We start from the raw sequence: 57,671 nt of genomic DNA, 5'->3' as shown, positions 1-57,671 counted from the left end.
CCATACTTTGTCCCGGACGACGTCTTTCTGCAGGCGCTGCGCTCGGCTGCTCTGAGGGGCGTGGACGTGCACCTGGTGCTGTCGTTGCACGCGAACCAGACCTTCACCCAGTTCGCCCAACGGGCGTACTACGGCGCTGTGATCGATGCCGGGGTGAAAATTCATCTCTACCGGCCACACTTTCTGCATGCAAAACACCTGACCGTCGATAACGCGGTTGCCCTGGTCGGCTCAACGAACATCGATATCCGTTCCTTCGCCCTCAACGCGGAGATCATGCTGGTGATCTATGATCCGGAAGTGGTCGCCAGCCTCAGGACCCTCCAGGAAAAGTATTTTGCCGATAGTGACGTGCTGACGCCTGAGAACTGGGAGGGCCGGCCCCTCCTGCTCAAGGTGGCCCAGAACACCGCCCGGCTGGCCGACTCGTTCCTGTGACTGTAAGAAGGCGAGGCCGGCGCACCGCGGCCGTCACTTGACGAACCTTGAAACCAGCAGAATGAATCACCCGGCGCCCGGTGCGTTTTTCGTAAACCCGCTCCTGCCCAAACCTTCGCAAGACCCCTACGTCGTATTTCGGGATGGGATTTACCACGCCATCAGCACCGACGGGCGCGTGCTGTACGTGCGCTCAGCGCCCGACGTGATCGAGCTTTATCGCCGCGAACCCACGGTCGTCTGGACCGCGCCCCGTCGCGGCCCGAATTCGAAACACGTCTGGGCGCCCGAATTACACTTTGTCGACGGCCGATGGTTCATCTACTACGCCGCGGACGACGGGCGCAACCGCAACCATCGTCTTTGGGTGCTCGAATCGGCGGGCAGCGATCCCGCCGGCCGATACCGTTCCCGCGGCGTGCTGCAGACGGGCGGCTGGGCCATCGACGGCACCCTCGGCCGTGACGCGCGTGGCCGGCTTTTTCTTCTCTGGTCAGGCTGGCCGGGACCACGCCCGGGGCCGCAGAACCTCTACATCGCGGAAATGAGCGACCCCGCTACCGTCAAAGAGGCACGCACGCTCCTCACCGAACCGGGGGAACCCTGGGAAAGGCGGGGCGCACCCGTTTGTGAAGGCCCGGCGTTGCTGCAGCGGAACGGCGTGACCTGCGTCGTTTATTCAGCCAGCGCGTCATGGACCCCGGACCATTGCCTCGGCCTGATCGTCAACCGCCACGGCGATTTCCTGGACCGCGCCGCCTGGCGGAAAATCGGCCCGGTATTTGAACCCACACCCGAAGTCTGGGGCATCGGCCATTGCAGTTTCATCACCACGCACCACGGCGGCGATCTGATATTCTACCACGCCAAAACGCGTCTGAAACACGGCTGGCGCGACCGAAACATTCGCGCTCAGGGGTTTACCTGGGATGCCGACGGTCTGCCTCAATTCGGCTCCCCGGTTTCGCCCGGCGTGCCGGTAGCGGTTGGAAATCACCAGTCGAGCACGATCGATGGGGCCGGGGTTTCCCCCTTCAAGCCGCGCATATCCTGAGGAATCTGCATGGGTTCCTGCGTCGGGACGCCTGCTGTGCCCTTCGTGGCGGAACAAATGCAGGCAGTCCCGGTTTCGGACCTTCGACCCAACGCAAGCCGATAAATCGTCAAACGGGTGGAAGGCAACCGGCCGGATCTACCTGATGATCGAACTCTGAATTGTATGGTCAACCGTTCCCTCACGCAGCGTAGGTTCGGGCCCTTCGTCACCGGTCGGCGGGCGCATGACCCTGTCGCGCTTTTTCCGCGCCCGGGCGACCGGCTGATCCCGATCTTGTTGCTCTGTTACTTCTGGACGGCAGCGGTCTTCGCGCAAGGGTGGCGGCCCGCCGGAGACAACCTGAAAACCGGATGGGCCCACCAGGTCCGCCCCGAATCGGTCCTGCCCGAATATCCCCGGCCGGAACTCGAACGGGCGCAATGGCAGAACCTGAACGGTTTGTGGGATTACGCCGTCACCGGCAGCCAGGCCGTCAAGCCGCCATCCTCCTGGCAAGGCACGATTCTCGTGCCGTTCTGCATCGAATCTTCGCTCAGCGGCGTTCAGAAACGGTTCACCGGCGCCAATTACCTCTGGTACCACCGCGATTTCACGGCCATGCGCCCGGCCGACGGCGGCCACCTCCTCCTGCATATCGGGGCTTGCGACTGGCGCACGGTCGTCTTTCTGAACGGCACCCTTGCAGGCATTCATGCGGGCGGGTACGACCCGTTCACCCTTGACCTCACCCCTTTCCTGCGTGACGGCGACACCCAAAGTCTGGCGGTCCAGGTTTTCGATGCGACCGACGAGGGCGAGCCGGTGACCGGAGCGGACGAGAACAAACCGGCTCCGCACAACCAGAGCTACCAGCCGCGAGGCAAACAGACGCTGTTGGCTGACGACCCGGACTACTTTTTTCATGACATTACCTACACATCCGTCAGCGGCATCTGGCAGACGGTGTGGCTCGAGCAGGTCCCCGGCCAGTACATCAGCAACTTGGAAGTGCATCCCGACCTTGACTCCGGAAAAGTCGACGTCACGGTCCTCACCGAAGGCGGCGATGGCCCGGTCACCGTCGCCGTGCAAAGTCCCGACGGCCGCCGGCGACTAACTGAGGAGCAGGGCCCGGCGAATGCGCCGGTCCACCTGTCCGTCCCTGCGCCGCAAGCCTGGAGTCCCGGCCACCCTGCTCTTTATGGCCTCGAGGTTACGTTCGGCCCCGATCGGGTCGCCAGCTACTTCGGTTTCCGGAAGATTGAGAGGCGCAAGGACGCGCACGGGATCACCAGGTTCTACCTCAACAATCATCCGATCTTCCTTTACGGTCCCCTCGACCAGGGCTTCTGGCCCGACGGCGTCTACACGGCCCCGACCGACGCGGCACTCAGACACGACCTGGAGGTGGAGAAACGGTTCGGATTTAATTGCGTGCGCAAGCACATCAAGGTCGAACCGGCCCGCTGGTACTACTGGGCCGACCGCCTGGGCTTGCTGGTATGGCAGGATTTCCCGGCGTTGAGCCCGGTGCTCGACAGCGCTCATACGGTGAATCACCCGGATTTTGCACGCCCCCCGGAAGCCAAGGCGCAGATTGAAACGGAGATGCAGCGGATGGTTGCGACCCTCTCGTGCCATCCTTCGATCATCATCTGGACCGTGTTCAACGAGGCATGGGGCCAGTACGATACGCAGCGTGTTACGGGCCTGTTCAAGCGTTGGGACCCGACCCGCCTCGTGGATGACGCCAGCGGCTGGAACGACCGGCGTTGCGGCGACCTGTTCGATGAGCACGATTACAATTCACCCTACCAGCGCGAGGGCCAGGTTCCCTTCGGCAAGGTGGCCGGCCTTGACCCGAATGTCGTCCTGAACCGGGTCATTGTCCTTGGCGAATACGGCGGCCGGGGCATCAGTAATTCCGGTCTTGAAGGGGAAGGGTTTATGCCGCACGTCTGGAAGCATAAAGGCCTTTGGAGGTATGAAGAACTCAGGGACGCAGCCCAGCTGAAAAAGGCATTTCTGGATGGCGTCTCGCGCGTCCGCGAGCTCGCCCGTGAGGGGTTGGGGGCCGCCATCTATACGCAACTCACGGACGTGGAAGGCGAAGTAAATGGGCTGATGACTTACGATCGGGCGAAATTCAAAGTGCCGCCCGACGCCGTGCAGGACCGGATTCAGGCCGTCATCCGGGAAGGCAGCGCCGAGTGAAATGCCACAAATGGGGCAAGGTTATGAGTGCCGGGTGCCGGGTGCCGGGTAACTGGTAACGCGTAACTCGTAGCTGGTAACGGGCGGTAGTCGGAGCACTGTGTGCGAACCGGGTGCCGAGTGTCAGGCCCTGGCATTGAAAGGCGATCATAGTCTTCCCTGCCGTGGTCGCCGTGTGGCCGAATGCCACCCATTACCAGCTACGAGTTACGCGTTACCAGTTACCCGGCACCCGGCACCCGTAACCTTCCCCCATTCGTGGCATTCTTTACCGCCGTCCGTCGCCCCGGTGCCGTGGCGTGCCTTGCCGGTCGCGCGGGTTGTTATCATCCAGAGGTGCGAAATGGTCCGGCTTTGATGTATCCTGCGTCAGGTAGGGAGGAAGCGGATCCCCCGTAAGGGTATTCAGAAACGCAATCAGGTCGTACTTCTCCTCCAGCGTCAGGTTCAGCGGGTGCATCAACGGGCTCTTGGTTCCGAAGAAGCTTCCCGCCGGATCGCCTCCGCGGTCGTAGAAGTTAATGACGTCCATCAGCGTGGGCATCTGGCCGGTATGCATGTAAGGGGCCGTCACACCCACCTGCCTCAGCTCTTTCGTACGCCATTTGCCTTTATCCGCGTCGGTCGGGACGAGGCCCGTGAGAAATCCTGTGTTGGGATTGTCGCTGTACTCGCTGTTCACGTTGAACTCGCCCGTGGTGCCCTCCGCGTCCGAAAGCACCAACTGCAGGGCGGAGAACCGGCCGAGTTCCGTCGGGTCCGCATGCGGCGAAAGGTCCGTGTTGACGTGGAGGCCGGTGGTATGGAACTGGCTGTCGCTGAACAGGGGCCCGGAGTGGCACGCAACGCAGTTAACCCGCTGGCTTACGAAGAGCATCAACCCGCGTCTGGCGGAATGATTGATCGCATCGTCATCGCCGGCCACGTAGCGGTCGAATGGGGCGTTCCGGCTGATGCAGCGACGCAGGTAAGCCTGGATCGCCTTACCGAAGTTTGCAAAAATGTGGTTGATGATGTCCTTGTCCGCGTCAGGAATGGCTTCCCATTGCGGGTCGCCCGGTTTTCCGGTCGGCGGGAAATCGGCTGCGTGCGGGTTCTGAGGATCCAGCCGGGGATCAAGCGGAGCCGGCGAGCGAGAGAAAATTGCGTCGTACTCCTGGTGATACTTGTTCCAGATAACGTGAGCGACTTGCAGGCGGCTGCCGTTCTGGGAGTGATAATCCTCCGGGTCCGTAAGCGCATCGGCCCATGAGGAGTCGGAGACGCCGTCGTTCTCGTGCCAGATGTGGTAATAAGCCGTGTTAATGATGCTCGACACGTTGCGGACCGTCCAGGTTGCACCGAGCGCGGTGGCGTGCGGATTCTGCGGTACACCGGTATTGGAACGCACATCGAACATCCAGCCTGAATCCGGTTGGTGACACGACGCGCAGGCAATTCTGCCCGTTTGGCCCGGTTGGCCCAGGCCGCCGTTGTGGCCGTCGTTACCCGTGATGATTGGCCCCGCGATTCCTTTTTCGAAAAACAGCATCTGGCCGAGCCTGGCGGCACGTGGATCGTCCCCGAACGCATTGGTCGTGTCCGGTGGCGGCGTTTCCGGCAACGGGGACAAGGTCCGGATGATCTCCCATTCGGGACCGTCCCGCCGCGGTTCGGGACCGATCGAGCCGGTTTGCGTCCAGTTGAGGGCGGTGAGCCCGCCGACGATGGTGAGATAAGCGGCAGCACAAAGGGCGAAAGCCCAGGATTTCCGGCGCATAACGATACCTTGGGAAATCGGCACTGTTTGTTCCGGGTTTGGCGTTTTTCCACGTTTTCCAAAAGATTTTCCAAAGACCAAGGCGCCCCGCCGGCCGGCGGTCACGCCGGGACGCAGCGCTGTCCATGAGGAATCGGTCCGGGCGCACCGACCAACGGACGGGCGTTCCGCTCATGAGAATCGCGCAAACTGCTTCTCATTCTGATAAGCGCGTGGTACCGTCCGGATTAGCTGTAACCGAAGCTTGGCCGGGTCAAATCCCAGCTATGTTCCTCCGCCATTAACCGAGATTTCGTGCAGTTCCAAAAGCCCGCTGAACTTCAAAACGCCCACTCTGAAGGCCGTTCCGGCCGAAATTTAACCCTGCTCTAAAAACCGTATGAGCCAAAAGCTTACCCTCCTCAGAGAAAACCATTGCCGGCCTGCCGGCCTGATCGAAAAGGCGGACAAAGGCCTTTTCGCGCTCGAGGCAAACAGCAAACAAGGAAGGACGCTGGTCGCCAAAGCGCCTTGGAAACGCCTTCCCTATCTCGAATTCGACCCCTCAGGCCTGAACCAAACCTATCGGGACGAGGCAACCGGTGCGGAACTGCCGGTCTTCGCGGTATTTAATCTTGAAGGGAGCCATGAACTTCACGCCGAGATCGGCCTCGAGCGGAAGCCGTCTTACGACGCGACGCTCAACCTGGCAAACCACCTTCCATTCTCCAGGGCCCAGAAGTTTATCGAGTCACTCAACCAGCGCAACCTGAATGCCCATCGGGCAGCCAGCTTCTGCTACCTCCTGCTCGCGGCAGTGGCGGCGGCCCTCGTCGGTCTGCTCGCCGGCCCTCACCTGATGGACGACCCGGCTTTTTCGTCAGCTCAGGGGCCCGACGCGATCTTCCAGGTGCTGATCCTTTGCAGCGCCGCATTTTTCGCCACCCTGATTACGGGGTTTCTGATCACGGCCGGCGTCGTGAGCAAGTGGTTTCCCGCCAAGGTCCTCTCGCTGACGGCGACCTTTGATGGGCTGCTCCCGAAAGAGACCCGGGAAAAGGCCCTTCGGGCGCGAGAACTTTTCGATAACCTTTACCTGGTTGTCGACCAGCAGCACCGGTGGAAAAGTGAACTTCTGCCCCTGCCGGCATCCGCTTTGCTGGACCCACTGCTGATCGGGGAAAAGCGTGAGCATTTTGGCAGCCGCTACTACCTGATTGATCAGTTTGAGCTGACCAAAGCGGAAGAATATCTGGTCGCGGAATTTTCCACGGGTCCCGAGTAGCGTGCGCCGGGGAAGCCGGTCCTGGGTTGGGAGCCGAACCGGGGATGCCTCATGAGTAGTAATGCCGTGGTCGAAGTGCAGGTCCGCGCCCTGGCCGCAGCGGACGGGGGCTGCGCGGTGTTTTTAGGCAACGCCGAAAAGGTGTTCCTGATCCTGGTGGATCAGAGCGTCGGCGTTGCGATCGCGCTCGCCATTCAGGGCACACCGACGGAGCGTCCCCTTACCCACGAACTCGTGGCGACGGTATTGCGCGCGCTCGGCGCAAAACTGGAGCGGGTTGTCATCAACAATTTCGAGCACGACACGTTTTTCGCGACTCTCGTGGTGACGGCGGAGAATGAACTGCTGCGCAAGCGTCTGCTCGAACTGGATGCGCGGCCGAGTGACTGTATCGCTCTGGCCGCCCGCCAGGGTGCGCCGATCTATGTCGACCGCGACGTGTGGAACCAGGTCGAAGACGTCAGCGACGAGTTGCGAAAATTGCGCTCCGAAGGCGCGTCCGGTCCCGGCGAATGGAATGAGCCGGACGATGCTCCCTAGCTTGCCTGGCATCGCGGGCCGCTTCATCAACGACGAAACACCGCTTCGATCCGGCAGAGACGGGCTCAACCGTTTCGAGAAGGGGTGCAAGCGCCGGAAGGAGGAAGGCGCGGCGGCGGAGCGGGCAGGAGTCCCCTCACCCAGCTCCGCAGGCGGGTGCTTTTTCCGGCTGCAGGGAGCGCGGCTCTTGCAATCCTTGGCACAACCAGTACCGCGAGCGCGGGCAGAGCAACCAGCGCGCCGCGTGCCAGCACCGTTTTTATTCCGAGCCGTCCCGATTGCGCGAGGAACGAGGACAACGTTTCGGGCAGTTGGCCCGCGGGATTCCCGTCTTGTACCTGAGCCAAGGTTTCCCGAGCGGCAGGCGATCCAAAAACGACCGCGACCTCCGCACGATAATGTCGGGGGATCGAAGCGAGAATGTGAACGCCGGCACCTTCAGATCGCTCGGGGTCCGGAGACGCCTCAGAAGCGAAGACTTCCACGACGGCTTCGGCCACGTCAATCCCGATCGAGAGAAAAGATACCTTCATCGAAACATCCTTCAGAGCGCGGTTAAGGCAGCGGCTGGACACCTCGTGCAGCGCCGTCCGGGTTCAGCCGTTATGCATGCAATGCCGTCCTCGAAACCTGCCTCGATTCAGCCGGGTGCGTGCATCTCTATCTCTTAATCGCGACCGCGCCGACAACGACCATACGGCGTACCGCACCATCGCAGGCGGGTGCTCCGGGGACTGCTCTGTGAGCATGATTGAGGTTCCCGGACTGCCGCCGAAGGCCGGGACAATACTCGCTTCTCCTCCGGCACCGTCAGTTGCGGCATCCGGAGCGTCCACCAGCGCCACCGGGCACGGCATACCCTGAATCGTAAGGAGGCCGGCTTCTTCCCGCACCATCCAACTTAGAAACCGGTGATAATAATCGCGCGACATCACAATCAAACCTGCCCCGACCGACGCGGCCACGGCTTTGACCTCATCGCCGACAACCCCGGCACGTACGAAAAGGCGCGCCGTCGGGTGCCGGGTCCGGACGGCCGAGAGATACTTCCAAAGTTGCTTTTCCACGCGCGATGCATGCCGGCACTCGGGATCGTCAAACGCATAAAAAAGGACCAACTCGGAGCCGAATTTCAACGCCGCGCCTGACGCATACCGGAGAACGGCCGCCGGCGCACTCTCCAAGTCAATCGGGACGAGGATTCGAACGGGCCGGATTCGAATGCGACTCAATACATCTTCCTGGGGACAGTCTTCGACGAGCAGTTCACCTTGCGAAACAGGTTCCATCGCCGACCCTCCTTTTGCCGCAGGCTAGCATGTAACCTTCGCCGCCGCAATCAGGCATTTGCGGGTGCCGGGTGTCGGGCGTCGGTCACACGGCGGGCACAACGTAAGAGTTCACACGGCGAACACGGCGGTCCACGGCGACCACGGCGGGAAGAGGAGGGGGTTCGGAGTTCGGAGTTCGGAGTTCGGAGTTCGGAGCGGCATCCTGGGGGCGAGCTGCCGGTGTCAAGCTCCGGTTTCGTGGATCTTTTTCTGCGTTCTTCTGCGTGTTCTGCGGATGATTCCTGTCTTCCCGCCGTGTTCGCCGTGGCTCGCCGTGTTCGCCGTGTGAACTCTCACGTTGTGCCCGCCACACCCGCTGTGCCCGCCGTGTGACCGTGTGAACTCTTACGTTGTGGCCGGCCGGTCCGGCGCGAATGGCACAAAAAACTTTCGCCGCGCGGAATACGGACGCCCGGGTTAGCTCTGATTCTGAAGAGGACGAATGAGAGGCCAGCCCAGGCTTGCAGTTGTTTTTTTCCCCTTGAGCTCTCTCGTTTAGGCCGAAACTACAAATCACCAAGACAAAAAAGCGACCAATGATCAAACCATCCAAAGCAGCGATCGCAGGGGCGGCCATGGCCGGCCTCTTAACCGGGTCCACAGCCGTGCGCGCCTATGCCGCAAGCGTCACGGCGCCGCCGGGCTTCACGCTTCACACCCTGGCTGACGACCAAGCGGCGGGCAAACATTCCTGTCAAGGCAAGAACGCCTGCAAGGGGCAAGGCGGGTGCAAGGGCAGCGACAATGGTTGCAAGGGGAAGAATTCTTGCAAGGGTAAAGGCGGCTGCGCTACCGACGGCAGCAAGGCGCAGTAACCCCCCATTCAGACCGGTCGACGGCGCGGCGGGAGAGGAAGGCAAACCTTCGGCTCCCGCCGCAGCCGAACCGTCACCGGTTCCCAACCGATCCGCAGACATGCCTGCAAACACTTTCAACGGCTTTACCGAGTACGGCATCGGCATCGGCCTGCGTGTGCCGCACTACCGCCATATCCTCGCCAACAAACCGGTCGTCGACTGGTTCGAGATCATCTCGGAGAACTTTATGGTCGACGGAGGACGGCCGCTCGAAGTCCTCGACGCCATCCTCGAACAGTACCGGGTCGTTCAGCACGGCGTGGCTATTTACTTCGGTTCAGCCGACAAACTTAATCGCGAGCACCTTAAGCGCCTCAAGCGCCTGGTCCAGCGCACTCATACCCCCTGGCTCTCGGACCACCTCTGCTGGGGCAGCATCGACGGCCGTTATACCCACGACTTGCTGCCGATGCCTTACACCTTTTCAGTCGCGCGGCACACGGCCGAGAAAATCCGGGCGGCCCGTGACTACCTGGAAGTGCCCATTTGCGTGGAAAACGTCAGCAGCTATGCCGAGTACCATGCCTCCGAAATGACCGAATGGGAGTTCCTGAGCGAGGTGGTGGAACTGGCCGACTGCGGCATCCTCCTGGACGTCAACAACATCTATGTCTCGTCCCAGAACCATAACTTCAATCCGTACGACTACCTGAACCATATCCCGCATCACCGGGTCGGCCAGATCCATATCGCCGGTCATTCGAAGTTCGAAAAATATACGCTCGACACCCACGATCACCCGGTGCTTGATCCGGTATGGGGGTTGTACGCGCACGCCCTGAAGCAGGTCGGACCCACTGCGACCTTGTTGGAATGGGATGACCGAATTCCCTCCTTTGACGAGGTTCACCATGAAGCGCTCAAAGCCAGCCGGTTCAGTGAGCAACAACTCACCTCGACCGCCGCGTAAAATCGGTTCCCGCACCCAATTGCGTGAACTGCAACGCGTGATGGCAGCCGCGCTGTTTCGACCCCTTGACCCCGGGTGGGGCATGCAGAAACGGTGGATGGACGGCCGGGCCATGGACGAAGTGGCCGGTGAATTCATCAAGCCGAACGACCGGCTGAGTTCTTTTGAGCGGCTTGAAATCTATAATCGCCAATATTGGTTCCGCCTGCTGGATTGCCTGCACGACGATTATCCCGGCTTTCGCGCCGTCGTCGGGCAGCGCGCGTTTATGAAGCTTGCGACGGCCTACCTGGCGCGGTACCCATCAACCTCTTACAGTTTACGCGACCTCGGCAGCCGGCTGGAGAACTTCCTGCGCGAGGAACCGCACTGGGCCGCGCCCCGCGAGAAACTGGCCCTCGAGATGGTCCGCTTTGAATGGGCGCAGGTCGTGGCTTTTGACGGGCCGTCCAAACCGGCGATTTCACCTGATGACGTGCTTGATCTGCCGCCTGACCGGCTGCGGCTCAACCTGCAACCCTACCTTTCATTGCTGGAACTGGATTACGCCGTGGACGACTTCCTGCTGGCGGTCAAGGCGCGGGAATCCGAAGGCTTGCGCAAAGAGGCAAGCAACGCCGTGGGCTCGGTCCCGACGACGCCCAAACGACGGCGGCCGCCGCGCCTGCCGGCTCAACAGAGCGTCTACCTTGCCGTCCATCGACACCAGAACCAGATCTACTTCAAACGGCTTGAACCGGAGGCTTTCGCCATCCTGTCGGCCCTGGGCCGCGGCGAAACCGTGGAAACGGCTTGCGTGCTGGCACTGGAGGCTAGTGAGCGGCAGGAAACAGACTGGCCGGCCCGGCTCAGGGAATGGTTCAATCACTGGTCAGCTCTCGGGTGGTTTTGGCGCGCCTCATGAAACCATTCCGGTCACAAAATGGCTATTACCTGCCGGTTACGGCCGGCCCTCATAAGGCGGCGCAGAGCGGATGCACCCGGCCCGCTCACCCCGCGCGCAAATACCTCTTGCCTTCAGTATGAACACGTTTGTTGACCTGTCCGGGCGCGGCTACGACCTGCTCGTCCGCTGCACTAACCTGCTGCGCTCACCCCTGCTGCTCGCGTTCAGGCTCTACTTTTTCTGGCAGCTGTTTCTCACCGGACAAGGTAAGCTTACCAACCTTCCAAAAGTTTCCGAGTATTTCGCCAGCCTCGGTCTGCCGTTTCCCATGTTTAATGCTTTTCTGGCGGGGGCGGTCGAAACGTTCGGCAGCGTGCTCCTGATTGCGGGACTGGCTTCCCGCCTTGCCGCCCTCGCGGTCACGATAAACATGATCGTCGCCTACCTGGCGGCGGATTTCGAAGCGGTGACCCACATTTTCAGTGATCCTGACAAGTTTGTGCAGGCCGCCCCGTTTCCCTTCCTGCTGGCTGCGCTCATTGTGCTCGCGTTCGGCCCGGGCCGGTTTTCCATCGACGCCTGGATCGGCTGGCGCCGGACCGGGAAGGCCGCTCCGGGGAGAATCGGCGCTCCCGGCCGGGTTCGTGACGCCACGTCGAGCTTTGATCGGAGCTAAGCGCCCGCAGTTATGCCGGTGTTCAAACGGAGAACGCGACCTGAGCCGTGGGCCCGCCACCGGACCCGAGCCCGACACGGTTGGCTGGTACCGTTATACGGGTTCGAGTGGGGATGGACCTGGGTTGCCTATTGGCTGAGCGGCTGGGCCTTCCTGGAGGTGCTGGAATACCTGGGCACCTTGTCGATCCTCATCGCCGTCATTTCCTACTTCGCGGAGAGCGGCGACCGTGTTAAACAGAAGCATTACCAGGCATGGCAGGTCATCAACTCCGCCCAGTCCAAGGGGGGCAGCGGCGGCCGGATTGAGGCGCTTGAGGAACTGGCGGCCGACAAGGTTCCACTGGTCGGCGTCGACGTCAGCGGCGCATTTCTTATGGGCATTGACCTAGGACATGCCAACCTGCTGCGCGCCAATCTGAGTGCCGCCGACATGCGAAACTGCAAATTGGTTCGGACCGGCCTGCAGTACGCGACGCTGGCCTCGACGAACTTGCGCGGCGGCGATTTGCAGCGCGCCGACCTGCGCGAAGCTGACCTTGAGGATGCAGACCTCAACGGGGCCAGCCTTGCCGAGGCCGATTTGGAGAATGCTAACCTTACCCGGGCAGACCTTCGCCGGAGCGACTGGCGGGATGCCAGGTGGCGGAAAATTTCCAGTATGAAACAGGCCAACGTGTTCGGCATCCAAAATGCCCCCCCTGGTTTCATCGAATGGGCCCGGCAGCAAGGCGCCGTCGCGGTCGAATCGGACAGCGAGTGGCTGGCCATGCTGCAACATGCGGGACCCAACGGAGGATAAACCTGTGAAGAAACAATCATCCACTTGGACGGCGCTGCGAAACCCGGCGTTTCGCACGCTCTGGCTTGCGAGCCTGATATCCGGCACGTGCGTCGCAGCGCACGACACCGCGGCAACCTGGACCATGAACATGGTGGCAACTTCGCCTTTGTTCCTGTCGCTGATGTCAACGGTCGCCTCGCTGCCGTTCTTCCTGTTTACCCTGCCGGCCGGCGCGCTTGCCGACATGGTGGATCGCAAGCGGCTGATGTGCGTAATGAACGTCTGGCTCGCGGTGTCCGCCGGCGGCCTCGCCATTGCCGGGTGGCTGCACGTGATTAATCCTTACGTCCTGCTCGCAGCCGTCTTCCTTATCGGCGTCGGGTTCGCCTTCAACTCGCCGGCCTGGACCGCCATTCAGCCTGAGATCGTCTCGAATGAGGAACTGCCTTCCGCCGCCACCCTGGGTGGCTTGCAGCTGAACATCTCGGGAATTATCGGGCCGGCCCTTGGCGGCTTCCTGCTGCCCTTTATCGGCGCAAATTCGGTGTTTGCTTTGAATGCCTGCTGTTTTCTCGTGTTGATTTTTGCGATTGCACAACTGCGGCGCAAGAAGGCGCCTTCAAACCTCCCCCTGGAAAACTTCCTCGAATCCTTCCTCACCGCGATTCGCTACGTCCGTTACGCGCCCGGGATCCGGGTCGTGCTGGTTCGCAATATCCTCTTCGCGTTCTTTATTTCGATCGTCCCTGCGCTGCTGCCGATCGTCGCGCTTAAGGAGCTGCACATTGACCCTTCAAGTCTCGGGCTGGTTTACACCTGCATGGGGATCGGATCGGTGTTTACCGCAGTCACGGTGCTGCCCTGGGCGCGGGGGAGGTTTTCATCCAATGCCATCACGCTGATCGCTAACATCCTGGTAGGCGTTGTTTTTCTGATCATGGCGCTCGTGCGCAACCACGCACTGTTTCTGGTCGCGGCTGCCCTCGCCGGGGCGGCCTGGACCATGGCTGCCGCCGAGCTCTGGGTAGCCGGGCAACGGGCGATGCCCTCCTGGGCGCGCGGCCGTATGAATGCGACGGTCATTATGGCCTCCCAGGGCGCAGTCGCCCTCGGGGGGATCATCTGGGGCGCTGCCGTCTCCATGTGGGGCGCTCCATCGACGTTGCTCGCCGCGGCGGTGCTCCTGCTGCTTAGCCTCCTGCTTTTGTCGCAGCTCTCAATCGACTTTACGAGCAAACTCGATTTCGAGCCCGCACCCACGGCGGGCCACGCTCACCGGCTCATCCACGTGCCGCACCCGCACGACGGGCCGATCGCGGTTACGTTCGAGTTTGAAATCGACCACAAGAACGGTCGCGACTTCCTCAATGCACTACGGGAGGTCCGGCTGATTCATCTCCGCAATGGCGCCTTCAGCTGGCGGCTCCACGAAGATCTCGGCCGTGTGAACACGTACCGCATCGAAATGACCGTGCCATCCTGGACCGAGTACCTGCTGGAACAGGAACGGCTGACGAAAGACGAAAAAGCCGCGGTCGATAGAGCCTGGTCGTTCCACATCAACCCCAATCCCCCGGAAATACGCCATTTCCTTTGCGTGAACCGGGAACTCCATACCAGGCATCACCTGGTGACCAGACCGTCAAGTATGCCGGAAGCACCCCTCAGCGTTGACGGGGTGACCTCCACGGCCCTCTGAGCCGTAGTCCACCGGAACCACCCCGGGGGATGCCGGCGGCGTACCTGCAGCAGAACGCCAGGGCGCGTCTGATTTTCTCGTCCTCTCGCAATAAGTTCCAAAGGTTTGACTTTCTGACTTGCAATGTCGTAGGAGTCAGTAGTTTTTGTAATAGGATCCGAGCCTGCCCCGCACACGCCGTTCACAGCTGCTCGGCAAGGCTACTTCCTCATCCTGACATAATGGCTCCGCTATTAACACTCGTCCCGGTACCCAGTGCAAGGAGTGCACGGCTAAAGAAGGCTACGGAATGGTCGCATACCCAATGGATGAAATGGCTTCTTGCGCCGGTGCGGATCGGCGCAAACTTTGCCCGGAGGTTCATGCGCGACGTACAACAAGCCGTTGAGCGGACGCGTGGCGCAGAAGCTCTGGATTCGTCCTGGAGCGTTACCTACGCTGCGGATCATGGCAGAGATGTTTTCATCCGCTTTGACCGAGGACCCGAAACCTTGGATTGGCAGAGGCTTGCGGTCCGGGTAAACAAGGCGACCGGCACCATTACCGTCCTGGCGAGAGCGGCGGTTCCCGCAGGCGCCAACGCCGGGTGAAACCCAGGCGTTGAATCACGGTCACCAGACTCGCCGGTACCGGCGGCTGGTGCAGGCTGTCGTTCTTGGCATTGACGGCGCGATCCCGGGCCCATCGATTGGGGCTGGACTGCATTTCGACCGCTTTTGCCGGCTGTTCCCGGGTTGTCCGTCCGGACGGCGCATTCCCACTCTCCTCGGCGGCCCTAAAGGGAAACCGATCGTTCCCCTAGCGTACCGGTAGGTGAGGCACCGGCTCAAATACCGGGCGGCGCACTTCAAAAAATTACTGCCCGAGGGCGGAAACGGCGTTACCGTCACGGGAGCCCGGTTCCCTGCCCGAATGCCAACAACCCTGATTAACGTTTCGAATCGTCTCCCCGTAACAGTCGGAGAGGATAAAATCACGAAATCTTCGGGTGGCCTTGTGGCCGCTTTGGAAGGACTTTCCAAACACGAGTACAAAACGACTTGGATCGGTTGGCCGGGGGCCACCTTCTCCGATCCGGTGCGCCAGCAGGAGGTCGAGCGCGTGTTACGCGACGAACATGGCTGCAGCCCCGTCTTTTTGGAAAAGGAAGAAACGGACGCTTTTTACGAAGGGTTTTCCAACTCGAGCATCTGGCCTTTGCTGCATTACCTGCCGAACTACATGCATTATGAACCGGCGTGGTGGGACCATTACCAGAACGTGAACCGGCGTTTTGCCGAGAAGGTAATCGAAAATGCGCAGGACGATGACCTGGTCTGGGTGCATGATTATCAGCTCATGTTGTTACCGGCCTTGCTGAAGGCGGCCGCTCCTCGTCTGCGGGTCGGGTTCTTTCTCCACACCCCCTTCCCTGTTTATGAAATCTTTCGGTGCCACCCGCGTGGTCGCGAACTGATCGCCGGGATGCTCGGCGCAGACCGGATCGGCTTTCACACCTTCGGCTACCTGCGCCATTTCTTCGCCACGGCGCAGCGGCTCCTGGACCTGGACCCGGAACTTACCCACATCCGCACGGGCGGGTACTCAACCGCGCTGGGCGTGTACCCGATCGGGATTAACGCGCCCAAATTTGAAGAAACGCTCAACTCACCGGAGTTCGCCCGGCGTCGCGAGGAATTCTGTGCCGTTCACGGAGGCAAGCAAATCGTCCTCTCGGTCGAACGGATGGACTACACGAAAGGCATTCTCCATCGCCTGGAAGCCATCGACCAGTTCCTGGCCGGTTCGAAGCGCACCGACGACGTCCGGTTCATCTTTGTCAGCGTGCCCTCCCGGGAAGGCATCGAGGAGTATCAGGCGTTGCGCGAAGAGGTCGAAGCCGGGATTGGACGGCTGAACGGAAAGTATGCCACCCTGCGCAATAGCCCGATCCATTTTATCCACGGCTCAGTCGAGTTCACCGACCTTTGCGCGATGTATTCCCTGGCTGACGTCGCGCTCGTGACGCCCCTGATCGACGGGATGAACCTGGTGGCGAAAGAATACCTCGCCTGCCAGCGCGACAACCCGGGATTGCTGATCCTGAGCGAGTTCGCCGGCGCTGCCGAGGAACTCTTCAACGCTTTCCTCGTCAATCCGTACGACGCGCGGGCCGTCGCTGAAACCCTGGATGCGGCCCTGATGTTATCACCCGATGAAAAGCGGGCGCGCAACCAACCCCTGCGGGAACGCGTGATGCGTTATGACGCGCAGCATTGGGCACGGACCTTCATCAATGATCTGGCTGCCAGCCCGGCTTCGGACTCCACGGTCGCCGGGTCCGACCTCATGGAAGCCCGCGCCGCCATCACGCACGCTCTCTCGGAAAACAAGCGCCTGGCCCTCTTCCTGGACTACGACGGCACCTTACGGGAGATTGAACGCGACCCCCAGGCCGCAGCTCCCAGCCCCGTGATCGACGCCTTGCTGCGTAAGTTGCAGGACCGCCCAGGCGCCGACGTTACCCTGATCAGCGGCCGCAAGCAGGAAGATCTCGAGAAATGGTTCGGCGTTTATCCGTTCAGCCTGATTGCCGAACACGGCGCCAGCGCGCGCCGGCACGGCCAAAAGGAGTGGGAGCAACTGGATCGCACCGTCAGCTATGCCTGGAAAGCGGAACTCCTCCCCATCCTGCACCTGTACGAAGAGGCAACCCCCGGCAGCTTCGTGGAGGAAAAGCGCACCTCGCTCGTGTGGCATTATCGCCAGGCCGATCCGCAATTCGGTGCCTGGAAGGCACGCGAACTCGCGGAGGAACTGGTCGCGCTGACTGCCAATGCGCCGATCCAGGTGCGCCGCGGCCGGAAAATTGTCGAGGTCACGGCGGCAGAGGTAAACAAAGGAGCCGCGGTGGCCCGCCTCCTGGAGCAGGATCAGGATTATGGACTCGCGCTCTGTGCCGGTGACGACCAGACTGACGAGACCATGTTCCGGCTAAACTCGCCCCGCCTGCTGACCTTCAAGGTAGGCGACGGGCCGACCCAGGCGCGCTACCGGGTCGCCGGTCCGGCCGAGTTCCGGCAGTTTCTCCAGGAAGTCTTCACCGGGTGAGCCACGATGCCGCAACCATAATGCCACAAATGCCACAAGCGGAAAAACGCCACAAATGACGGAACCGCTTTTTCCCGGCGGGGAGACAGGATCGAGTTTGTACCCGTTATGCCATCCCGACGGCCATGGAGGAAAAATTTTGTCTTCCTTCCCGGGTGCCCTGCCGGCGTTAGACCTGCCAAACCGTATAAACGGTCTGGGCTCAACGGGCCGGCAGACGGTTTGATGGCCTGAAGGGCCTAAGGAACTTAGCCCAGGGTTTCACCCTGGGAAGGCGTTTTCCCCCAAACCAGCCCTGATGGGGCGGCAGAAGGCGTCGCTCGCGGGTTCTGCCGCCACTTCAGGGCTCGATTGTGAGTTGACGGTTACCCAGGGTAAACCCTGGGCTAGGTTCTCTTGCCCCTTCGGGCCGTAAGACGGTCACGGCTCTCCCCGTGCTGCCCTTAAAAGGGTGGATAAAGCTCCAGGGTAAACCCCACTGCCATATAGTTAAGGACGGCAGGCCGGGTATTGCTGCTTTCGTCCCGGAGGGACAGCTGATCCTATACCATGCAGGCAGCTATCTCGGTAGAATGCCGGCTCAAGGGGGTGTCGCCGCCGGGTGATGCTCCGCACTTGGTTCAATTGGTCTTAGGCCCAACGGGCCGGCAGAACCTAGCCCAGGGTTTACCCTGGGAGATCGTCAAATCACGATCCAGCCCTCCTAAGGCGTCACGCCTTTACGCCCTCCCTAACAAACACCCGCCCCGCCGGGTTGGATTTGCTGAAGGGGCGGCAGAAGGCGTCGCTCGCGGGTTCTGCCGCCCCTTCAGGGCTCGATCGGGGAGGGGTGCGTTCCCAGGGTGAAACCCTGGGCTAGGTTCTGCCGGCCCGTTGGACCTAGACCGTTTATACGGTCTGATAGGTGTAAAGCTGGCAGGGCACCTCAACCCCTGGGGAACGCCCGCACGCACAGACACTGAAGTCCCTGGCTAACCTCAGCCATCCCTGCGGGACGAAAGCCCCCCACCCGACGGCCCTTAACTAAATGGCAGTCGGGTAAACCCTGGGCTATGTTCCAGCACCCCTTCGGGGCTGAAATCCGGTCGAAATGTGACCGAGATAATTGTCTGAATGGTATAAGTCCGATTCAACCCGGTACAGAGCATCCTCTGGCGCCGACACCCCCTGCGCCGGCATTCTACCCAGATACTGTCTGAGTGGTATTACTCGTTAGGCGCTGCTCACCACGCCGCCACGCGCCACTGCATTTGCGGCATTTTTCCGCTTATGGCATTTGTGGCATTTCTTCCCCTACTCGCCAGTCCCGACCACGACCGGCGGGAAGTCCGCTGGCTTTTCCGCAGGTACGGGCTGTCCGATGAGGCGGTAGAAAGTTTCGCCGTCCACCGATTCGCGCTTGAGCAACTCGCCGGTGACCACTTCAAGCTGATCCCGGTGCAACGAGAGGATTTCGCTGGCTTCCGCGTAGGCTCGGGCCAGGATGCCCTTTACCTCTTCGTCGATTAGACGGGCAGTTTCGTCGCTGCAATCGCGCTGCAATTCAAACCCCTTATCCGAGGTGTACATCGGCGGCCGTTGCGCCGTCGTGGCCAGCCCGATCTTTTCGCTCATCCCGTACAGCGCAACCATCTGGCGTGCCAGAGCGGTCGCGCGCTCAAGGTCGTTCTGAGCACCCGTGCTTGGCTCGTCGAAAACAATTTCCTCGGCTGCGCGGCCGCCGAGGAGGCCGCGGAGGCGATCCTGGAGCTCTGAACGCGTGAACAGAAACTGGTCTTGCGCCGGCAGTTGCAGGGTGTAGCCGAGCGCAGCACGGCCGCGGGGGACAACGCTGATTTTGTGAACCCGGTCCGCCCGCGGGCTGTACGCGGCCACCAGGGCATGCCCAACCTCGTGGTAGGCGACGCGCCGCTTTTCGTCTTCGCTCAGGCGGCGGCTCTTGCGTTCCGGCCCGGCCACGACCTTTTCGATCGCCTCTTGGAGATCCTGCTGGTGAACTTCCGTCACGCCCCGGCGAGCCGCCAGCAGGGCCGCTTCATTGAGGACGTTTGCCAGATCAGCACCGGAAAATCCGGCTGTGGCATGGGCGATAGCCCGCAGATTTACGTCCCCGGCGAGCGGCTTGTTTCGTGCGTGCACCTTCAGGATCGCTTCCCGGCCGTCCAGGTCCGGCGCATCGACCAATACCTGCCGGTCAAACCGTCCGGGCCGCAGCAACGCCCGGTCCAACACCTCCGGCCGATTCGTAGCTGCCAGGATGATCACTCCGGCGTTAGCCTCGAAACCGTCCATTTCGACCAGCAACGCGTTCAGCGTTTGCTCTCGTTCGTCGTTAACGGCACCGAGATGAACTCCCCGCTGGCGGCCGATGGCGTCCAGTTCGTCAATGAAGATGATGCACGGCGAATGCTGCTTGGCCTGTAAAAACAGGTCCCGCACACGAGCGGCCCCAACCCCGACGAACATCTCGACGAAATCACTCCCGCTGATGCTGAAGAAGGCGACCCCGGCTTCTCCGGCAACGGCCCTCGCCAGCAGCGTCTTGCCTGTACCCGGCGGCCCGACCAGCAGTACCCCTTTCGGAATCCGCGCACCAAGCTTCTGAAAGCGTGGCGGATTCTGTAAAAAGTCGACCACCTCCTTGAGCTCTTGTTTCGCCTCCTGGCAACCCGCCACGTCATCAAACGTCACGCCCGTCTGCTTATCGGCGATCAGACGTGCGCGGCTCTTTCCGATTCCAAGGATTCCCTGGCTGGCCGAGCCCAAGCGGCGGCTGAGAAACCACCATAGACCGAACATCACCAGGATCGGAAGGACCCAGGAAGTCAAAAACTGGGACAAAACACCCGGTTTTACAGCCGTGTATTGGACGCCGTTCGACTGGAGGTCATGGACCAGGTTCGGGTCTTCGACCCTCACCGTGTGAAAACCGAACTGGTCCGCTTTCTTGCCCGGCGGGCTCGTTTCCGCGCCCGGATTTGCCGGCGAAACGCCCGGCTGCGCATTCGCGCCGGCACCCGGGCCGGCCGGTCTCGGGACGACCACTCCATAGATATCGCCGGGCCCGACGAAAGCCTGGGTTACCTCGTGACGAGCCACGTGATCCTTGAACTCGCTGTACGGAATTGTCTTAACGGCTGAACTGATGATCACGTCCTGCCACAACCAGAGCACCAAAAGCATGCTTCCGAGATAAACCAGCCATCGTCGCCAGTTCGGCTCGATGTCTCCGGATTTCGTCGGTTTGGAAATCGGCAGATTAATGCGAGGCTTGGATTTCATCAAAGGGGGAAGGAACCTCGCCCTTCAGGGCGGGGTCGAGGGTTAAGGGTTGGGTTGACTTTACGCATTGACATGTTCCTTTGTCAGGAATGCAGGTGGGCTACCGTTCCCGCTTCTACCCCACGCCCGAACAGCAACACCTCCTGGCCCGGACCTTTGGTTGCGTTCGCTACGTTTACAATTGGGCGCTGCGGCTTCGAACCGACGCATGGCACCAGGGCAAGCGGATCAATTACAACGCCACCAGCGCGGCATTGACCCAGTTGAAGCAGGCCAAGCAAACCCAGTGGCTTAACGAAGTGTCCAGCGTGCCGCTCCAACAGGCGCTGCGCCACTTGCAGGGCGCCTTTGCCAACTTCTTTGAGCAGCGGGCGGCTTACCCGACCTTCAAGCGCAAAGGCCAGAAGCAATCGGCGGAGTATACCCGATCGGGCTTCAAATGGGAGGCGGGAAATCGCAACCTGACCATTGCCCGGTTGGGCCGGCTCAAAATTAAATGAAGCCGCGCGTTCACTTCTGAGCCGACCACGGTAACGCTGAGCAAAGACCCGGCGGGCCGTTACTTCGTGTCGCTGCGGCTGGAGGAACCCGTTAAGCAACTGCCGGCGGCCACGGCCAGCGTGGGCGTGGACTTGGGCATCAACCGCACGATGACCCTTTCGGACGGCACCCGGTTTGGCAACCCGCGCTACACGGCGAAGTACGCCGCGGGGTTGCGCAGGCTCCAGCGGCGATTGAGCCGAAAAGCTAAAGGCTCGTCTAACTGGCGCCAGGCCGAGCTTAAAGTGGCCCGTCTTCACGCCAAGATCGGCGATTGCCGCCGAGATTTTGCGCACAAAGCAACGACCCAGGTGGTTCGCGAAAACCAGGCGATCCACCTGGAAGACTTGTCGGTGCGCAATATGATGGCCAACCGTTCCCTCGCCCAAGCCATTGGCGACTGCGGTTGGTTTGAGCTCACCCGCCAATTCAGCTACAAAGCCGAGCGGTACGGCAGGAGGCTGGTCAAGATCGACCGGTTCTTTCCCTCCTCGAAGCGGTGTAGTTGCTGCGGGCACATTGTGGAAACGTTGCCGTTGGATGTGCGGCGCTGGAGGTGTCCCGAATGCTCGACTGAGCACGACCGGGATGAGAATGCAGCGAAAAACATCCTGGCCGCCGGGCAGGCGGTTGCGGCCTCTGGAGGGACCGTAAGACCCAAACGGGTTTCGATCCGGTTGGGCAAGTCCCGTCGAAGGAGGAACCAGCCTGAAATCTTTAGCGCAAGCTAACATGGTTTTAGGAATCCTCGGCCTTCAGGCCGGGGAGGATGTCAAGCGTCGGCGCTTTCTATACGCCTGGCTGTTCCCGCACGGATTGCGGATCCGGCCATAGTTCTACATTCCGGGAAAAGTTGCTCCTCCAATGCGGCCCCCAGGCAGATCCTCGTCCGCCATCGTCTGGTCACCTCTTAAGGTAAACGTCCACCCGGCGATTACTTTGCGGGTCACGGGCGGACGAATCTTTTCTGAGAACCAGGTAGTCGCCACTGCTTCCCATCAGTTGGTCGACGGGATTTTTGATCCCTGCCTCTTGCAGGTAGGCGGCAAAGGACTCGGCGCGTGACCGCGCAAAAAAGTTGTTTTCCAGCTGCGTGCCGGTGCCGTCGGTGCAGCCGACCACGACCAGATGCCGCTTGGACATGCCGGGTTTGCGGAGCAAGGCAACCAGCCGATCCAGATTCTGAATGCTGCTCCGGTCAAGGGAACCAAATTCCCGGCGGTTGAAATGGAAACTCAGGTTCACCCGGTCGCAGTGGCGCAGGACGTTTCGAACTGCGGGGTCAGCCTCGTCTTTGAACGCTGGTTCGGCCAACAGATCCTCAGGCGCGCCTTCGACAGCGGCGGCCGGCGCCGGAGAAGGCTTTACCGGGTTCGGCACAACCTCTGTCCGCACCGCCGGGCCATGCGCGCTCTGCACGTCCGGCGCCTGCGCGGCCGAGCCGGGAGTCGGCGCTACCTCCGCCGGCGGGCTCGGCGTGACCTCCGCTCGCACCGGATTGCGTTTCGCTTCCAGAATGGTGAGGTTCATTGGCGCCAGCGCAGCCGCGTAACCCGGCGCGCTGGCCGTAAGGACCACGTCTGAAGAATCAGCCCGCTCCGGCGTTCCGTACAGCCGCCTGCCTGCGCCATCGAGGTGCACCCCTGCCGGGAGGTTCCCCTGTACGCTGAGGGTCGCACCCTCCATCCCGGCCGGTCCGATGCCGATAGGCACTTCCAAAGGTTCCCCGACGCGACCCAGGACGCGAGGTTCCGCCCACAGCATCAGACTGGCCGGAACCCCTCGTTTCTGGTTGACCACTATCGTCGTCGAGGCCGACGCGGGTCCGAAGCGCGACGACTCCGCATGCAACACCACCGGAAACGAACCGGGGCTCTGAACCGTGCCGTCGAGGCGCCTGTCCGAAGCATTCAGCAGCATTCCAGGCGGCAACTTACCTTCCGCCGTAAGCGTTACATCGCCGGCTGCTGACGGCTTGACCGCAATGGGGATCTGAACGCTCTCCCCAACCGATGCCATCACCTGGGGCGGAACTTCCAAAACCAGGTTTTCGGGACCAGCCGGGTTGGTCAACAGGTAAGCAACCCCGGCCACGAGCCCGATGGTTAACAAAATGATAAGCGCGACGGGAAAGAGCAGGCGACCTCCCTGCGGATCCGGCGCCCCGAACGAAGTGAGAAAAACCGGATCGGCCGTGGAATTGCCGGCCGGGCTTAACGGTTCGTGGCACGTCGGTGCCGGGCAGATCGGCTCGGCCCCCGGGGGCAGCTCGATCGGTTCGCCGCCGTCCGCAAGGTCGCACTTTCCGAAATTATCACACAGGTAATAAGGCATCAGTGGTATCTATAGAGGTAGAAGTCAGGCCCTCGGCCTTATTCGACCGGCCACCCCGCCCATGCCAATCCGGAAGCGGACACGGGCGCAAGACTCACCATCCTAGCAAAGCTTACCCCACCTTCAAACGACTCTTGCAAGCTCCAGCGTTTGTCGTGCGATAAAAAGCGGCGTACCGGCCATTCCGCATATGCGTCGCGGCCCGGTGTTTTGCCGGGATAAAAGATGCAATGCGATTGCAGGCGTAGACTCGTTCTACGTGCATCCGAAATCGGGCGATCGTCCCTCACACCGGCCGGCCGGCACATCATCAAAGGGGGAAGCAACCCCGCCCTTCAGGGCTTGACGTCACCCACATTTTGGGGTTGAGAACTCCTTTTTGCCCCTATGAGCCAGACGCCCTGCTTCGTCCTGCCGGAACTCAACAGCTGGGCCTACCAGCAATGGGGCCACACCGCCTTGGGCGACGCCCGGCTCACCCAGCGCGCCGTGCTGGTGGGCGCCGCCGTGGCCGCCTGTAGCGGCCGCAAAGGGTTCCGGAGCCCGACTTTCAACGAAACGGTGCGCGTGGCCTTCCGGCTGTGGGCTTCCCGCCAGTGGACCGACGAGGAGATCCGCGCCGCGTTCGATGAGGAACTGGACGGGACACGGGGAAGGGATAAACAACTTAGCCATTTGATAATTTTTCAATCTAAAAAAATTTCGAATTAATAAAGCAAAATGTCGACCACCGAACCCCGACTAACCTGGACCAAAGCCGTGCCCGAGCCCGCGGAACTGCACGCGGCCGAGTGCGCTCAGTACGTTTTCGAGATTAGCGCAGCGCTTGAACCCGGCAGGGGATACCTGCTGCACGTGTGGCATACCTGCCCGGTGGATTGGCCCCTGGGGGTTTGGGAGATGGACGGTTTCAGCTTGGACGAAGCGAAGCAACGTGCCGAACGCTTGGCCAATGAGCGCGTGCCGTTTATCGTCGAAGGATAGCCATGAGCTTGCCCGAAACGGTTGAAGTCCACAAACTCACGGTCCGGGAGTTCCACGCCTTGGAAGCGTTCCTCTCCCCGGACCGCCGCCACGAACTGCTCGACGGCCAGATCTACGTCATGTCCCCGCCCGGTAACCCGCATTCCAGCGTCTTGGACGAACTGGACGACCAATTCCGCATGCAACGTCGCCCCGGCCTTTGCGTTTCGTCTGGGGGGCTGCGCCTGAGCGAAACGACGGAGTTTTGGCCCGACTTGTGTCTGCTGGAAACCCGGCGCCAAGGCGGCGGCAACCCGGCCGCCCGCACGGCCCGACTGGTCGTCGAGGTCTCCGATTCGACCCTCGATTACGACACCGGCGATAAACGGCGGGCTTACCAGGCCGCCGGCGTGCCCGAGTACTGGGTCGTGGACGTGCAGGGGCGCCGCGTGCTGCGCCACCTAGCGCCGGACTATGCCCCGGAGGCCTTCGAGCCGCCGGGCGCTTTAAGCCCCTAGGCCTACCCGGACGTGTCGATTGATATCGGGGCGTTGTTTTCGTAACGCACCCCGGGTTTTCTCCTCGGGAAAGCGCGGAGGCCTCGGCCCGGGCCGGCCATTCGCTAACCCGGGCCAGCCCGGGGTCAATCCGGGCCAGCGTAGACTGACCCGGAACCGTATGGGGTGTAGTGCGGTGAGGACACGGAGCCAGTCGGACCGCAGCGGCCGAGGGCCTCACGTCGGCGTCTCAGCGTTTGCCGTCGACGCCCGCCACAGCCCGTTGACGGCCTCGACGCATTCCCGGGCAAAATAGAAGGCCCAACGCTCCACCAGATGGGCCGCAGCCTGCGGGGTGGCGGGAGAAGACCGCCGGCAGATCATAACGCCGCGACCGCATGCATCAGCCGACAGAAACCCTGAGGATCGAGAAATCATCGGCCAGGGGGCCGCCACCGGAAACGCCGATCACGTGCCGGTGCACCGCGTCAAGGTCCGGAGGATCGCCGGCCGCGCCGCTGGCCAGGTATTCGACAAACCCGTTGAACGACCAGCGGCTTCCCCCCGGTCGCCGCACGTCGTAAACGCCGTCGGAGAAGACGCACAACTCGGCGGGCGCGACCCCCGCGAGCACGGTGCTGGCATAACGGGTACCCTCAAAACATCCGATCGGCGGACCTCCGGAGTCTAATTTCACACGTGCGCCGGTGGGCATGCGGACAATCGTCGCCGGGTGTCCTCCGCCCGCATAGCGCAATGCGCCATCCGGCAGGTGCAGGACCCCGTAGCCGATGGTGAAGTAGAATGAGGCGTACCGGCGCATTGAGTATACCTCGTTCAGCGCGGTCAACACCTCTCCCGGGTCGCTGAAATCGATCCCAGACAGGTTACGGTTCCGCAGCGTGTTCAGGATGGAGACCGAGTGCAGCGCCGGGCCCACGCCATGGCCGCTGACGTCGAGCAGATAAAACACAAAGTTTTCCTGATCCAGCCAATGATAGCCGAGGGCATCTCCCCCGAGTTGGGTTGACGGGATCATCCGCCAGTCCGTTCGAACCTGTCCCTTCTCCAGGCGCGCAGGCAGTAGCGACAAAACGTATTCAGCCGCCCGCGACAGTTCCGCACGCAGCTTAGCCTGGGCTGCCTGCAGGGCCCTGAGGGCTGCCTCGACCTGGCGGGACCGCTCTTCGCTCTCCTGGCGAAGCGCCTTTAGCTTGAGGTGCACGTTCACCCGGGCTTCAACTTCTTCGATGTGAAACGGCTTGCTGATGTAATCAACGGCGCCTGCTCGGAAGGCGCGGACTTTGTCAATCGTTTCATCGCGCGCGCTGAGAAATACGACCGGCACCTCGCGCATCCGCGGGTCGGTCTTTAACTGCTGACAAACCTCGTAGCCGTCGAGTTCCGGCATGTTGATATCGAGCAAAACGAGGTCCGGCGGAGAGCTCCTCGCCGCTTGGAGCGCCAGCTTCCCGCTCAAAACCGGCCGCGTCTTGAAACCGCGTTCGCGCAACATCTCCGTGATCAGCCGGAGGTTTGCCGGCGTATCGTCCACGATGAGAATATCCGCCGGGAACGACGCGGGCGTCAGGTTCATGCCTCGACTTCTCCCGGTTGCAAGAGCGCGAGCATGCTGGGGTAATCAAACCTTTCAAGGCGTTCGCGCAGCCGGCCGGCGATGCCCGGAGCCTGGGTTGCCGCTTCATCCAGCAAGCCCAGGAGTTCATCGAAGTCGGCGCGGATCGCTGCCTGGTGCAGCCGTTCCCGCAGACCGCTCGAGAACGCGCCCGCGGCCTCGGTCGACGCAACGGCCCCCTCCGCGCCGTATCCTTGATCATCCGGAGAATCATCCGAATCATCCGGGGAAAGCTTTTCAAAGACGTATTCCGCACCGGCTAACCGCCCGATCTTCTCCAAGAGATCCCGGTTGCGAAATGGTTTGCTGAGAAAATCGTTTGCCCCTGCTTCGATCGTCTCACGACGGTCATCTTCAAAAGCGCTCGCCGTCACTGCAATGATCGATGTTGCGGCCCCACTCGGCAGTGCACGAATCCGGCGAATCGCTTCACGGCCATCAAGCACCGGCATCCGTAAATCCATCAGGACGACCTGCGGCAGCCACCTTGAAAATTCCTCGACTGCCTGCGCACCGTCTCCCGCGGTGATGGTCTCGAAACCGGCAGATTGCAGCACCTCCTGGAAAAGTGTTCGGTTCTCAACTTTGTCGTCGGCGATCAGAATCCATAAAGGCCGTTGTCCGGGCCGCAGGCGCAACCCGCGCCCGTCGTCGTGCGCTTTGAGCCCGAGCGTCGCCGGGTTACCCTGCTCGACGATGAGCTCGAACCGGAATGTGGTTCCCTGCCCGGGTTCGCTCGCGACCTGGATGTCACCGCCCATCAATCGCACAAATTCCCGGCTGATCGCGAGGCCAAGACCTGTCCCTTCGCCCGACTGCGCCCCGGCCGCCGTCTGCTCGAACTGCCTGAAAAGTTTCGGCAACTCTTCCGTCGAGATACCGGGGCCGGTGTCTTCAACCTCACCGTACAGCCGCAACGATTTCCCCGGCCCGTCAACGGCTCCCAACCGGGCGATCACCCGGCCGCGTTTGGTGAACTTTACGGCGTTGCCGATCAGGTTGATAAAGATCTGCCGGAGCTTGCCTTCGTCCGCGTACACGAACTGCGGCACGCGGCCGGTTCGCTCCACGCCGAACCGGATCTGCCGGGCCTCGGCGCGGACCCGGAACATGCGCTCGAGGTCGTCGAGCATCGCGTAAAGATCGAAGGTGCCGGGTTGCAGCGTGATCCGGCCGGCTTCGATCTTGGACATCTCGAGGATATCGTTGATGACCGTTAGGAGATGCTCGCCGCTCCGGTTGATCGTCTCCAGGTGGCGCCGTTGCGCCGGCGAAAGCGCGGCATCGCGCATCATGAGTTGCGAAAAGCCAAGGATGGCATTCATCGGCGTCCGGATCTCGTGCGACATTTGCGCCAGAAAAATGCTCTTCGCCCGGTTTGCCGCTTCTGCGGCGGCTTTAGCCTTCGCGAGTTCGTCCTCCAGATGCTTCCGGTGCGTGATATCCGTCACGTGCCCGTTCCAGAGCGTGGTTCCATCCGGCACGCGCCGCGGAACGGCTTCAGCCCGCACCCAGGTCATTCTGCCGTCGGGGTGGCACACCCGGAGGTCCTGGGTGTAGCGGGCCAGCGTTTCGGCCGAGAGGCGCGCTTTCTCGTCAATGAGCGCGGCGTCCTCCGGATGGAACGTTTCGAAAACGGTGCTGGCGTCGCGCACCGCGTCCTCAGCCTCCACACCGATCAGGTCCTTGACGCCCTCGCTTGAAAACGTAAATGAAAGGGCGCCATCCTGACCCATGACGCATTGGTAAAGGGCGCCCGGAATGCTGTCCGTAATGTCTCGAAGCCTCGACTCCGCTTCCTGGATACGCTGTTCCGCGCGTTTCAGCTCGGTGATGTCCACCGCCAACACGGCAAGGCCGGTAACTTCGTTCCTGGCGTTCAGGATGGGATTGCAACACGTCCGGAAATGGCGGCCCGACCGCGCGCGACCGTCCTCGTCACTGACCATGGTGCCCGTCTCCAGAGCGCGGCGGATCAACTGCTCGTAACGGGGCAGCGTCTCGGGAGGAAGCAATGCCGAATAGTGCGCCCCGATAACTTCGGACACCTTCTTCCTGAAGCGCGCTGCGGCAACCTCGTTGCAGGTGAGCACCCGCCCGGTCGCATCCAACAACAGGACGCTTTCCGGTGTGGCGTCGAGCACCGAGGCCAGGGTCTCATGCTGCTCGATAAGCTGCGCCGTGCGCGCCGCCACCGTCTCCTCGAGGTGCTCGCGGTGCTGCCGGAGCTCCTCGTCAGCCTGGCGCCGGGAAGTGATGTCCCGATGCGTGCCGACCATGCGCAGAGGAGTTCCGTCTTCAGCCCGCGAGACAAGACGGCCCCGGGCCAGGATCCAGCGACAGGAACCATCCTTCGCCCTCATCCGGTGCTCGGTCTCGTAGCCCGTCTCCGCCACGCCGGAGAGGTAACGGCTCACCTCTGAAGTTACCCGTTCGAGGTCATCGGGATGAACGCGCGACACCCATTCCTCGAACCGGTTGGCCAACTCGTGCTCCTCAAAGCCCAGTAACGCCTTCCACTGCCTGGAGAAGAAGACCTGGTTCGTTTTTACATTCCAGTCCCAGACGCCGTCTCCGCTGCCTTCAAGCGCGAAGCTCCAGCGCTCTTCGCTCGCTTTCAATGCGGCCTCGGTTCTTCTGCGGCGTTGGACTTCACGCGCCAGGTGCCGGTTGGCAACAAGCAACGTCACGATGACCGCGCCGATCAAGGCCGGCACCGCGACGGTCAAAACCCGCTGCAGCGAAATGCCTTCCTGCCGGATACTGATCCAGCGCCGCCGAATGCCCGCTTGTTCCGCAGGTGTGATCGCGTGGATTGCCTTGTTCAGAATGGGTATGGCTTCCGGCCAATCCTTTCGCACCGCGATCCGGAACGGCGCCACATACGGCGTCTCGCCGGCAACCTTAAGGTTGCCAACGCCGAGCGTCTCGAGTGCATTCGTCGCCGACGCCAGGTCACCGATGAACGCCTCGGCGTTTCCCAAGGCAACCGCGCTGATCGCGCTCCCGACGTCATCCCGCGGCACCAGCGGGATCTCAGGGTGATCCCGCTTCAGGTACTCGTGGATCGGCCAGTTGCGAGTGATCGCGACCGGTTTGCCCGCGAGGTCCCGAAGGGCGGCAATGTGCTGTTCGTCCGAACGGGTCAGAATAACCAGCGGAAGCTCAAGCAATTCATCGGTGAAAAGGAGAAAGGCTTCGCGCTCCGGCGTGTCTGCGGTAAGGAAGGACAAGTCGCATTCCCGGCGTCGCAACTGCTCGAGGCTGTCGCTCCAGGAAGCCGCCGCCACCGGTTTGACGTCAACGCGGAGGTGGCTTTCGATCAGCCGCTTGTAGTCAGCCGCCATCCCCTGGAATTTCCCTCGTTCATCAGTCCATTGGAACGGCGGTGAAGGCCCCCCGGCGGCGCGCCAGACCGGGTGCATCTTCAGCCATGCCTGTTCAGCCCGGTCCAACTGGAGCTCACCGGCAGCCTCCAAGGGACAGACCAGGACGGCAAAAAGCGTCAGTGCGGTCCAAACAGGTTCAAAACGCCACCACCACGCAGGCGGTGCGCTAACGCAAACATCATCGTGCATGCAGATCACCGCTCGTTCGAGCTCGAGCGGGAGTCTGAGCCATAACCGTGGTCCGGTTCAACCCTATTGTTGAGAGGATACCCAACCCTTCCGTCAGGCGCCAACCGGGTGCCATGGGGGATCTTTATGCGCCGAGGTAAGCGCCCCCGAAGGCCGAACCTGGACCGGACGAGTTCCGCAGCGTACCTTGTCCCGGAAAGAAACTACCATGTTGGAGAGAGCCGCAGATGCCTTGGTTTGGTTTATCCCGCTCATCATTTTGTTGCTGTTCCTGCTGCCGCAAACCCTCCGCGTCCTGCGTGAGTATGAACGCGGGGTCATCTTTCGCCTCGGAAAGCTGATCGGGGCGAAAGGCCCCGGACTGATCGTGCTTATCCCGATTGTCGATCGCATGGTCCGTATGGACCTGCGGATCGTCACCATCGACGTGCCGCGCCAGGAAATCATGACCCGCGACAACGTCCCGGTGACGGTCGATGCCGTCGTTTACTTCCACGTCACCAACCCGGAATCTGCAGTGGTGCGGGTTGAAAATTACCTTCGAGCCACCTCGTTGCTCTCGCAAACGGCGTTGCGCAGCGTGCTCGGACAGGCCGAACTCGACGAAGTCTTGTCACAGCGCGACAAGATCAACCTGACCCTGCAATCCATCATCGACCGGCAGACCGACCCGTGGGGCGTCAAGGTGACGGCGGTCGAGGTCAGAGATGTGGCCCTGCCCGACGGCATGAAACGGGCCATGGCCCGCCAGGCCGAGACCGAGCGCGAGCGGCGCGCGAAAATAATTAATGCGGAAGGCGAATATCAGGCGGCGGAAAAGCTGGTCCAGGCCGCTGGGATGATCGCTGCCGAACCGATCGCGCTGCAACTGCGCTTCCTGCAAACGATCAGGGAAATCTCGAGTGAACATAACACGACCACGTTCGTGCCCGTGCCGATCGACTTGTTCGCGCCGTTCATAAAGAAATAACCGGGAGAGTTCGGAGCTCGGGGGCGTCGTAGAACCGGGTCCGATCTCCCCCGAAGGCCAACACGCACACGGCGGGTTTGGCGGGCACAACGTAGGAGTTCACACGGCGAACACGGCGGGGAGAAGAATGCCACCAATGAGGGCTGCGGGTTAGGCACGCCGGGAATCTACGCCGTCTTTGTCCCGGAGCGGCGGTTGGCGGTAGCCGGGAACTTTAGTGCCAAGTACTCTCGCCGCCGCTCCGGGGCAAAGACGGCGTACTCCTTGCCAAGTGCCGAATTCAGGGTCGGGTGCCAAGTAACCCCCTCTTCCCGCCGTGTTCGCCGTGGCTCGCCGTGTTCGCCGTGTGAACTCTTACGTTGTGCCCGCCAAATCGCCGTGCCCGCCGTGTGACCCGTTACCCGCCTCTTCCCACGACGCGGCGTGCGAAGACGGCGACCACCGTGCACCCGAGCGCCACCAGCCCGAGGCCGAACCTGAGCGAAACCAGTTGGGCCGAAAAACCGATCAGGGGCGGGCCGACCAGGAAGCCCGCGTACCCGAGGGTTGCCACGGCCGCCACACCTGAACCGGCACTTTGCCCGGGCAAATTACCGCCGGCCGAAAAAAGCACCGGAACGGCGTTGGAAAGCCCTAAACCGCAGAAACCAAACCCTAAAACGGCCACGGGAATCGCGGAAACGGCCACGGCCAGGAGCAAGCCGCCCGCAGCCAGAACCGCGCTCGAACTTACCAATGCGGCGGCGCCGAACCTTTGCCGGAGCCAGTCGCCTGCAAACCGGCCGGTGGCCATCGCCACCGAAAAGGCGGAAAAACCGAGCGCGGCCAGGCTCGCGTCGGCACCGAGGACCCGGTGCAGGTAGACCGCAGTCCAGTCGAGCATGGACCCTTCGGCCATCATCACCAAAAAGCATAACAGGCCCAGGATCACCGCCAGCCCCTTCGGGAAAACGAACGCGGCGTGACCGGGTGCGCCTTGATCGACCGTACTGGCCAGGAGGAACCTCAAAACCACCAGACCGAACGCGCCGAAGCTCAGTCCCACTGTGGCCGCTTCCGCCAGCGGATGCCCCGTTGCGCGCAACAGGGCTGCGCCGCCGAGCGCACCCGTAAACCCGCCCAGGCTGTACATGGCGTGATAGGACGACATCACCGGTCGTCCCAAAGCCTGCTCGACGGCGATCCCGTGTGCATTCATCGCGACATCCATCACCCCGTTCACCCCTCCAACGACTAACAGCGCAAGGAATAACAGGCGGGCATCCGGCATGGCCATCGGCAGCAAAATCGCCCCGCAGAGACCCAACGTGGAGCACCGCACTACCGGAGCACTTCCGAACCGGTTGACCAGGCCGCCCGCCAAGGGCATGGCCGCAATCCCGCCGACTGCCATGCCCAGAAGGCAGAGGCCGAGCTGGGCCGGGCCGAGGTGCAGTTTCAGCTGCACCAAAGGGATCAGCGGCGCCCATGAACCCATAACGGCGCCGTTGATGAAAAAGACGGCGGCGATTGCCCGGCGGGCCCGGGCAACCGCGGCTGAAGGAGCCGGAGGGACAAACGGGGCATGCATAATCTATCTTTAACGTTAAAGTCCGTTTTACTTCCCATGACACCCGGCTATCGTCAAACGCAATTGTGTGACGCGTCCCATCCCCCCTGCGACCCCGGCCAAGTTGACCCTCAAGGCGCTCGCCGCGCGCCTCGGCGTCTCCGCCATGACCGTCTCAAATGCCTTTAACCGGCCCGACCAACTGTCGCCGGGGTTGCGCTCCCGGATCCTGCGCACCGCCAACGAACTCGGCTATGATGCGCCGGCCCCTTCCGGCCGCATGCTCCGGACCGGTAAAGCCCACGCCCTCGGGCTCTGCTGCCCGGACCCGATCAGCCATCTTTTCGCCGATCCGAATGCCGCCGAGTTCATGAAAGGCATCGCCGAGGTTTGTCAGGAACGCCAGGTTGCCCTCACCATCCTCCCGGGATTCGCCGATGCCGGTCACTCCTCCGCCCTGGACAGCGTCGCCCTCGACGGCATCATCCTTTACGCAGCCCCTGACGCCGGCCCCTTCCTCGAGCGCGTTCTTCGCAAGCCGCTGCCCATCGTGACGGTGGACGGTAAACGGCGTTCCGGCTTGCCCAGCGTCAGCATCGAAGACCGTCCGGGTGCCCGTGAAATCGCGGACCTGGTTCTGGCTCACGGCCATCGACGCTGCGCCGTGTTCGGGATGGAGATTGATGCAGGGATGCAGTCCCGCCCGGTTACCTTTGCACAACTTGAAAAAGCCGCCTGCACCGTCACGCGGGAACGGGCACGAGGCTTCCGCGAAGCTTTCGACCAGCACAGCGTCGCCGTTGAGCGCGTTCGCTGCTTTGAGGTCTTTCGTAACGACGCAGAGCAGGCGTATCTGCTGGCCCAGGATCTGTTTGAAAACGAAAAAAAGCAGCCTACCGCAATCCTGTGCATGAGCGACCGCATCGCGCTCGGAGTCATGGGGGCGGCCAGAGCGTGCGGCTTCAAGATTCCCGGCGACATTTCAATTACGGGTTTCGACGATATCCCGGGCGCGGCGATGGCCGATCCGCCGCTGACCACCGTACGGCAGCCGGCGCGTGGTAAGGGCCGGACTGCAGCCCTGCTCCTGCTGCAAAATCGCAACGAGGCCATCCGGCTGCCGGTAGAACTCGTGGTCAGAAAGTCAGTCGGCCCAGTCCCGCTTATACCGCCGAACCATTGGCCCGATTAGCTGACACGCGCCAAGCCGGGCCGTTCCCTTCTTTGCCGGCTACTTGTTACGCGTTATTTTTTCGTTGCGTTGCCCGGTGCATCTCGCTAGTCTCCGCTTGGTTTTCGCGCTTCCGCCCTCCAACCCCTGTGCGCAACCCCTCCGCATGGGCGTTCGTTAGCGAAAGTAGTTCTATCAAATCCCGAAGTTCTGCCGAGTCGCAACCGTTCCGTCCCCATGCGAATCTTACCCCTGCTTTTTCGAGGCGCCGTCTGGCCCTGTGCGGTCGTGGTCTGGACCGCTGGTTTTCTAAACCGGCCGCCGGTCGAGACGGCGAGGCTCACCCCACTGGTTGAGCGACCGGAGGCGGGCCGGCCAATCGGCGGCACGATGCTCGTTGCGGCTTTGGCGAGGTCGCATCCTCAGAACGGTCGTCCGCATCCGATGCGAGCGCCACGGCCCCTCCCCGATCGGCTGCATCCGGCTATGGGGAAGAATGCCTGGAAATAGACGGCAAATAGACGGCACCGTGGCTGCGCCATGAAAGCCGTCGCGGCCGCTTGGTTCGAAGCGTGCGCTGAAATCCTGGTTCTCGACCCGCTCACCCCGGCAACCGCGTTCACACTGCGTGGGGCCAACAAGAGGGGCCCGGCCGCCAACCCGTCCACGGTTCCGCCGGGTCCATTCAGGGGCCGGCCGGTCCCGCTGGCCGGCCTTGCGTCTCGGGAGCGGAAGGCCCAAGGTCTTCGATGACGTAACTTTTGGGATAGGTCCGGTGACGCATTTCCGTCCGCAAACTCGGGCGGCCCCTGCCGACCGTATGCGCAAGCCGGCCCCGGACCCGCAGACCGGATTCGACCAAACCTCGCACCCACCCGGGTGCGGGGTTGAACCCAAGTGCGTCCAGTAAAGGCCGGTCCATGATCGCTCGTATCATCGGCGGCACCGCCCATTGCAGGGGTTGCGGCGCCCAAGTGGTGAACATCCGCAGCGTCGCATCGGCCACGCGGCGGCTCGCCGCATTTGAGCGGAAATGCTCGGCCTCGTACGCCCGATTGAGCGCGTCGAACTGAGCGTAGTCGGCAGGCAAATCCCGGATGTGCATGCGCCGGCCGACCTCGCGCCAGAAATAAAACATCGCCAGGCGTTCCTGCCGGCACAACCGGCGCCAGCCGAATTGCGCGTTCCATCGGATCGGTTCAAAAACAAACGTCGAGAGAACGTAGAGAAAATCAGCGTTCGATATCCTGAAATGCCCATGAAGCTCATTCATCCGGGCAATCGCGCGCGTGCCACGCTCGCTTTCATAGCCGTGCTCGATGATCTCGCTGAGGATCAGATCCGTGTCATCATACCGCTTCTGGGTGCGCCTTCCGAACTCACCGGTCCGGTCGAGTAACCCTCCGATGCTCGGCACCACAAAGGTGCGAAACAGGGCAAGTTCGAGAGCCCGGGTGGTGTCAAACGGGAAGTCACACCGGCAACTGAGAAACATGATCCGCTGATTATCCTTGACCGGATTAAGAACCAGAATCTGTTGCAACACCGAAGGGGATAACCTGATCATAGTCAATTTGCCGCATTCCGTTCATTTAAGCATTTGCCCGGCAACAAACGATGCAAAAAGGGGTGCGCTGCAAACCGGGTTCCGCTTCGAGCCTAAATTGCTCAGTCTCTCGTTTACAGCATCAAGTTTGACCTTTTCCAGGGGGGGAGCGGTTGCGTTCCCATCGGTGCACGGCCGAAACCGCCTTTGGTTCGAAACGAATTTTGGCGAGCGCTATGAAAACAAATCCGATTACAGGCCTCCGCGAACAGGCCAGACGGCTGCTGAGCTTGAAGGATACGCCCCACGCGATCGCGATGGGCATGGGGGTGGGTATGTTTTTCGGACTCAGCCCGTTGTGGGGCTTGAAGACCCTCCTGGCGCTCGCTTTGGCGCGCCTACTGGGAAGCAACCTGATCGCTGCGGCGGTCGGGGTGACGCTCCACGACGTTATCCTGCCGGTTGTCCCGCTGTTGCTGCGCTGGGAATACGAAGTCGGCTACTGGCTCCTCAGCAATCCTCACCAACTGCCGCCGCGCCTGCACCTGGTGCACGCCAGGCCGTCGGTCTGGCTGCACTGGTCCACGTTCCTGACCGTGGGCCGCCCGTTACTGGTCGGATCATTCATCCTGGCGATCCCGATCTCAATCATGACGTATTATATCACCTTGTTCGTGGTCGAACGGCGCAGACGCAAACGAACCTCTCCCCAGGCCGCCAAGGATAGCGCTGCAAATAACGCCTGAGCATCCGGAAGCTTCGCCCTGTGCATTCGTTGGCGTTATGCCGTTTAGATGGCCATCGAGGTAAAATTTTGTCTTAGGCCCAACGGGCCGGGACAAAATTTTTACCTCCACGGCCGCCGGAATGGTATTATCCGGGGACTTTAATGCTTGAGGCCGGTGAGCGTTTTTCATCGTGACGGGCGAAAGCGGCCGAACCTCCGGGCCGCTTTCAGCCCCGAAGGAGCGCGGGAACATAGCCCAGGGTTTACCCTGGGAAACCGTAAAATCATGACGAACCCTGAAAGGGCGGCAGAGGGCGTCGCTCCCGGGTTCTGCCACCGCTTCGGCAAATCCAGCGCCACCGGCGCGTGCATCTCCCGCGAATGATTACGCCTCTCAACCTCCCGCCATCGCTCCGATGATGAGCAGCGGCTCGGCACTGCTCACCACTTGCTCCGGCAGCTTTCTATCCGGCGGTTCGTGGGATAAGTCCTGTTTACAGGCATAGAATCGAACAAACGGCCTGCGACGCAACGTGACCCGGTCACGGATCGTCCCGCGCAGCACCGGGTACCGCGTTTCGAGGGCGTCGAGCACCGAGTGCAACGTTGTCACCCCTTCAACCTCAAGCTGCACCTCGCCTTCCAACCGCACCAACGTGCGCAGGTGATACGGAAGCACCACCCTGATCATGATAAGGTCTGCACCTCGACAGACAGAACCGCCGGCAGATCGTGCACGATGGGGGCCCATGTGTCGCCGCTGTCAGGCGATACATAAACCTGCCCGCCCGTCGTTCCGAAATACACGCCGCACGGCTCCAGGGAGTCAACGGCCATCGCGTCGCGCAGGACGTTTACGTAACAGTCCCTCTGCGGCAGACCTCTCGTCAGCGCTTCCCAATCGTTTCCGCCCGTCCGGCTGCGGTACACTCGCAGTTTCCCCTCGGGCGGAAAATGCTCTGAATCGCTCTTGATCGGAACGACATAGATCGTCTCGGGCTCGTGCGTGTGGACGTCGATGGGAAACCCGAAGTCCGACGGCAGATTGCCGCTGACCTCGTGCCAACTTTCGCCGGCGTTGTCCGTACGCAACACGTCCCAGTGCTTTTGCATGAACAAAACGTCAGGGCGAGAGGGATGCATCGCGATGCGGTGGACGCAGTGCCCGACTTCGGCATCCGGATCCGGCAATTCCCAGGGGGACTTGAGCCCGCAATTCACCGGCTTCCAGGTCTTTGCGTCATCATCGCTGCGGAAGGCGCCTGCTGCGGAAATGGCAACAAAGATCCGCCCGGCGCGTTCGCGATCCAGAATGATCGTGTGCAGGCACATGCCCCCTGCCCCCGGCTGCCAGAGGTGACCTTTGGCGGTGCGTAAGGCCGGGAGCTCCTCCCAGCTGCGGCCGCCGTCGGTCGTCTTGAACAGCGCCGCGTCCTCCGCGCCGGCGTACACGGTATCCGGATCCGTCCGCGAAGGCTCGAGGTGCCAGACCCGCTTGAACTCCCACGGATGTTGCGTGCCGTCGTACCACTTGTGAGTGCCGGGAGTCCCGTCATACCTGAAATCACTGCCGGCAGCCTCCCAGGTTTTGCCGCCGTCCTCCGAGCGCTGGATAACCTGGCCGAACCAGCCGCTGGTCTGCGACGCGTAGAGCCGCGCCGGCTCGGCGGGCGAGCCTTTCACGTGATATATCTCCCACCCCGCGAAGTGCGGTCCGCTGATTTCCCACCGGTCGCGCGTGCCGTCGGCGGTCAGGATAAATGCTCCTTTTCTTGTTCCAACCAGTACTCGTACGCTGCTCATGCCATTTGCTGTTTCAGCATATGACGGATGGCCCGCCGTTGTCAGGACACTTGTTTGACATGTTGTACCGGTTTACAAACCGGTTGCACCGATCGTTGACTCGGCGGGGCGGTTGGTCCTTGCGCGGCCCCGGATTTCCCGAAAGCGCCACCGGCCTGTTCGGAAATTCTTTTTGGCAAGCGGTCCTGGCTTGTCCCACCATTGACCCGGCTTCGAAAAGGACCGGCGGCTCGCCCCATATCCTTTCGAGAAGGCGTCGCGGGTGCTCATCTCTGGCCGGGCAGGAATTCCGCGATCGCGGTGGAAATAGCCGGCTCGTAGTCGTCCCAGTCGAATGAGCTGCTCAGCAGGCCCGCCCAGTCCGCGCGGTCGTGTTTAAAGCTCGACTCCCGCAAAAAAAGGACTTCGCGGCCCATCCCAACCATCCAGCCCCACTCAAGCGCGACATTCGGATTAAGCTCGGGCAAATATCTGGCCTCGACAATTGCGACCCCACGTGCGCACCCGAGCAGATACAATTCCACATTGTCCCACAGCCAGCGGTAGTATTTAGGGCCTTGCGCGATTCTTGGCACATAACCGCTCGCTTTGATAGCCTTCTTCACCGTCTCGATAATCTGCGTGAGCCGATCCGCCTCCGGACTCCCTTTATCGGGAAACTTAGTCATGATGAACACCGAAGCCTCGTAGTTGCCGGCTTGATGTAAGTCCGACAACTTTGCCTGGTGACGCATGTGATGACGCGGCGGAAAACGGTCAAACTGCTCGAGCGTCTGTTCCAGGTTCCTTTGGTCACTCCGGAGCCTGTCTTCCAAGGCACGCTTTTGGCTATCGTAGGCTGTCGAATCGAAGAAATTTTCCGGCCGTAGTTCCGCCAGCTGGGTTTGCGTCGTCTGTTTCGACCTGAAGTATTGCTCCATCTGCAGAATCACTTGAGCGATCGTAGGCATAGCACGAAGTCACGCCATCGCAGCGGTCTTACTCCTTTCCTCAAGCTGGCGGATGATAATACCAAGCCATGGCTGGGAAGCATTCCGTTCTTCTCTCGATTCGAAGATGAGGCGCAGGTTATTGGCCGTGGTTTCAGCCTCCCAAGGCTCGCGCACACCGGCCAACGCGTCTGACAGATATTGGAACGCATCGTCCTCATTCTCTTGTAAGACCGCGAGCTCCAGCAAGGTAGCATAATCCCAGTAGATGAGCCTGGTATGCTTGAGCCGCCGTTCCACCGCGAATTTGACAACCGGAAGCAGGTCCCGTTTCTTTTGGAGCGATTCCTCATCACCCTTGATATCCAGGAGAGTTACCGCATTTATACCGGGATATGCGTCCCTTGGATCAACTTCAAATCCCGAGATGTAAGATGCGATTGCCTTGTCCAGGTATATCAACGCCGTCCTGATCTGCGCCTGACTGCTCGCTTCAAGCCACCGGTCTTTGTAAATACGTCCGATCAGCCCAAGTGTCTCGGAGCTGGGGCCCTGCTCCTGCACAACCATCTCGAGAACTTTAAGCGCTTCATTCGTCCGGTTTGCCCGGTTGAGCGCAAACCCGAATTGTACACGGATCGTCATGGAGCGTTTCAGGGCCGGAGGCAACCGCTCATAAAGCGAAATCATACGGTCCCACTCTGAGAGTGCTCGCCAGGTCAAAAACAGATCAACTACCAGACCAGGATCGACGGCATAAAACTCACCAAGTGCCGACTCGATCCGCTCAACAGCATGCGCATCGCCGAGTTCACGCGCTCTGGCGAGGTCACCTTTCAGCCTCGCCGAATGGACTTCCCGCTCGCGAGAGACGTGTGTGTTAAGAAAAGCCGTATCCGGTCCCTTATAGCCCGTCATCAACTGAAACAATGGGCTGTCGACCGGGCCGTTGCCGGCGAGTTCTCGCAATTCCCTAAGACGTCGGATAAGATTGCTCGTTAGTTCGGCCGCCTCGCGCGGACCGAAACGGTTGCCTTCACCGAGCCGGTAAGACAGGGCTCGCAGTAGGTTGACATCAAAAGGCGGATTCTGATACTCGGCGAAGACTGCCAATGTTGTCCTCGGACGGGTTGCATGCCGTACACCTAATTCGTAGTAGACGTTCGGATTACCGGTCGTCAGATCAGCAATTGCATAGTCACAGAGCAGCAACCGCTCAAACGTCTGCCTGTGAATAAGCCATCCTACGCGTTCTTCATCGGCCCGGACCGGCTCCATGTCCGCAGCGTTGATTGCCGGTCGGATTGCCTGATGGTAGATAAAGTCGAAATTGATTTCGGCCGAAGTCGCTGCGTCCTTTTTGATACCGAAAGGCATCATCACGAGGCAAAGGGGACGTTCAGCCGCCATATAGGTAAGATTAGGGGAAAATGCGGTGAATCACAACCGTCTTTTCGTCGCCCGTGACGGGACGGACGAGAATGGGCCTGCGGGCGCCACGGCCGAGTGCGTCGCTGCGGCAAGGGGTGCGTCCAGGGCCCGGCCGGTGTTGAAGGCAAGCGGGAAGCGTCCCGCTCAAACGCGCAGCCTCGCTCTGCGAGTCCCTTTGTGCCGAGTAAAAGTCTACAGCACCTCGTTCCAGTCCTAATGGCTCCGGACGTTTGTCGGGGCTGCTTCTTCCACCGGCTGCTCTTCCGCCGCCAAGCTCACCAGCGTCGTCGGATGCCGCAGGTTGGCCCTGAGTTCCTCGGCCGAAATCTCCTTTTCCCACCGGCTGATCACCAGGGTCGCGACTCCGTTCCCGACCAGGTTGGTCAACGCGCGGCATTCGCTCATGAACCGGTCAATCCCGACGATCAGCGCAAGCGACTGGATCGGAACCGACGGAACGATCGCCAGGGTAGCGGCCAGGGTGATAAAACCCGCGCCGGTTACCCCGGTGGCCCCTTTCGAGGAGAGCATCGCAACGACCAGCAAACTGATCTGCTGGCCCAGGTCAAGGTGCGTGTTCGTCGCCTGGGCAAGGAACATCGCCGCCATCGTCATGTATATGTTCGTGCCGTCGAGATTGAAGCTGTACCCGGCGGGGATGACCAGCCCAACCGTCGACTCCGCGCAACCGGCTCTGCGCATTTTGGCCAGCATACCCGGCAGGGCGGCTTCCGAGGAACTCGTCCCGAGCACCAGCAGCAGTTCCTCCTTGATATAATTCAGGTACGAAAAAATCGAAAACCCGTTTAACCAGGTGATCGGTCCCAATACGACTATCACAAAGATAATCGAAGTCAGGTAGAAGCAGAGCATCAACATCACCAGCTTGTCCAGCGCAGCCAGGCCGTAGCTCCCAACCGTGAACGCCATCGCACCGAACGCGCCGAGCGGCGCCACCTTCACGATCATTCCCATGATCCTGAAAAAGATTTCGGAAGCCTGCTCGATGACATGAAGAATCGGCTGGCCCTTCGCGCCCATGAACGAGATCGCGAACCCCGACAGAATCGCGATAAAAAGCACCTGCAGGATGTCGCCGTGAACCAGGCCCTCGAAAAAAGAGTTAGGAATGACGTTCAGGAGAAAATCCGTGGGGTTTAAAGAATGGGCCTGCTGCGCGTAGGTCTGGCTCACCTTCGGATCCAGCGTCTTGACGTCGATGTTAAATCCGGCCCCGGGTTGCAGGAGGTTCACGATGATCAACCCGAGGATGAGTGCAAACGTCGAGACAACTTCAAAGTAGAGCAGCGCCCGGAATCCTACCCGTCCCAGCCGTTTCAGGTCGCTCATCGAAGCAATTCCGTGCACGACCGTGCAGAAGATGATCGGCGCAATGATCATCTTCACCAGTTTGACAAACCCGTCGCCGAGCGGCTTGAGATTCTTGCCTAATCCGGGAAACAAATACCCGATCACGATGCCAAGGGCGACAGCTACCAACACCTGGACGTAAAGGATCCGGTACCAGGGTTTTCGGGGAGCAGTGGTATTGGTTATCATGGGAGGAAGCGGGCCTGCGGCCGGTTTACGTTCACAGATCAGGGTTGGATTCCTTCAAATGCAAAGAGGAGCCGCAACCGGCAGAACTGACCATAGCCGAGGGGTGATGGCTGATGCAACAAGGATCACCGGTCCATCGGCCGGGGACGACGGCCGGCGTCGGGACGCCGCGGTCACGATCCCTCAACATAGTTGCGCCACCCACCGTAGTGGGAAATGTCCGTCGCATTGGAAACCGCGACCGACTCGCAAAGAAAACCTTTGACCCCCCGGCCCGCGGCCAGAAAAACGGTGCCGATCGCAAGCGGCGCCGGGACCCGGCCTACAAACCGGCCGAAGGCGTCGTGGGAAAGCCGGTAGACTTCGACCTCGACCGCAGTTCCGGCCTCGGCACGTACCAAACCCGGTTTGGGCGGCGTGGTGCCCGGCAGCGCATAGAGACGGTATAACGGCGCCGTCCGGGTCTTCTCCACAAAACGGGCATCGAGTTCCTGAAGTTCGCGGTGCAGGGGTAGACCACGCAGGTGCGCCCCGACGACCGCCAGTTCGACCCCTCCTCCGGCGCCGCTGTCGGGAACAGGTTCGCCGAGCCACGCCTTGCCGATTCGCCCGAGGGCCTCGTCCTGCCAGGCCGGCGCTACCCAGGTGATCCCGAAAGGCAATCCGTCCGATGTCCGGCCCGCGGGGACCGCCAGGGCACAAAGGTCGAGCAGGTTGACGAAGTTCGTATAGTAACCGAGGCGGGTGTTGAGGCCGACCGGATCGTCCAGCACATCCTCAACCCGGTAGTGGCCCGGCGCCGTCGGCAACAGCATCGCATCGATACGATCCCAAACCGGCAGAGTCGCCCGCCGTAACGCGGCCAAGCGGTCAAAAGCCGCAAATACGTCCACGGCATTGTATTTTTGCTCGTTCTGTAAAATGGCGCGGGTAACCGGATGAAGTGATTCCGGTCGGGTCTCGAAAAACCGCCGGATCGCCGCCACGCGCTCGGCCACCCACGGGCCCCCGTAGAGCAATTCCGCAACTTCGCGGAACGGGGTAAAATCGATCTCGCTGATGTTCCATCCCAGAAAGCGCACCCGTTCAACCGCGGCTTCAAAGGCCGTCCGGTACGGCTTGTTCCCGAAAAACTCGGGCTGCGCAGGAATGCCCACGCGCGGGGGAAAGGAAGCCGGGACCGCGGGCGCGCGACGTTGACGCGAGTAAGGGTCGTTGGGATCGAATCGATCGATGACGGCAAAGACCGCCTCCGCTTCGGCCGCGGTCCTGGTAAAAATCGAGACGCAATCCAGTGAACGGCACGCGGGCACCACGCCCGCGGTCGAGACCCGGCCCCGCGTCGGTTTCAGGCCCGTTAATTCGTTGAAAGCCGCGGGAACGCGCCCGGACCCTGCCGTATCGGTGCCGAGTGCGAATGCGCAGAGATCTGCCGCGACGGCAACGGCTGACCCGGAACTCGAGCCTCCGCTGATCAGGGAGGAGTCAAACACCGAACGCGGTATCCCATACGGCGAGCGTGCCCCCACCAATCCGGCGGCAAACTGGTCAAGATTGGTTTTCCCGATCGGGATCGCCCCGGCGGCGAGCAGGTCACTGACGCACCGGGCGGAACCTTCAGGCCGGTAAGCGAAATCCGGACAGGCTGCGGTCGTCGGCAAGTCGACGAAATCGATGTTGTCCTTAATCGCAAACGGGACCCCGTACAGGGGCAAGTCCGGCGAAGCGTTCCCCAGCGCCCTGGCCCGTTCCAGCGCCTGTTCGCGCGGTACGACGGAAATCCAGATCGCCCCGTCGCTCTGCTCCGCAAGGCGCCGGTAAACCTCGCCGACCACATCTTCGGGGGTGAACGCCCTGTTGCGGTAGCCTTCCAGTAAAGCCGGGATCGCCAGTTTCATGACCAGTCGGCTTCAGTTTTCAATCTCCCGAGCGATGACCGCCAGGCGTTGGCCGGGCATGACCATCTGTCCGGGCTTGCACGTCACGGCCGCCACCGCGCCGTCGCAGGGCGCCGCCACGCCGATCTCCATTTTCATCGCTTCGAGAATGATGAGCGTCTGTCCTTTGGCGACGCGGTCGCCGGCTTGCACCTCGCACTTCCACACGTTCGCCGTGACGGGCGAGTCCACGGCCGTTGCCCCCTCGAGCAACTCCCCTTCACTGCCTGGCGAAGGGGCCGTCTGCGCCTCGGCCTCGTAGGCCACGGGCAAACCGGCCCAGCGCTCGCGCTCCGCCGTAAAGGCGGCTTGCTGCCGGGTCTTGAACCGTACGGCGTCGCCGGCGATGGTCGCCAGAAATTTGCGGTACTCAGACAAACGGAAGGTGGTTTCCGTTATCTGCAACGGGTAACGCCCGTAAGGAAACTGCTCCCTCGCCCGCAGCAACTTGTCGGCGGTGACCGGATAAAATTTTATCTGATCAAAATGACGAAGGAGCCACGGTTCGGAAAAGACCGGGGTCACGCGGTAGCGGTTCCACATCTGGATGGTTCGCCCGACAAACTGGTATCCTCCCGGACCCTCCATCCCGTAAACGCACAGGTAAGCGCCTCCGATGCCAACCGCGTTTTCCGGCGTCCAGGTCCGGGCCGGATTGTACTTGGTCGTCACCAGGCGGTGACGCGGGTCGACCGGAGTCGCGACCGGCGCTCCCAGGTAGACGTCTCCCAGACCCAGCACCAGATAGCTGGCGTTGAAAACGATTTCACGGACGTCGTCGATCGATTCCAGGCCGTTGATGCGCCGGATAAACTCGATGTTGCTCGGGCACCACGGCGCATCTTTACGCACCGACTGCATGTATTTCTCAATGGCCAGCCGCGTCGCGGGATCATCCCACGAGAGGGGGAGGCGGACGATCCGCGACGGAACCTCGAGGTGTTCCATGTCGGGCAGTTGCTTTTCAGCTTCCGCAAGGAGATCGGCCATGCTTTCCAAAGACCACCGTCGCCGGTCGAAGTGCACCTGGAGCGAGCGCACACCCGGCGTCAGATCGATGATCCCGGGAATTTGCCGTTCCCTCAGCCACGTCATCAACGCGTGAGCGCGCAGGCGCAGGCCGAGATCGAGTTCCAGCGGACCGTACTCAACGAGGAGGTTGGAGTCGCCGCAGGGCCGGTAAACCACCCGGGGCAGGTCCGGCGGTAACTCCGGCGCGCGCAAAATCGCCGAATCCGGTACGCCGTCCTGCCGGTCTCCCTGCGCATCCGTCAGCACAAAACGCACCTTGTCGCCCGGCCGGAGCTGTCCCACCTTCCAAAGCTCGTCCGATCGAATGGTCACCGGACAGACGAACCCGCCGAGGCTCGGCCCGTCCGGACCCAGGATGATCGGCATATCGCCCGTGAAGTCGACCGTGCCGATCGCGTAGGCATTGTCGTGGATGTTAGACGGGTGTAACCCGGCCTCGCCCCCATCCGGACGCGCCCAGACCGGTTTCGGCCCGATCAGGCGTACCCCGGTCCGGGATGAGTTGTAATGAATGACCCAATCGGTTGAAAAAAACGTGTCGATATCGCCCGGGGTGAAAAAATCGGGCGCCCCGTGGGGACCATAGATCACCTTGATTTCCCAGCGGTTCGTATAGACCGGGATCCGGACGCTCGAAGGATCCGGTACACCGGCCGGCGGCAGCCTCGGTCCTTCCTTCCGAAGGTAGAGCAGGTCGCCCGCGTGCAGCACGCGCCCGCCGTGCCCGCCGAATTGGCCGAGGGTGAACGTGGCGCAGCTTCCAAGGTAGAGCGGTACGTCCAGGCCGCCCCGAAAGGCGATGTAGGTCCGGCACCCCTCCCCCGTGATGCTGATCAGCTCAAGTTCTTGCCCGGCGCGCACCGGCACGGGTTGCCAGAGCGGGACCGGCGCGCCGTCCACCTCCGGCCTCATGTCGGCGCCCGCCACGCAAATGGTGGTGCCGGCATCAAAATGAAGCGACGGACCGGTCACCGTGCACTCGAGCGCCGGGGCGCCCTCGTCGTTGCCGGCGATCCGGTTGGCAAGCCGGAACGCATAGTCGTCCATCGGGCCCGACGGAGGAACTCCTACCTCCCAGTACCCGATGCGGCCCGGGTAATCCTGGATGGTCGTAAACGTACCGGGCGCAATTACCCGGACCGTGGGCGGATGGTAATGGAAATCGGCCAGGCTGCGCGTGATGACTTTGCCTTCCGTAAAGAAGGGTTCGGCCGTGACCTCGCGCAGGTATTCCAGGTTGGTGACAATTCCGGCCAACCGGGTCTCGGCCAGCGCGCGCCGGAGACGTTCCACCGCGGCCTCGCGGTCAGAACCATGCACGATGATCTTCGCCAGCATCGGATCGTAAAACGGAGACACAACCGTTCCGGATTCGACCCAGGCGTCGACCCGGCAGTTCGCCGGAAAGGCGACCTCCGTCAGTTCTCCGGGCGAAGGCTGGAAATTTCTGCCCGGATCTTCCCCGTAGATTCGCGCCTGCATGGAATGGCCGGCTGGAACCAGGGGTTTGTCCGGCCAGAAACCGGGGTCCCCCGCCCCCAGGCGCACCATCCATTCGACCAGATCAACCCCCATGACCTCTTCGGTCACGCAATGCTCAACCTGAAGGCGGGTGTTAACTTCGAGAAAGTAGTGCTGCCGTGCGGTCGTGTCGTACAGGAACTCCACCGTTCCGGCAGACCGGTAATTTACCGAGGCCGCCAGACCTACCGCGTCCGCCATCAACTGTCTCGCAACCCCTTCGGGCAGGTTAGGCGCAGGAGTCTCCTCGACAACCTTCTGGTTGCGCCGCTGCAGGGAACAATCCCGCACCCCCAGCGCCAGGACGCGGCCCGTCCCGTCACCGAAGATCTGCACCTCCACGTGCCGGGCTCGCGCCACGAATTTCTCCACGAACGCGCCGGCATTCCCGAAATTCGATTGCCCTAACCGGCGCACGCGATCAAAGGCGTCGCGTAACTCTGCCTCACCTTCGCAGACCTGCATCCCGATGCCGCCGCCGCCCGCCGTCGACTTCAACATCACCGGAAATCCGATCGTCCGGGCGCGCTCCACGGCTTCGTCCGCCGACGTGACCAGGTCCGTGCCCGGCAGCAAGGGCGCGCCGCTCCTCGAAGCCAGATCGCGCGCGGTATGTTTAAGGCCGAACAGGCGGATCTGCTCAGGCGCCGGCCCCAGAAACGCGATTCCCGCCGAGGTGCACGCCTCGGCAAAATCAGGGTTCTCGCTGAGAAATCCATACCCGGGGTGCACCGCTTGCGCCCCGGAGTCCTGAATCGCTTTAAGAACCGCCGGGATGCTGATGTAACTGTCGCGCGCGGGCCCGGGGCCGACGCAGTAACTTTCATCAGCCTCGCGGACCCAGGGCGCAAGCGGCTCGGCTTCAGAGTGTATCGTCGCGCCGCGGACGTCGAGTTTGCGCAGGGTGCGCAGAATCCGCAGGGCGATCTCCCCCCGGTTGGCGATCAGGACCTTCGAAAACATGACGTAAGGCTGGTTAGGTTCCGGTCAGGTCCGATTGAGACATAACCGCGTGGGGCGAATGAAGCTTCCTGGCACGGGCAGCTCCAAAGCCGTTTTGCGCCCTGAAGGAGCGGAAGACGGCCTGCAGACTATCCGTAGATGTAACTCGCACCGAGCATTTAAATCGTGTAATCATGGGCGGTTTCCAACGGCCGTGCGACGATCGTCTTCCTTGATCTCAAGGGGTCCAGATCAGCACCTGAATAGGCGTCGGGTTGTAGGCGTTGCATGGATTGTTCAGCTGCGGGCAGTTCGAAATCAGGCAAAGCACGTCCATCTCCGCCTTCATCTCAACGTATTTTCCGGGTTCGGAAACACCGTCGTCGAACTTCAATCCGCCTTCCGGAGTCACCGGAACGTTCATGAAGAAGTTAATGTTATGCGCCAGATCGCGTTTGCCTACCGGCAGACCCGAACGCGCCATCTGGAGCAGGAAGGTGTCCCGGCAGGCGTGCATAAAGCGCTTATCCAATGAATAGCGGACCATGTTGCTCTCGGCCGCGCAGGCGCCCCCGAGCGTGTCGTGACGCCCGCAGGTGTCAGCCGTGATCGTAAGCATCACGTTGCACAAGTTAGACATCAGTTTGGTGCCGGTTGTCAGGTAGATTGATGCCTGCTCACGGATTGTGTCCTGCGCGCTGTAACGCTCAGTTGGATCGTGTTCGTTGAAAAAGAAGGTGTCCGCAGCCTGATTTCCCTCCAGGTCGACGATGCGCAGACTCTGACCGGCCTTCACCGGGTGGAACCAGCCGTCCCCCGCGGGAATGGTTTCCCGGTAGACCGCGTCCTCAGGAACGAGTTTACTTTCGGTGTAGACGAGGGTGCTCATAGATAGAGTCGTTCGGTCAGGGCGAGCGTCCGGCCGCATTCCGGACGAAAGTTGCGGCAGTAGTCGTCCGGCCCGGGCGGGTCGCACGGAAAGATTTCGATCTGGACGCGCACGCGAGGGTAATCACCGGCAACGGTCAGGGGGTGCGGGCAGTTGGCCAGGAGGAAAAGCACGTCCATGTCGGTGCGCAGGTCGATACTCGCCCCGGCCGGGCAATGATCGGGAATCAGCTGCATCCGGCCATCGTCCCCGACGACGATTTTGCTGAAGAAATTGACGTTCGCCACGATGTCGGGCAGGCCAAGCCCGTACTTGGAGAGTTCGATGAGGAAGTTGTCACGCGCGTTGCGGTAAAAATCATTCCGGTACCGCTGGTAGTTATGCAGGCCGAACTTCGCCGCGACCTGGGCCGCATTGATGTGGCCGCCGAGCGGGTCATGCCAGCCGAGCGAATCGGCCGTGATGGACGCGAGCGCATGGCCCATGTCGGTCATCAGAATGTGGCCCCTGGTTAGCTTCGCCGTATGCAGCGCCTTGAGCGTGTCCGGAAGGTTGAGCCGGTCAAGCGGATGTAACGCGTTGTAGAAGAGGGCGGAAACATTTGCCCCGGCATCAAGGGCCGTCAGCCGGACGAGACGGTGACGGGGGATGCGCATGGACCACATGGCGCCCCCGGGAATGCCTTCCGTAAACAACGGACGCACGTTTGTGGGAGTTGAAGTGCTTGTCATAACGCAAAACCAAAGGCGGCGCCGGTCTCACACCGGAACGGCACGCTCGCTCCGGCCACCGGCAAAGTGGACCTGCGGAATCAGCGGCTGAACCAGGGTCAGCTTGCATGAGATCACCCCCGTGCAGGCGATGATATGGTTGGTGATTCGCTTCAGGGTGTCAACGGGACCCTGGACGATCATGACTTCCATCCGATGATTCTCCTCGAGCTGGACGTGCATCGAGCTGATCACCTCTTTCAGGTACCGGCGTTCAAGTTCGAACAACTGTTGAACAAGGTTGCCTTTCGAGGCGTCGTAAACCAGGGAAATCATCCCCGCCATGATGCCGTCCCCCTGCGCCTCACGGCGTTTCAGGGCAAAATGGGAAATCATCTCGGCGATCGCTTTCGAACGGTTCTCCAGGCCCCGGTCCGCCACCAGTTCGTCCAGCTCGCGAAAGACGTCCTCAGGCAGTGAGATGCTCACGCGCCGGACGGAGCCGGTGCCGCGCTTTGCGCTGGCATCGTTTACGGAGATCTCTTTCATACGGATATCAGACCAACCAAGCTTCTCGTCGGGTGTAGGTTGTCCATTCGATCCGCACTCCGTATTACTCGACGTCATCGCCCGCCAGGGTAAGTTTCACGAGTGGTAGTTTGTCCTCCGCAACTTGCACCGGTGGATGGATGAGGTGCTCCAAACGGGCTTTAAGCGACAGAAATGCCGGCGTCACGAACTGCGCCGGCGTATGGGGGCGCGGAACGGGATTTTCAAGAAACTCGAGCACCCGGCCCGGATTGCTCCCCATCACGAGGATGCGATCGGACAGGTAGACCGCTTCATCCAGGTCATGCGTGATAAAAAGGATAGTCACGTCGACTTGTTTCCAGATCTGGAGAAGGTAGCCCTGCATCTGGGCGCGCGTCTGCGCGTCAAGCGCTCCGAACGGTTCGTCCATGATCAGGATGCGCGGTTCGTTCGCAAGCGCGCGAGCGATTGCGACCCGCTGTTTCATCCCGCCGGATAGTTCGTGCGGGTAGGATTTCTCAAACTTACTCAGACCCACCATCTCGAGCCACTGGCTGGCTTCCCCTTGCTGGGTTTGCGTCGGTTTGCCGCTCATGCGCAAGCCGAACATGACGTTCTGCTTGACGGTAAGCCAGGGAAAAAGGGTGTAGCCCTGGAAAACCATGCCGCGGTCCGGCCCGGGGCCGAAGACGGGCCTGCCGTCCAGCAGCACGTCGCCGCCGGTCGCCCGATCCAGCCCGGCCACGATGCGAAGAAAAGTCGACTTGCCGCACCCGGAGGGCCCGATGACGCAAATGAATTCGCGCCGGTGAATGTCCAGCGACACCCGGTCAAGGACCACGTGGGTCCGGTCGTCCGCCGCAAACGATTTGCACAGGTCCCGGACGCTCAGGATTACGGGCCGTTCCCGGATCCGCGCGAACCGCGCCGCCACCTCAGGCGACTGGGCGCGATAATCAGGCAGTTCAAGATCGCTCAACGACATAGCCGGAGTGTTGTGGACGCATACGCAAGTGCCCCGTGCCGGGGATCAGGGAGTATCCGGCACGGGAACCGCCTTGGGCCAGAGCCTGGCCCACCAGCGGGACCGCCCGGCCGCCGCGGAACGCCGCCGTTTCCAGGGAAAGAGCTTGGTCCCGAGCCAGGCCAGGAGGAAATCGCTCGTCAGCCCGATGATGCCGATCATCATGATCGCCGCGTAAACGTTGTCGAAATTCCGGTAGCGCGCCTGCTGGTTGATGAAGAAGGTGATCCCTGACATCGTTCCGACTACCTCGGCGACGATCAGGTAAGTCCACGCCCAACCGAGCAGGATGCGCATGTCGGTATAAATGTCCGTGATCGTCGCGGGGACGATCACCTGGGTGACCAGTTGCCCGCCTTTCGCGCCCAGGGTTTGCGCGGCCTCGATCAAGGTAGGATCTACCTTGCGCACCGTGTTGGCAATCACCAGCACCTGCTGGAAAAACGTGCCGATAAAGATGATCGCGATCTTTGGCCCGTCCTCAATTCCCAAAACTGCGACGCAGAGCGCGCCGAAAGCAGGTGCAGGCAGGTACCGGAAGAATTCAATGAATGGTTCCTGCAGCCGTGAAAAAAAGCGGTACGCACCGCACAGGATCCCCAACGGCACCCCGATCACGGACGAAATCAGGAATCCGAGCAGGATCGTCCGGATGCTGTGCCCAAGGCTTTGGTGCAGCCACGGCTCGTTCGGTAAACGGGGCGGCGTCGTGAACGCCGTGTAAAAGGCGCGCACCACCTCGTGCGGCGCCGGCAGGTAAGCCGGGTTCACCCGGTCACCTTGCGGCGGATCGCCCCCTTCCGCCTTCGCCTTCGCCGCCTGCTGATCGAATTCCGCACAGGGAACTTCCATTCCTTCCACGAAATAGTCGACGGAGCCTATGTTCGTGACTTTGACCACCGGATGCCAGAGCCACGGGATGTAACTGACTGCGCACCAGACCAGGACCGGAACCGCAAATGAGAGAAAGGTAAGGAATACCTGCGTGCGTTCCGAAAGCGGTTCTTTCAAGCCGAGCCGGTCGTGATTCGCCATCGTCGCCCTCCTTGATCCTTCCTTGATCCTTCCGTTCGCCGGCTCACAACTCGTTGGTAATGGTGGGCGCCAGGTAACTCGCGGGATTTTGCGTTTGCTGGTAGACCTTGTTGTCCAGGTTAAACCTGTTTCCGTTCTCCATCGACCCGTAAATTGAGTCCAGCCCGGGCCCCTTCGTAAACGCCTTCTTGGCTTCCGGTATGGTCATGAAATGGGTTCCGGGAAGGTTTTTCGCGTATTCGGCAGGGTCGGCCCCAACCCGGGCAGCCATGATCTTGATGGCGTCATCGTGCGTTGCCGGGCTCTGAAGGTAGTCAACGCAGCGGTAGAAAACTTTTACGATTTTCGCCCAGTCAGCCTTGTGCTGCGCATAACTCGTCGGGCTGACGGCGATCACGTCGTAGATCAATCCCGGCGCTTCGTGACTCGTAAATAGCGGCTTTGATCCCGGCACCTGCTTCAGCGCTTGCCCTGCAACCGGGTACCAGGCCGCAACCGCCGCGACCTGCCTGGACCCCAGGACCTGGGGCGTGTTATTGGTTGGGGTGTTAACCAGGACGACGTCCGATTGCGACATGCCGTTGACCTTGAGCGCCTGCAGAAGGAGCAGGTGATCGACCAGGGTGAACTCAACCGCGACTTTCTTCCCCTTGAGCGCCGCGATCGAATCAATGCCCGGTTCCCCGATGATTTTGTCATTGCCATCGCTGTAATCCGTGATCGCGATCAACTTACTCTTGTTGCCGGACGCTCCGAGCACCAAGGCGTCGGTCGGAACCACGGTAACGCCGTCGATCTTGCCGGCAGAAAACGCGTCGAGAGAAGCCGAATAATCGAACCAGACCAGGTCGGTGACAACGCCGGCTTCCTTGAACCAGCCTTTTTGATTGGCGATTTCCAGGACCGTCCATCCCGGCCAGTCGCTGTACCCGAGTTTCAGGGGTTCAGCCTGGAGCGTAGCCGCTAACGCGGCCAAGGTGGCCAGGCCCGCCAGCCATTTGCGAACCGTTGTCTGCATCGATTTGATCATGTGCGTTTCCGGTATCACGATTTCGTATCCGAGTATTACTCGGAGTCGACGCGAGCAGCCGCCGTGCCAGGTGGCGTACCCGAGCAGTCCGGTCCTTGGCCTCCTGCAGCCGCACTCGGACCGGTTATGGCGATTCACGAAATCAACGGCTGATCTTAGCCGGGTTGGTCGATTCTCGTCACACGGTGGTCACGGCGGAAAAGGATCACACGGCGCCACGGCGGAGCACGGCGACCACGGCGGCAACACACATTTCTTTTGGATCCGGGGTGCAGGCCGGCGTCCGCCCTCACGCTGGTGCTCCGAACGCCGGACACGGTCCCCGGCAGTCCGGCCGACGGGATTCACAAATTACGTGGATCAGCGCCGATGACGGATGAGTGGGTACCGGCTATTCTCCACATTTGTGGCATTTTTCGGGTTGTGGCATTCGCGGCATTTTCCGAGGTGGCGTTACACCCTGCTGGCGTGCACGGCATGGCTGGTTTTATCCATGACGGGTTGCCACTGGACTACACCGCGGGTCGATAACGCCTTCCCAAGTCTGCGCATCGACGTCATCAAGGGCGACGCACCTAACTATACCGTCCTGGTCCACAACAACGGCTCCGATCACCTCCAGGTGGTCATCCGCTTCACAACCTCAAAAAGCTGGAGCCCGGACAAATCCCACGAAGAGAGGTTCGTCCTTGAACCGCAGGGTGGAACCAGTTTCCCGATCCCGATTGACGCGAGGCAGGTGCAGGTGGTCACGGCGCGGCCCACGCGCTTTTGATTCTTCGCCGGGGGGCCGGTTGCTAGGTCGCCCATAGTCCCAAACTCCGAACTCCAAACTCCGAACTCCAAACTCTTCCCCTTCCCGCCGTGTTCCGCCGTGTTCGCCGTGTGAACTCCGTCGTTGTGCCCGCTCTCTTCCTCCGCGCCCGCCGTGTGCCCGTGGTGTGAGCGGGTTGCACATCCGGGGGGCGAATCTGAAACGAAGTCAGGGTGTTATGCTCTGGACCATCGTCGTCATTCTCGTCATTCTCTGGGCGTTAGGCCTCGCGACGCACGTAGCAGGGTCGTTGATCCACATTCTGTTGGTCATTGCTTTAATCGTGGCCGTGGTGCGGCTGGTGCAAGGCCGTTTGTAGCGGGAGGGTTCCTGTCTTGCTCGCCGCGAATTAGAGTAGTTTGAGCCGGTCTCAGGTTCCCCCTCGAAAGATCGGATGGTGGAGTTTTAAAGGCGCCCGGTGTTGATCTGCCGGGCGCCTTCGTTTCGGACATCATGAGGCAGAACGCAGATCTGACCGACCTCGTGCGCGGTCGCGCCGTCACGAGCATCGAGGAAGAACAGACGACGGTAACCGTTGTTTTCCAGGACGGGCTGGTCATGCGCATTCATGCCGAGGCCAAAGTTGCGTCGGGCATCGAGAAGCTCTCCAAAGTCCGTCAGGTGCTGGAAGAGGATCTCAGCATGGAAATTTGGTTCGAAGGCGACCGCAAACTGGTGCTGCGGCTGGCCAATGCGGGAAACTCGGTTTCGGTGCGTGACGGGGCGAATGACGTCGTTTACCTCGGGTAGGACAAGGACACGGCGGTGGGCGTGGGCGCCGCGCGGAAGGACGGCGGAAAGGATCGCGCGCGTCCGGGTCAGGCCTGGCGGTCCCCTGAGCCCTCTCCGGCTTCGCCCTGCCGGCGCCACCGCGCCAATGATTCCTCATGAAGGTGCTGCCGTCGCAGGAACTTGGTGATGAGCCCGTAGCGCGGGCTGAAAACGTACGCCAGCAGGAAGAAACCGCTCAGAACCAGGACAATGCAGGCGCCCGACGGCAGATTCAAGAGGTAGGAAAACCAAAGCCCAAGGCACGACCCGAACGCCCCTAAAAAGCCTGCCGCCCAGAAAATCACGGTAAACGAATCCGTCACCAGGTAGAGGGTCGCGGCCGGAGCGATCAACATGCCCAGGGCCAGCACGACCCCGACCGCTTGCAGCGATGAAATCATGGAAAGCACCAGGATCCCCATCAGAAGATAGCGGAGCCCGCTTACGGGCACGCCTTGGCTCGCGGCCACCGAAGGTTCAAACATCATCAGCAGCAAGGGCCGGCGTAAGGCCACCAGCGTCGGGACGGAGATAATGCTGATGACGTGCGTGGTCCAAAGGTCCGCGTCGCTGAGTCCGAGGATGTTGCCGAACAGGTAGTGGCTGATATCCACCCGTACCGGCGCAAAGTTCAGCAGCACCAGGCCGAGCGAGAACGAGCAGGCAAACAGCAGACCGAGCGATGTGTCCTCCTTTATCCGTGAGCTCCCGGAAATAAGCTGAGTCCCCAGCGCCACCAGCAGCGCCGCCACCAGGGCGCCGAAAAACAGCGAACCCGGCGCAACCCCGAACAGGATCAGCGCGAGGGCTAACCCGGGCAGCAGCGAATGCGCCATCGCGTCAGCCATCAGGGCCAACCGGCGCAGCACGATGAAAATGCTCAGGGCGCCGTTTGTAAATCCGATCAGCACGCACCCGAGGAAGGCGCGCTGCATAAAATCGTGCCGGAACGGTTCCAGCAGGATCGCGCCCGCGCTACCATCCATGGTGGCCGTCTCCTCCTGCAAAGGGCGGGGTTCCAAACGTGCGCTCGACGTTTTGTTTATTGAAGGTCACCGCGGTCGGACCATAGGCGATGAGCTCACCGTTCAGGAAAATGACCTCATCGAAAAGATCCGGCACACTCTTCAGGTCATGATGCGACGCAATCACCAGGTTCCCTGCCGCCGCGAGTTTATGGATGACCTGCACCAGGACCTGCTGGGACGGCCGGTCCAGGCCGGTAAACGGTTCGTCGAGCAGAAAAACGTGCGCTTCCTGCGCGAGCGACCGGGCGAGAAACGCCCGCTGCTGTTGGCCCCCGGACAGGGCGCTGATCTGGCGCTCGCTCAGGTTCGCCAATTCCATCTCCGCCAGGGAATGGTCAACCGCCTGCCGGTCCCGTTCGCTGAAAGGTCCCCAGGGCCCCAGGGCTTGGTAGCGGCCCATTTCCACCAGGCCGCGCACGGTGATCGGAAAATCCCAGTCGACCTGGCTGCGCTGGGGCAGGTACGCAATCGCGTTTCGGCCGGCTTTGCCGGAATGCCCATGCAGTTCCACGGAGCCCGTTTCCATCGGGAGCAGTCCCACGAGCGCTTTGAAAAGCGAGGTTTTGCCCGCGCCGTTCGGTCCTAACAGGCCGACGCACCGCCCGCAGGCGATCTCGAAACCAACGTGATGGATCGCCGGAACGCGGCGGTACGCGACGGTCAAATCTCGAACGAGAAGGCGGTGATCGGGCATCTTACCTGACTTGTTCCTGGGTTACGTTGCTCATGGGGCCGGTTGATACGTAAGCACCTCGTCCAAGGTATCCGTGCCCCAGGCCGAACGCTCGATTCCGATCCCGTCCCCGGTCGAGAAGGTGAGCCGCAACGCGTGCAGGCTCGCATCAGGAAACCGGGCGCTGACCTCAAGGTCAATTCCCTCTTTCGGCACCGGCAGCTTGAAATCGGCGTGGCTCGGCGCCTGGTGACCTGTCCCCGACCAGATCTCCCGGCCGAGGTAACTGACGTTGAATTCGAATGCAGAGGCCGTTCCTGTTATTTCAAGGCGCACCGATCTGTCCGGAGCCGCCTGTACGGCCGGCGCAGGCTTCGACCGGGACCGCGCCGTCAGCTCCCGGATCGGCAGGGCCAGCAACAGCAGCGCCCCCAATGCAACCAACGCCTCAATTAACGGGGCTCCTCGCATTTATTTCAACCCGTCGACGATGGTATCCACATTGTGGCGCATCATGCCGGCGTACGTTGCCGCGTCTGCCTCCCCTAACCCGTCGGCGTACAATGTACCGCCGATAGTTGCGCCGGTTTCACGGGTAATTTCCCGGCTGACCTTGGGGTTGAGCGTGCTCTCCAGGAAGATGGCCTTGACCCCGCGCCGCTTGATCTCCTCAATCAGTTCGCTCACGTGTTTGTTCGACGGCTCGGTCTCGGTGCTCACCCCTTCGATGCTGGCGATCGTAAACCCGTAGGTCGCCGCGAAATATTGGAACGCATCGTGCGACGTGACCAGGATCCGGCGGTCTCGCGGCAGTTGAGTAATCTTCCGCCTCAGTTCTTTATCCAGCGCGGACAGGTCGGCGCGGTACGCCGACGCGTTCCGTTCGTAATCCGCGGCGTGCGCAGGATCGAGCCGCGCAAAACCGTCCGCAACAACCCCGGCGGCCCGGATCATGTTGGGAACGCTGTTCCACCAGTGCGGATCCAGGGCGGGGGCGCCTGCGCTGCCCGTTTGATCGCCGGGTCTAAGGGTCAGCGAAGGCAGTTGATCACCCACCGCCAATACCTCGACCTTGCCGCCGGTGACCTGTTCGATCTTGTCGAGGTAATTCTCCAGCCCTTTGCCCGAAATGAGAATGAGCCGGGCGTCGCTTGCCTGGGCGAGGTCGCCCGGCGTCGGCTGGTATTCGTGCGGGTCAATGCCGGGTTTAACGAGCGCTGCCACCGTCACGTGCTCGCCCCCGACCCTTTCCGCCACCTCGCTGAGCACCGTCGAAAACGAGGCCACTCTAAAGCCGGCCTCCGCCCGGCCCGCAGGCTTAGAAACCAAAAGGCAGCAGCAAACCAGCAGCGCAAACCTCACGCAAAAAAGCGTAGAGGGCCACGGCCATTTTGCAAGTAATTTGCAATAGCGCCACCGCCTTACGGCCCGAAGGGCCAAGAGAACTTAGCCCAGGGTTTACCCTGCATAACCGTCAAATCACGATCGAGCCCTGAAGGGGCGGCAGAACCCGACGGCAACGCTTTCCGCCGCCCCTTCAGGGCTCGATCGAGGGAAAAACGCCTTCCCAGGGTAAACCCTGGGCTATGTTCCTTTGGCCCTTCAGGCCATCAAACCGTCTCTCGGCCCGTTGGGCCAAGACCGTTTATACGGTCTGATAGGTGTAAAGCTGGCAGGGAATCTCAACCCCGGGGGAACGCCCGCACATGCACTAAAGCACCTGCCTGCGATCAGC

The 57,671-nt window shown here is 61.5% G+C and carries 48 protein-coding genes and 1 pseudogene (1 of these 49 running past the window's edge); 23 read left to right on the top strand and 26 right to left on the bottom strand.

The window, feature by feature from the left end:
* From cls to JO015_14215, 3 genes are all read left to right on the top strand, one after another.
* A protein-coding gene (gene cls, locus JO015_14225) for a cardiolipin synthase (GenBank protein ID MBW0000254.1) crosses the window boundary here: on the top strand, positions 1 to 438 show its end. It extends 927 nt beyond the left edge of the window; 438 of the gene's 1,365 nt are visible here — the last part of the coding sequence; its start codon lies off the left edge, out of view; the stop codon is at positions 436 to 438.
* A gap of 61 nt (positions 439 to 499) precedes the next feature.
* A complete protein-coding gene (locus JO015_14220; protein MBW0000253.1) occupies positions 500 to 1,492 on the top strand; it encodes a glycoside hydrolase family 43 protein in 993 nt (330 codons plus the stop codon).
* Positions 1,493 to 1,657: 165 nt separating this feature from the next.
* Positions 1,658 to 3,688 (top strand): beta-galactosidase, encoded by a 2,031-nt coding sequence (locus JO015_14215; protein ID MBW0000252.1) that lies wholly within the window; start codon positions 1,658 to 1,660, stop codon positions 3,686 to 3,688.
* Between the two features lie 268 nt (positions 3,689 to 3,956).
* Here JO015_14215 and JO015_14210 read toward each other — a convergent pair whose 3' ends face one another.
* Complete coding sequence (locus JO015_14210) at positions 3,957 to 5,471, bottom strand: hypothetical protein (GenBank protein ID MBW0000251.1); 1,515 nt, start codon at positions 5,469 to 5,471, stop codon at positions 3,957 to 3,959.
* Between the two features lie 355 nt (positions 5,472 to 5,826).
* Between JO015_14210 and JO015_14205 the strand changes: the two genes are divergently transcribed.
* Positions 5,827 to 6,711: a hypothetical protein gene (locus tag JO015_14205; GenBank protein ID MBW0000250.1), complete on the top strand. Its 885-nt coding sequence runs from the start codon at positions 5,827 to 5,829 to the stop codon at positions 6,709 to 6,711.
* A gap of 51 nt (positions 6,712 to 6,762) precedes the next feature.
* The gene (locus JO015_14200) at positions 6,763 to 7,251 is read left to right on the top strand and encodes a bifunctional nuclease family protein (protein ID MBW0000249.1); all 489 of its coding nucleotides are present in this window, start codon (positions 6,763 to 6,765) and stop codon (positions 7,249 to 7,251) included.
* Between the two features lie 65 nt (positions 7,252 to 7,316).
* Here JO015_14200 and JO015_14195 read toward each other — a convergent pair whose 3' ends face one another.
* Together JO015_14195 and JO015_14190 are read right to left on the bottom strand one after the other, a co-directional pair.
* Positions 7,317 to 7,784, bottom strand: coding sequence for a hypothetical protein (locus JO015_14195; protein ID MBW0000248.1), 468 nt, complete (start codon positions 7,782 to 7,784; stop codon positions 7,317 to 7,319).
* Between the two features lie 63 nt (positions 7,785 to 7,847).
* On the bottom strand, positions 7,848 to 8,540 hold the full coding sequence (locus JO015_14190; GenBank protein ID MBW0000247.1) for a universal stress protein: 693 nt from the start codon (positions 8,538 to 8,540) through the stop codon (positions 7,848 to 7,850).
* A gap of 578 nt (positions 8,541 to 9,118) precedes the next feature.
* On the opposite strand from JO015_14190, the gene JO015_14185 reads away from it, so the two are divergent.
* From JO015_14185 to JO015_14150, 8 genes are all read left to right on the top strand, one after another.
* Positions 9,119 to 9,397 (top strand): hypothetical protein, encoded by a 279-nt coding sequence (locus JO015_14185; GenBank protein ID MBW0000246.1) that lies wholly within the window; start codon positions 9,119 to 9,121, stop codon positions 9,395 to 9,397.
* A 100-nt stretch (positions 9,398 to 9,497) separates the two neighbouring features.
* Positions 9,498 to 10,349, top strand: a complete 852-nt coding sequence (locus tag JO015_14180; GenBank protein MBW0000245.1) for a DUF692 domain-containing protein — start codon at positions 9,498 to 9,500, stop codon at positions 10,347 to 10,349.
* Positions 10,291 to 11,253: a putative DNA-binding domain-containing protein gene (locus JO015_14175; protein MBW0000244.1), complete on the top strand. Its 963-nt coding sequence runs from the start codon at positions 10,291 to 10,293 to the stop codon at positions 11,251 to 11,253. The genes JO015_14180 and JO015_14175 overlap by 59 nt, the downstream gene beginning before the upstream one ends.
* Before the next feature lie 118 nt (positions 11,254 to 11,371).
* Positions 11,372 to 11,911 (top strand): DoxX family protein, encoded by a 540-nt coding sequence (locus JO015_14170; GenBank protein ID MBW0000243.1) that lies wholly within the window; start codon positions 11,372 to 11,374, stop codon positions 11,909 to 11,911.
* Positions 11,912 to 11,923: 12 nt separating this feature from the next.
* A complete protein-coding gene (locus tag JO015_14165) occupies positions 11,924 to 12,712 on the top strand; it encodes a pentapeptide repeat-containing protein (protein MBW0000242.1) in 789 nt (262 codons plus the stop codon).
* Between the two features lie 4 nt (positions 12,713 to 12,716).
* A complete protein-coding gene (locus tag JO015_14160; GenBank protein MBW0000241.1) occupies positions 12,717 to 14,393 on the top strand; it encodes an MFS transporter in 1,677 nt (558 codons plus the stop codon).
* Between the two features lie 308 nt (positions 14,394 to 14,701).
* On the top strand, positions 14,702 to 14,983 hold the full coding sequence (locus JO015_14155; GenBank protein ID MBW0000240.1) for a hypothetical protein: 282 nt from the start codon (positions 14,702 to 14,704) through the stop codon (positions 14,981 to 14,983).
* 322 nt (positions 14,984 to 15,305) lie between these two features.
* Positions 15,306 to 17,483, top strand: a complete 2,178-nt coding sequence (locus JO015_14150) for a bifunctional alpha,alpha-trehalose-phosphate synthase (UDP-forming)/trehalose-phosphatase (protein MBW0000239.1) — start codon at positions 15,306 to 15,308, stop codon at positions 17,481 to 17,483.
* 1,293 nt (positions 17,484 to 18,776) lie between these two features.
* On the opposite strand, the gene ftsH is transcribed toward JO015_14150, so the two are convergent.
* The gene (gene ftsH / locus JO015_14145; GenBank protein MBW0000238.1) at positions 18,777 to 20,765 is read right to left on the bottom strand and encodes an ATP-dependent zinc metalloprotease FtsH; all 1,989 of its coding nucleotides are present in this window, start codon (positions 20,763 to 20,765) and stop codon (positions 18,777 to 18,779) included.
* A gap of 89 nt (positions 20,766 to 20,854) precedes the next feature.
* Between ftsH and JO015_14140 the strand changes: the two are divergent.
* A pseudogene (locus JO015_14140) lies at positions 20,855 to 22,036 on the top strand (transposase).
* Positions 22,037 to 22,208: 172 nt separating this feature from the next.
* On the opposite strand, the gene JO015_14135 reads toward JO015_14140, so the two are convergent.
* Entirely contained in the window at positions 22,209 to 23,639 is a 1,431-nt protein-coding gene (locus tag JO015_14135) for a hypothetical protein (GenBank protein MBW0000237.1), read from the bottom strand.
* Between the two features lie 387 nt (positions 23,640 to 24,026).
* Here JO015_14135 and JO015_14130 point away from each other — a divergent pair, with 387 nt between their 5' ends.
* Genes JO015_14130 through JO015_14120 form a run of 3 tightly spaced genes read left to right on the top strand, consistent with a single transcriptional unit; the run spans position 24,027 to position 25,120 of the window.
* On the top strand, positions 24,027 to 24,350 hold the full coding sequence (locus JO015_14130) for a hypothetical protein (protein MBW0000236.1): 324 nt from the start codon (positions 24,027 to 24,029) through the stop codon (positions 24,348 to 24,350).
* Between the two features lie 9 nt (positions 24,351 to 24,359).
* Positions 24,360 to 24,623 carry a hypothetical protein gene (locus JO015_14125; protein ID MBW0000235.1) on the top strand — a complete coding sequence of 88 codons (264 nt, stop codon included), beginning with the start codon at positions 24,360 to 24,362 and terminating at the stop codon, positions 24,621 to 24,623.
* Positions 24,624 to 24,625: 2 nt separating this feature from the next.
* Positions 24,626 to 25,120 carry a Uma2 family endonuclease gene (locus tag JO015_14120; GenBank protein MBW0000234.1) on the top strand — a complete coding sequence of 165 codons (495 nt, stop codon included), beginning with the start codon at positions 24,626 to 24,628 and terminating at the stop codon, positions 25,118 to 25,120.
* Between the two features lie 382 nt (positions 25,121 to 25,502).
* Here JO015_14120 and JO015_14115 read toward each other — a convergent pair whose 3' ends face one another.
* Together JO015_14115 and JO015_14110 are read right to left on the bottom strand one after the other, a co-directional pair.
* Positions 25,503 to 26,696 (bottom strand): response regulator, encoded by a 1,194-nt coding sequence (locus tag JO015_14115; protein MBW0000233.1) that lies wholly within the window; start codon positions 26,694 to 26,696, stop codon positions 25,503 to 25,505.
* On the bottom strand, positions 26,693 to 30,313 hold the full coding sequence (locus tag JO015_14110) for a PAS domain-containing protein (protein MBW0000232.1): 3,621 nt from the start codon (positions 30,311 to 30,313) through the stop codon (positions 26,693 to 26,695). Before JO015_14110 ends, JO015_14115 begins: the two co-directional genes overlap by 4 nt.
* A gap of 208 nt (positions 30,314 to 30,521) precedes the next feature.
* Here JO015_14110 and JO015_14105 point away from each other — a divergent pair, with 208 nt between their 5' ends.
* Positions 30,522 to 31,283, top strand: a complete 762-nt coding sequence (locus tag JO015_14105) for a slipin family protein (GenBank protein MBW0000231.1) — start codon at positions 30,522 to 30,524, stop codon at positions 31,281 to 31,283.
* Positions 31,284 to 31,680: 397 nt separating this feature from the next.
* Here the strand turns inward: JO015_14105 and JO015_14100 are convergent, their stop codons facing one another.
* Positions 31,681 to 32,853: an MFS transporter gene (locus tag JO015_14100; protein MBW0000230.1), complete on the bottom strand. Its 1,173-nt coding sequence runs from the start codon at positions 32,851 to 32,853 to the stop codon at positions 31,681 to 31,683.
* 67 nt (positions 32,854 to 32,920) lie between these two features.
* Between JO015_14100 and JO015_14095 the strand changes: the two genes are divergently transcribed.
* Positions 32,921 to 34,024, top strand: a complete 1,104-nt coding sequence (locus JO015_14095; protein MBW0000229.1) for a LacI family DNA-binding transcriptional regulator — start codon at positions 32,921 to 32,923, stop codon at positions 34,022 to 34,024.
* A 664-nt stretch (positions 34,025 to 34,688) separates the two neighbouring features.
* Here the strand turns inward: JO015_14095 and JO015_14090 are convergent.
* Complete coding sequence (locus tag JO015_14090; GenBank protein MBW0000228.1) at positions 34,689 to 35,570, bottom strand: DUF2236 domain-containing protein; 882 nt, start codon at positions 35,568 to 35,570, stop codon at positions 34,689 to 34,691.
* A gap of 215 nt (positions 35,571 to 35,785) precedes the next feature.
* Here JO015_14090 and JO015_14085 point away from each other — a divergent pair, with 215 nt between their 5' ends.
* Positions 35,786 to 36,295: a DUF2062 domain-containing protein gene (locus JO015_14085; protein ID MBW0000227.1), complete on the top strand. Its 510-nt coding sequence runs from the start codon at positions 35,786 to 35,788 to the stop codon at positions 36,293 to 36,295.
* Positions 36,296 to 36,670: 375 nt separating this feature from the next.
* On the opposite strand, the gene JO015_14080 is transcribed toward JO015_14085, so the two are convergent.
* The 13 genes from JO015_14080 to JO015_14020 form a co-directional block, all read right to left on the bottom strand.
* Positions 36,671 to 36,967: a MoaD/ThiS family protein gene (locus JO015_14080; GenBank protein ID MBW0000226.1), complete on the bottom strand. Its 297-nt coding sequence runs from the start codon at positions 36,965 to 36,967 to the stop codon at positions 36,671 to 36,673.
* Positions 36,964 to 38,079, bottom strand: a complete 1,116-nt coding sequence (locus JO015_14075) for an exo-alpha-sialidase (protein ID MBW0000225.1) — start codon at positions 38,077 to 38,079, stop codon at positions 36,964 to 36,966. The genes JO015_14080 and JO015_14075 overlap by 4 nt, the downstream gene beginning before the upstream one ends.
* Positions 38,080 to 38,345: 266 nt before the next feature.
* The gene (locus JO015_14070) at positions 38,346 to 39,029 is read right to left on the bottom strand and encodes a hypothetical protein (protein MBW0000224.1); all 684 of its coding nucleotides are present in this window, start codon (positions 39,027 to 39,029) and stop codon (positions 38,346 to 38,348) included.
* 9 nt (positions 39,030 to 39,038) lie between these two features.
* Positions 39,039 to 40,418, bottom strand: coding sequence for a DUF4071 domain-containing protein (locus JO015_14065; protein MBW0000223.1), 1,380 nt, complete (start codon positions 40,416 to 40,418; stop codon positions 39,039 to 39,041).
* A gap of 234 nt (positions 40,419 to 40,652) precedes the next feature.
* Positions 40,653 to 41,999 (bottom strand): dicarboxylate/amino acid:cation symporter, encoded by a 1,347-nt coding sequence (locus JO015_14060; protein ID MBW0000222.1) that lies wholly within the window; start codon positions 41,997 to 41,999, stop codon positions 40,653 to 40,655.
* Between the two features lie 173 nt (positions 42,000 to 42,172).
* Complete coding sequence (gene atzF / locus JO015_14055) at positions 42,173 to 43,897, bottom strand: allophanate hydrolase (protein MBW0000221.1); 1,725 nt, start codon at positions 43,895 to 43,897, stop codon at positions 42,173 to 42,175.
* Between the two features lie 12 nt (positions 43,898 to 43,909).
* Positions 43,910 to 47,452 (bottom strand): 5-oxoprolinase/urea amidolyase family protein, encoded by a 3,543-nt coding sequence (locus tag JO015_14050; GenBank protein ID MBW0000220.1) that lies wholly within the window; start codon positions 47,450 to 47,452, stop codon positions 43,910 to 43,912.
* Between the two features lie 217 nt (positions 47,453 to 47,669).
* Complete coding sequence (locus JO015_14045) at positions 47,670 to 48,320, bottom strand: urea carboxylase-associated family protein (GenBank protein ID MBW0000219.1); 651 nt, start codon at positions 48,318 to 48,320, stop codon at positions 47,670 to 47,672.
* Positions 48,317 to 49,051: a DUF1989 domain-containing protein gene (locus JO015_14040; protein MBW0000218.1), complete on the bottom strand. Its 735-nt coding sequence runs from the start codon at positions 49,049 to 49,051 to the stop codon at positions 48,317 to 48,319. Before JO015_14040 ends, JO015_14045 begins: the two co-directional genes overlap by 4 nt.
* A 27-nt stretch (positions 49,052 to 49,078) precedes the next feature.
* Positions 49,079 to 49,579, bottom strand: a complete 501-nt coding sequence (locus tag JO015_14035; protein MBW0000217.1) for a ribbon-helix-helix protein, CopG family — start codon at positions 49,577 to 49,579, stop codon at positions 49,079 to 49,081.
* Between the two features lie 64 nt (positions 49,580 to 49,643).
* Complete coding sequence (locus JO015_14030) at positions 49,644 to 50,546, bottom strand: ABC transporter ATP-binding protein (protein MBW0000216.1); 903 nt, start codon at positions 50,544 to 50,546, stop codon at positions 49,644 to 49,646.
* A 45-nt stretch (positions 50,547 to 50,591) separates the two neighbouring features.
* The gene (locus JO015_14025; protein ID MBW0000215.1) at positions 50,592 to 51,620 is read right to left on the bottom strand and encodes an ABC transporter permease; all 1,029 of its coding nucleotides are present in this window, start codon (positions 51,618 to 51,620) and stop codon (positions 50,592 to 50,594) included.
* Between the two features lie 43 nt (positions 51,621 to 51,663).
* A complete protein-coding gene (locus JO015_14020) occupies positions 51,664 to 52,638 on the bottom strand; it encodes an ABC transporter substrate-binding protein (protein ID MBW0000214.1) in 975 nt (324 codons plus the stop codon).
* A 388-nt stretch (positions 52,639 to 53,026) separates the two neighbouring features.
* Between JO015_14020 and JO015_14015 the strand changes: the two genes are divergently transcribed.
* The 3 genes from JO015_14015 (at position 53,027) to JO015_14005 (ending at position 54,214) form a co-directional block, all read left to right on the top strand.
* On the top strand, positions 53,027 to 53,425 hold the full coding sequence (locus JO015_14015) for a hypothetical protein (protein ID MBW0000213.1): 399 nt from the start codon (positions 53,027 to 53,029) through the stop codon (positions 53,423 to 53,425).
* 217 nt (positions 53,426 to 53,642) lie between these two features.
* A complete protein-coding gene (locus tag JO015_14010; protein MBW0000212.1) occupies positions 53,643 to 53,783 on the top strand; it encodes a lmo0937 family membrane protein in 141 nt (46 codons plus the stop codon).
* 134 nt (positions 53,784 to 53,917) lie between these two features.
* On the top strand, positions 53,918 to 54,214 hold the full coding sequence (locus JO015_14005) for a hypothetical protein (protein MBW0000211.1): 297 nt from the start codon (positions 53,918 to 53,920) through the stop codon (positions 54,212 to 54,214).
* Positions 54,215 to 54,282: 68 nt separating this feature from the next.
* Here the strand turns inward: JO015_14005 and JO015_14000 are convergent, their stop codons facing one another.
* From JO015_14000 to JO015_13985, 4 genes are read right to left on the bottom strand one after another with little or no spacing between them, the layout of a single operon-like run.
* Positions 54,283 to 55,221, bottom strand: coding sequence for a metal ABC transporter permease (locus JO015_14000; protein ID MBW0000210.1), 939 nt, complete (start codon positions 55,219 to 55,221; stop codon positions 54,283 to 54,285).
* Positions 55,211 to 55,957, bottom strand: a complete 747-nt coding sequence (locus JO015_13995) for a metal ABC transporter ATP-binding protein (GenBank protein ID MBW0000209.1) — start codon at positions 55,955 to 55,957, stop codon at positions 55,211 to 55,213. The genes JO015_14000 and JO015_13995 overlap by 11 nt, the downstream gene beginning before the upstream one ends.
* Positions 55,958 to 55,987: 30 nt before the next feature.
* Entirely contained in the window at positions 55,988 to 56,407 is a 420-nt protein-coding gene (locus JO015_13990) for a hypothetical protein (GenBank protein ID MBW0000208.1), read from the bottom strand.
* Positions 56,408 to 57,298, bottom strand: a complete 891-nt coding sequence (locus JO015_13985; GenBank protein ID MBW0000207.1) for a zinc ABC transporter substrate-binding protein — start codon at positions 57,296 to 57,298, stop codon at positions 56,408 to 56,410.
* Between the last annotated feature and the right edge of the window lie 373 nt (positions 57,299 to 57,671).

This window comes from Verrucomicrobiota bacterium (genome assembly GCA_019247695.1).
Classification (GTDB): domain Bacteria; phylum Verrucomicrobiota; class Verrucomicrobiia; order Chthoniobacterales; family JAFAMB01; genus JAFBAP01.
Note: the sequence above shows the minus strand (reverse complement) of the source record. Positions and strands in the feature narration are given on the sequence as shown.

Excerpts from the sequence above, each read along its gene's own strand:
- JO015_14135 (MBW0000237.1), bottom strand. The coding sequence starts at position 23,639 with ATGCCTTATTACCTGTGTGATAATTTCGGAAAGTGCGACCTTGCGGAC.
- JO015_14060 (MBW0000222.1), bottom strand. The coding sequence starts at position 41,999 with ATGATAACCAATACCACTGCTCCCCGAAAACCCTGGTACCGGATCCTT.
- JO015_14120 (MBW0000234.1), top strand. The coding sequence starts at position 24,626 with ATGAGCTTGCCCGAAACGGTTGAAGTCCACAAACTCACGGTCCGGGAG.
- JO015_14220 (MBW0000253.1), top strand. The coding sequence starts at position 500 with ATGAATCACCCGGCGCCCGGTGCGTTTTTCGTAAACCCGCTCCTGCCC.
- JO015_14170 (MBW0000243.1), top strand. The coding sequence starts at position 11,372 with ATGAACACGTTTGTTGACCTGTCCGGGCGCGGCTACGACCTGCTCGTC.
- JO015_14215 (MBW0000252.1), top strand. The coding sequence starts at position 1,658 with ATGGTCAACCGTTCCCTCACGCAGCGTAGGTTCGGGCCCTTCGTCACC.
- JO015_14195 (MBW0000248.1), bottom strand. The coding sequence starts at position 7,784 with ATGAAGGTATCTTTTCTCTCGATCGGGATTGACGTGGCCGAAGCCGTC.
- JO015_14000 (MBW0000210.1), bottom strand. The coding sequence starts at position 55,221 with ATGGATGGTAGCGCGGGCGCGATCCTGCTGGAACCGTTCCGGCACGAT.
- JO015_14075 (MBW0000225.1), bottom strand. The coding sequence starts at position 38,079 with ATGAGCAGCGTACGAGTACTGGTTGGAACAAGAAAAGGAGCATTTATC.
- JO015_14100 (MBW0000230.1), bottom strand. The coding sequence starts at position 32,853 with ATGCATGCCCCGTTTGTCCCTCCGGCTCCTTCAGCCGCGGTTGCCCGG.
- JO015_14190 (MBW0000247.1), bottom strand. The coding sequence starts at position 8,540 with ATGGAACCTGTTTCGCAAGGTGAACTGCTCGTCGAAGACTGTCCCCAG.
- JO015_14070 (MBW0000224.1), bottom strand. The coding sequence starts at position 39,029 with ATGCCTACGATCGCTCAAGTGATTCTGCAGATGGAGCAATACTTCAGG.
- atzF (MBW0000221.1), bottom strand. The coding sequence starts at position 43,897 with ATGAAACTGGCGATCCCGGCTTTACTGGAAGGCTACCGCAACAGGGCG.
- JO015_14020 (MBW0000214.1), bottom strand. The coding sequence starts at position 52,638 with ATGCAGACAACGGTTCGCAAATGGCTGGCGGGCCTGGCCACCTTGGCC.
- JO015_14005 (MBW0000211.1), top strand. The coding sequence starts at position 53,918 with ATGAGGCAGAACGCAGATCTGACCGACCTCGTGCGCGGTCGCGCCGTC.
- JO015_14035 (MBW0000217.1), bottom strand. The coding sequence starts at position 49,579 with ATGAAAGAGATCTCCGTAAACGATGCCAGCGCAAAGCGCGGCACCGGC.
- JO015_14015 (MBW0000213.1), top strand. The coding sequence starts at position 53,027 with ATGAGTGGGTACCGGCTATTCTCCACATTTGTGGCATTTTTCGGGTTG.
- JO015_14155 (MBW0000240.1), top strand. The coding sequence starts at position 14,702 with ATGAAATGGCTTCTTGCGCCGGTGCGGATCGGCGCAAACTTTGCCCGG.
- JO015_14040 (MBW0000218.1), bottom strand. The coding sequence starts at position 49,051 with ATGACAAGCACTTCAACTCCCACAAACGTGCGTCCGTTGTTTACGGAA.
- JO015_14080 (MBW0000226.1), bottom strand. The coding sequence starts at position 36,967 with ATGATCAGGGTGGTGCTTCCGTATCACCTGCGCACGTTGGTGCGGTTG.
- JO015_13990 (MBW0000208.1), bottom strand. The coding sequence starts at position 56,407 with ATGCGAGGAGCCCCGTTAATTGAGGCGTTGGTTGCATTGGGGGCGCTG.
- JO015_13995 (MBW0000209.1), bottom strand. The coding sequence starts at position 55,957 with ATGCCCGATCACCGCCTTCTCGTTCGAGATTTGACCGTCGCGTACCGC.
- JO015_14175 (MBW0000244.1), top strand. The coding sequence starts at position 10,291 with ATGAAGCGCTCAAAGCCAGCCGGTTCAGTGAGCAACAACTCACCTCGA.
- JO015_14150 (MBW0000239.1), top strand. The coding sequence starts at position 15,306 with ATGCCAACAACCCTGATTAACGTTTCGAATCGTCTCCCCGTAACAGTC.
- JO015_14025 (MBW0000215.1), bottom strand. The coding sequence starts at position 51,620 with ATGGCGAATCACGACCGGCTCGGCTTGAAAGAACCGCTTTCGGAACGC.
- JO015_14165 (MBW0000242.1), top strand. The coding sequence starts at position 11,924 with ATGCCGGTGTTCAAACGGAGAACGCGACCTGAGCCGTGGGCCCGCCAC.
- JO015_14205 (MBW0000250.1), top strand. The coding sequence starts at position 5,827 with ATGAGCCAAAAGCTTACCCTCCTCAGAGAAAACCATTGCCGGCCTGCC.
- JO015_14010 (MBW0000212.1), top strand. The coding sequence starts at position 53,643 with ATGCTCTGGACCATCGTCGTCATTCTCGTCATTCTCTGGGCGTTAGGC.
- JO015_14105 (MBW0000231.1), top strand. The coding sequence starts at position 30,522 with ATGTTGGAGAGAGCCGCAGATGCCTTGGTTTGGTTTATCCCGCTCATC.
- ftsH (MBW0000238.1), bottom strand. The coding sequence starts at position 20,765 with ATGAAATCCAAGCCTCGCATTAATCTGCCGATTTCCAAACCGACGAAA.
- JO015_14130 (MBW0000236.1), top strand. The coding sequence starts at position 24,027 with ATGAGCCAGACGCCCTGCTTCGTCCTGCCGGAACTCAACAGCTGGGCC.
- JO015_14085 (MBW0000227.1), top strand. The coding sequence starts at position 35,786 with ATGAAAACAAATCCGATTACAGGCCTCCGCGAACAGGCCAGACGGCTG.
- JO015_14180 (MBW0000245.1), top strand. The coding sequence starts at position 9,498 with ATGCCTGCAAACACTTTCAACGGCTTTACCGAGTACGGCATCGGCATC.
- JO015_14030 (MBW0000216.1), bottom strand. The coding sequence starts at position 50,546 with ATGTCGTTGAGCGATCTTGAACTGCCTGATTATCGCGCCCAGTCGCCT.
- JO015_14115 (MBW0000233.1), bottom strand. The coding sequence starts at position 26,696 with ATGAACCTGACGCCCGCGTCGTTCCCGGCGGATATTCTCATCGTGGAC.
- JO015_14185 (MBW0000246.1), top strand. The coding sequence starts at position 9,119 with ATGATCAAACCATCCAAAGCAGCGATCGCAGGGGCGGCCATGGCCGGC.
- JO015_14090 (MBW0000228.1), bottom strand. The coding sequence starts at position 35,570 with ATGATCAGGTTATCCCCTTCGGTGTTGCAACAGATTCTGGTTCTTAAT.
- JO015_14045 (MBW0000219.1), bottom strand. The coding sequence starts at position 48,320 with ATGAGCACCCTCGTCTACACCGAAAGTAAACTCGTTCCTGAGGACGCG.
- JO015_14125 (MBW0000235.1), top strand. The coding sequence starts at position 24,360 with ATGTCGACCACCGAACCCCGACTAACCTGGACCAAAGCCGTGCCCGAG.
- JO015_14110 (MBW0000232.1), bottom strand. The coding sequence starts at position 30,313 with ATGCACGATGATGTTTGCGTTAGCGCACCGCCTGCGTGGTGGTGGCGT.
- JO015_14200 (MBW0000249.1), top strand. The coding sequence starts at position 6,763 with ATGAGTAGTAATGCCGTGGTCGAAGTGCAGGTCCGCGCCCTGGCCGCA.
- JO015_14050 (MBW0000220.1), bottom strand. The coding sequence starts at position 47,452 with ATGTTTTCGAAGGTCCTGATCGCCAACCGGGGGGAGATCGCCCTGCGG.
- JO015_14065 (MBW0000223.1), bottom strand. The coding sequence starts at position 40,418 with ATGGCGGCTGAACGTCCCCTTTGCCTCGTGATGATGCCTTTCGGTATC.